This is a genomic window from Pseudomonadota bacterium (assembly GCA_018817425.1).
GTDB lineage: Bacteria > Desulfobacterota > Desulfobacteria > Desulfobacterales > RPRI01 > RPRI01.
On the sequence record JAHITX010000080.1, the window covers coordinates 57672 to 115342 of the forward strand.

57 protein-coding genes and 1 tRNA gene (2 of these 58 cut by a window edge) are annotated in these 57671 nt (G+C 37.8%); 41 read left to right on the forward strand and 17 right to left on the reverse strand.

The genetic code is table 11. From position 1 onward, the window contains the following. From icd to KKC46_14245, 6 genes are all read left to right on the forward strand, one after another. Window positions 1-40 carry the 3' portion of an isocitrate dehydrogenase (NADP(+)) gene (icd, locus tag KKC46_14220; GenBank protein ID MBU1054963.1) on the forward strand. Its footprint begins 1187 nt before the window's first position, so only the last 40 of its 1227 coding nucleotides appear in the window; the start codon falls outside the window, past its left edge; it ends in the stop codon at window positions 38-40. A 27-nt stretch (window positions 41-67) separates the two neighbouring features. Then, on the forward strand, window positions 68-871 hold the full coding sequence (locus tag KKC46_14225; protein ID MBU1054964.1) for a ComF family protein: 804 nt from the start codon (window positions 68-70) through the stop codon (window positions 869-871). Between the two features lie 233 nt (window positions 872-1104). Further along, the gene (locus KKC46_14230) at window positions 1105-2226 is read left to right on the forward strand and encodes a hypothetical protein (protein ID MBU1054965.1); all 1122 of its coding nucleotides are present in this window, start codon (window positions 1105-1107) and stop codon (window positions 2224-2226) included. A gap of 102 nt (window positions 2227-2328) precedes the next feature. After that, the gene (locus KKC46_14235; protein ID MBU1054966.1) at window positions 2329-3651 is read left to right on the forward strand and encodes a DUF2157 domain-containing protein; all 1323 of its coding nucleotides are present in this window, start codon (window positions 2329-2331) and stop codon (window positions 3649-3651) included. Beyond that, a complete protein-coding gene (locus KKC46_14240; protein MBU1054967.1) occupies window positions 3644-4642 on the forward strand; it encodes a GDYXXLXY domain-containing protein in 999 nt (332 codons plus the stop codon). The genes KKC46_14235 and KKC46_14240 overlap by 8 nt, the downstream gene beginning before the upstream one ends. 82 nt (window positions 4643-4724) lie before the next feature. Further along, complete coding sequence (locus tag KKC46_14245; GenBank protein MBU1054968.1) at window positions 4725-5423, forward strand: vitamin B12 dependent methionine synthase; 699 nt, start codon at window positions 4725-4727, stop codon at window positions 5421-5423. Window positions 5424-5571: 148 nt separating this feature from the next. Here KKC46_14245 and KKC46_14250 read toward each other — a convergent pair whose 3' ends face one another. Continuing rightward, window positions 5572-5973 carry an Hsp20/alpha crystallin family protein gene (locus tag KKC46_14250; GenBank protein MBU1054969.1) on the reverse strand — a complete coding sequence of 134 codons (402 nt, stop codon included), beginning with the start codon at window positions 5971-5973 and terminating at the stop codon, window positions 5572-5574. Window positions 5974-6000: 27 nt separating this feature from the next. Then, window positions 6001-6465, reverse strand: coding sequence for an Hsp20/alpha crystallin family protein (locus KKC46_14255; protein ID MBU1054970.1), 465 nt, complete (start codon window positions 6463-6465; stop codon window positions 6001-6003). A 456-nt stretch (window positions 6466-6921) separates the two neighbouring features. Here KKC46_14255 and KKC46_14260 point away from each other — a divergent pair, with 456 nt between their 5' ends. The 8 genes from KKC46_14260 (at window position 6922) to KKC46_14295 (ending at window position 12495) form a co-directional block, all read left to right on the forward strand. Beyond that, complete coding sequence (locus KKC46_14260; GenBank protein MBU1054971.1) at window positions 6922-8256, forward strand: NAD(P)-binding protein; 1335 nt, start codon at window positions 6922-6924, stop codon at window positions 8254-8256. Between the two features lie 192 nt (window positions 8257-8448). Beyond that, complete coding sequence (rfaE2, locus tag KKC46_14265; GenBank protein MBU1054972.1) at window positions 8449-8943, forward strand: D-glycero-beta-D-manno-heptose 1-phosphate adenylyltransferase; 495 nt, start codon at window positions 8449-8451, stop codon at window positions 8941-8943. Between the two features lie 85 nt (window positions 8944-9028). Continuing rightward, window positions 9029-9787 (forward strand): peptidoglycan editing factor PgeF, encoded by a 759-nt coding sequence (gene pgeF, locus KKC46_14270; protein ID MBU1054973.1) that lies wholly within the window; start codon window positions 9029-9031, stop codon window positions 9785-9787. 95 nt (window positions 9788-9882) lie between these two features. Continuing rightward, window positions 9883-10683 carry a dihydroorotate dehydrogenase electron transfer subunit gene (locus KKC46_14275; protein MBU1054974.1) on the forward strand — a complete coding sequence of 267 codons (801 nt, stop codon included), beginning with the start codon at window positions 9883-9885 and terminating at the stop codon, window positions 10681-10683. Window positions 10684-10815: 132 nt separating this feature from the next. Beyond that, window positions 10816-11055, forward strand: coding sequence for an AtpZ/AtpI family protein (locus KKC46_14280; protein ID MBU1054975.1), 240 nt, complete (start codon window positions 10816-10818; stop codon window positions 11053-11055). Beyond that, a complete protein-coding gene (locus KKC46_14285) occupies window positions 11052-11438 on the forward strand; it encodes an ATP synthase subunit I (GenBank protein ID MBU1054976.1) in 387 nt (128 codons plus the stop codon). Before KKC46_14280 ends, KKC46_14285 begins: the two co-directional genes overlap by 4 nt. 1 nt (window position 11439) lies before the next feature. After that, window positions 11440-12126 (forward strand): F0F1 ATP synthase subunit A, encoded by a 687-nt coding sequence (gene atpB / locus KKC46_14290; protein ID MBU1054977.1) that lies wholly within the window; start codon window positions 11440-11442, stop codon window positions 12124-12126. Window positions 12127-12204: 78 nt separating this feature from the next. Beyond that, complete coding sequence (locus KKC46_14295) at window positions 12205-12495, forward strand: ATP synthase F0 subunit C (protein MBU1054978.1); 291 nt, start codon at window positions 12205-12207, stop codon at window positions 12493-12495. 56 nt (window positions 12496-12551) lie between these two features. Here KKC46_14295 and uvrA read toward each other — a convergent pair whose 3' ends face one another. Next, window positions 12552-15374, reverse strand: coding sequence for an excinuclease ABC subunit UvrA (gene uvrA / locus KKC46_14300; protein MBU1054979.1), 2823 nt, complete (start codon window positions 15372-15374; stop codon window positions 12552-12554). Window positions 15375-15384: 10 nt separating this feature from the next. Then, the gene (gene pdxA, locus KKC46_14305) at window positions 15385-16398 is read right to left on the reverse strand and encodes a 4-hydroxythreonine-4-phosphate dehydrogenase PdxA (protein ID MBU1054980.1); all 1014 of its coding nucleotides are present in this window, start codon (window positions 16396-16398) and stop codon (window positions 15385-15387) included. A 565-nt stretch (window positions 16399-16963) separates the two neighbouring features. Here pdxA and dnaA point away from each other — a divergent pair. From dnaA to KKC46_14320, 3 genes are all read left to right on the forward strand, one after another. After that, window positions 16964-18307 (forward strand): chromosomal replication initiator protein DnaA, encoded by a 1344-nt coding sequence (dnaA, locus tag KKC46_14310; GenBank protein ID MBU1054981.1) that lies wholly within the window; start codon window positions 16964-16966, stop codon window positions 18305-18307. Between the two features lie 15 nt (window positions 18308-18322). Further along, window positions 18323-19708, forward strand: a complete 1386-nt coding sequence (locus KKC46_14315) for an FAD-binding protein (GenBank protein ID MBU1054982.1) — start codon at window positions 18323-18325, stop codon at window positions 19706-19708. Between the two features lie 275 nt (window positions 19709-19983). Further along, a complete protein-coding gene (locus KKC46_14320; protein ID MBU1054983.1) occupies window positions 19984-20370 on the forward strand; it encodes a hypothetical protein in 387 nt (128 codons plus the stop codon). Window positions 20371-20416: 46 nt separating this feature from the next. On the opposite strand, the gene KKC46_14325 is transcribed toward KKC46_14320, so the two are convergent. From KKC46_14325 to purM, 12 genes are all read right to left on the reverse strand, one after another. After that, entirely contained in the window at window positions 20417-21184 is a 768-nt protein-coding gene (locus KKC46_14325) for an RDD family protein (protein ID MBU1054984.1), read from the reverse strand. Continuing rightward, a complete protein-coding gene (locus KKC46_14330; protein MBU1054985.1) occupies window positions 21181-22188 on the reverse strand; it encodes a stage II sporulation protein M in 1008 nt (335 codons plus the stop codon). Before KKC46_14330 ends, KKC46_14325 begins: the two co-directional genes overlap by 4 nt. Further along, window positions 22185-23573, reverse strand: coding sequence for a DUF58 domain-containing protein (locus KKC46_14335; GenBank protein ID MBU1054986.1), 1389 nt, complete (start codon window positions 23571-23573; stop codon window positions 22185-22187). Before KKC46_14335 ends, KKC46_14330 begins: the two co-directional genes overlap by 4 nt. Beyond that, the gene (locus tag KKC46_14340; GenBank protein ID MBU1054987.1) at window positions 23570-24535 is read right to left on the reverse strand and encodes a MoxR family ATPase; all 966 of its coding nucleotides are present in this window, start codon (window positions 24533-24535) and stop codon (window positions 23570-23572) included. The genes KKC46_14335 and KKC46_14340 overlap by 4 nt, the downstream gene beginning before the upstream one ends. Next, a complete protein-coding gene (locus KKC46_14345; protein MBU1054988.1) occupies window positions 24532-25734 on the reverse strand; it encodes a hypothetical protein in 1203 nt (400 codons plus the stop codon). Before KKC46_14345 ends, KKC46_14340 begins: the two co-directional genes overlap by 4 nt. After that, window positions 25724-27385: a hypothetical protein gene (locus KKC46_14350; GenBank protein MBU1054989.1), complete on the reverse strand. Its 1662-nt coding sequence runs from the start codon at window positions 27383-27385 to the stop codon at window positions 25724-25726. Before KKC46_14350 ends, KKC46_14345 begins: the two co-directional genes overlap by 11 nt. A gap of 7 nt (window positions 27386-27392) precedes the next feature. Continuing rightward, window positions 27393-27704 carry a rhomboid family protein gene (locus KKC46_14355; protein ID MBU1054990.1) on the reverse strand — a complete coding sequence of 104 codons (312 nt, stop codon included), beginning with the start codon at window positions 27702-27704 and terminating at the stop codon, window positions 27393-27395. 96 nt (window positions 27705-27800) lie between these two features. Next, window positions 27801-28361 carry a hypothetical protein gene (locus KKC46_14360; GenBank protein ID MBU1054991.1) on the reverse strand — a complete coding sequence of 187 codons (561 nt, stop codon included), beginning with the start codon at window positions 28359-28361 and terminating at the stop codon, window positions 27801-27803. Between the two features lie 31 nt (window positions 28362-28392). Continuing rightward, window positions 28393-28959, reverse strand: a complete 567-nt coding sequence (locus tag KKC46_14365; protein MBU1054992.1) for a hypothetical protein — start codon at window positions 28957-28959, stop codon at window positions 28393-28395. Window positions 28960-28974: 15 nt separating this feature from the next. After that, on the reverse strand, window positions 28975-29727 hold the full coding sequence (locus tag KKC46_14370; protein ID MBU1054993.1) for an RDD family protein: 753 nt from the start codon (window positions 29725-29727) through the stop codon (window positions 28975-28977). A gap of 123 nt (window positions 29728-29850) precedes the next feature. Continuing rightward, window positions 29851-30846: a tRNA (adenosine(37)-N6)-threonylcarbamoyltransferase complex transferase subunit TsaD gene (gene tsaD, locus KKC46_14375; GenBank protein MBU1054994.1), complete on the reverse strand. Its 996-nt coding sequence runs from the start codon at window positions 30844-30846 to the stop codon at window positions 29851-29853. 16 nt (window positions 30847-30862) lie between these two features. Further along, window positions 30863-31906: a phosphoribosylformylglycinamidine cyclo-ligase gene (purM, locus tag KKC46_14380; protein ID MBU1054995.1), complete on the reverse strand. Its 1044-nt coding sequence runs from the start codon at window positions 31904-31906 to the stop codon at window positions 30863-30865. 285 nt (window positions 31907-32191) lie between these two features. Here purM and KKC46_14385 point away from each other — a divergent pair, with 285 nt between their 5' ends. The 22 genes from KKC46_14385 to KKC46_14490 all read left to right on the forward strand — a co-directional run bounded on the left by KKC46_14385 (window position 32192) and on the right by KKC46_14490 (window position 52984). Then, on the forward strand, window positions 32192-33358 hold the full coding sequence (locus KKC46_14385) for an aminotransferase class I/II-fold pyridoxal phosphate-dependent enzyme (GenBank protein ID MBU1054996.1): 1167 nt from the start codon (window positions 32192-32194) through the stop codon (window positions 33356-33358). Window positions 33359-33362: 4 nt separating this feature from the next. After that, window positions 33363-34679 carry a homoserine dehydrogenase gene (locus KKC46_14390; GenBank protein MBU1054997.1) on the forward strand — a complete coding sequence of 439 codons (1317 nt, stop codon included), beginning with the start codon at window positions 33363-33365 and terminating at the stop codon, window positions 34677-34679. Between the two features lie 102 nt (window positions 34680-34781). Continuing rightward, complete coding sequence (thrH, locus tag KKC46_14395; protein MBU1054998.1) at window positions 34782-35390, forward strand: bifunctional phosphoserine phosphatase/homoserine phosphotransferase ThrH; 609 nt, start codon at window positions 34782-34784, stop codon at window positions 35388-35390. Window positions 35391-35429: 39 nt separating this feature from the next. Beyond that, entirely contained in the window at window positions 35430-35843 is a 414-nt protein-coding gene (locus KKC46_14400) for an acyl-CoA thioesterase (protein ID MBU1054999.1), read from the forward strand. A gap of 1 nt (window position 35844) precedes the next feature. Continuing rightward, on the forward strand, window positions 35845-37302 hold the full coding sequence (rfaE1, locus tag KKC46_14405; GenBank protein MBU1055000.1) for a D-glycero-beta-D-manno-heptose-7-phosphate kinase: 1458 nt from the start codon (window positions 35845-35847) through the stop codon (window positions 37300-37302). Next, window positions 37302-37622, forward strand: coding sequence for a YggU family protein (locus KKC46_14410; protein ID MBU1055001.1), 321 nt, complete (start codon window positions 37302-37304; stop codon window positions 37620-37622). The genes rfaE1 and KKC46_14410 overlap by 1 nt, the downstream gene beginning before the upstream one ends. A 383-nt stretch (window positions 37623-38005) precedes the next feature. After that, window positions 38006-38224, forward strand: coding sequence for a dodecin family protein (locus tag KKC46_14415; protein ID MBU1055002.1), 219 nt, complete (start codon window positions 38006-38008; stop codon window positions 38222-38224). Between the two features lie 224 nt (window positions 38225-38448). After that, window positions 38449-38525 (forward strand) — tRNA-Met (locus KKC46_14420). Between the two features lie 248 nt (window positions 38526-38773). Next, on the forward strand, window positions 38774-39700 hold the full coding sequence (locus KKC46_14425) for an LD-carboxypeptidase (protein MBU1055003.1): 927 nt from the start codon (window positions 38774-38776) through the stop codon (window positions 39698-39700). Beyond that, a complete protein-coding gene (locus KKC46_14430; GenBank protein ID MBU1055004.1) occupies window positions 39688-40779 on the forward strand; it encodes a serine hydrolase in 1092 nt (363 codons plus the stop codon). Before KKC46_14425 ends, KKC46_14430 begins: the two co-directional genes overlap by 13 nt. A gap of 394 nt (window positions 40780-41173) precedes the next feature. After that, on the forward strand, window positions 41174-42217 hold the full coding sequence (locus tag KKC46_14435; GenBank protein ID MBU1055005.1) for a rod shape-determining protein: 1044 nt from the start codon (window positions 41174-41176) through the stop codon (window positions 42215-42217). Between the two features lie 4 nt (window positions 42218-42221). Next, window positions 42222-43058: a rod shape-determining protein MreC gene (gene mreC, locus KKC46_14440; GenBank protein MBU1055006.1), complete on the forward strand. Its 837-nt coding sequence runs from the start codon at window positions 42222-42224 to the stop codon at window positions 43056-43058. A gap of 176 nt (window positions 43059-43234) precedes the next feature. Next, window positions 43235-43567 (forward strand): hypothetical protein, encoded by a 333-nt coding sequence (locus KKC46_14445; protein MBU1055007.1) that lies wholly within the window; start codon window positions 43235-43237, stop codon window positions 43565-43567. 47 nt (window positions 43568-43614) lie between these two features. Next, window positions 43615-45468: a penicillin-binding protein 2 gene (gene mrdA, locus KKC46_14450; GenBank protein ID MBU1055008.1), complete on the forward strand. Its 1854-nt coding sequence runs from the start codon at window positions 43615-43617 to the stop codon at window positions 45466-45468. 32 nt (window positions 45469-45500) lie between these two features. After that, window positions 45501-46604 carry a rod shape-determining protein RodA gene (rodA, locus tag KKC46_14455; GenBank protein ID MBU1055009.1) on the forward strand — a complete coding sequence of 368 codons (1104 nt, stop codon included), beginning with the start codon at window positions 45501-45503 and terminating at the stop codon, window positions 46602-46604. Window positions 46605-47038: 434 nt separating this feature from the next. Next, window positions 47039-47464 carry an ATP synthase F0 subunit B gene (locus KKC46_14460; protein ID MBU1055010.1) on the forward strand — a complete coding sequence of 142 codons (426 nt, stop codon included), beginning with the start codon at window positions 47039-47041 and terminating at the stop codon, window positions 47462-47464. After that, window positions 47464-48066 (forward strand): ATP synthase F0 subunit B, encoded by a 603-nt coding sequence (locus KKC46_14465; protein ID MBU1055011.1) that lies wholly within the window; start codon window positions 47464-47466, stop codon window positions 48064-48066. Before KKC46_14460 ends, KKC46_14465 begins: the two co-directional genes overlap by 1 nt. Continuing rightward, the gene (gene atpH / locus KKC46_14470; GenBank protein ID MBU1055012.1) at window positions 48066-48617 is read left to right on the forward strand and encodes an ATP synthase F1 subunit delta; all 552 of its coding nucleotides are present in this window, start codon (window positions 48066-48068) and stop codon (window positions 48615-48617) included. The genes KKC46_14465 and atpH overlap by 1 nt, the downstream gene beginning before the upstream one ends. After that, complete coding sequence (gene atpA / locus KKC46_14475; GenBank protein MBU1055013.1) at window positions 48617-50134, forward strand: F0F1 ATP synthase subunit alpha; 1518 nt, start codon at window positions 48617-48619, stop codon at window positions 50132-50134. The genes atpH and atpA overlap by 1 nt, the downstream gene beginning before the upstream one ends. A 57-nt stretch (window positions 50135-50191) precedes the next feature. Beyond that, complete coding sequence (atpG, locus tag KKC46_14480; protein MBU1055014.1) at window positions 50192-51082, forward strand: ATP synthase F1 subunit gamma; 891 nt, start codon at window positions 50192-50194, stop codon at window positions 51080-51082. 45 nt (window positions 51083-51127) lie between these two features. Further along, entirely contained in the window at window positions 51128-52546 is a 1419-nt protein-coding gene (gene atpD, locus KKC46_14485) for a F0F1 ATP synthase subunit beta (protein MBU1055015.1), read from the forward strand. A gap of 18 nt (window positions 52547-52564) precedes the next feature. Next, window positions 52565-52984, forward strand: coding sequence for a F0F1 ATP synthase subunit epsilon (locus KKC46_14490; GenBank protein ID MBU1055016.1), 420 nt, complete (start codon window positions 52565-52567; stop codon window positions 52982-52984). Between the two features lie 177 nt (window positions 52985-53161). Here KKC46_14490 and serC read toward each other — a convergent pair whose 3' ends face one another. Continuing rightward, entirely contained in the window at window positions 53162-54250 is a 1089-nt protein-coding gene (gene serC / locus KKC46_14495; protein ID MBU1055017.1) for a 3-phosphoserine/phosphohydroxythreonine transaminase, read from the reverse strand. A gap of 242 nt (window positions 54251-54492) precedes the next feature. Here serC and KKC46_14500 point away from each other — a divergent pair, with 242 nt between their 5' ends. Beyond that, window positions 54493-56121 carry a cytochrome c554 family protein gene (locus KKC46_14500; GenBank protein ID MBU1055018.1) on the forward strand — a complete coding sequence of 543 codons (1629 nt, stop codon included), beginning with the start codon at window positions 54493-54495 and terminating at the stop codon, window positions 56119-56121. 311 nt (window positions 56122-56432) lie between these two features. Continuing rightward, window positions 56433-57671, forward strand: the 5' portion of a protein-coding gene (locus KKC46_14505) for a hypothetical protein (protein MBU1055019.1). The gene runs 1242 nt beyond the window's last position; the window shows 1239 of its 2481 coding nt (coding positions 1-1239); it begins with the start codon at window positions 56433-56435; the stop codon falls past the right edge of the window.

Sequence of the window (57671 nt, forward strand, 5' to 3'; positions counted from 1 at the left end):
GTTTGCCGCTGCAATCATCGAAAAGATGGGCACACTTTAAATACTTATGATCCGCATAGCGGAGATATTGAAAGAAGCTGTTTTTCCTTCCAGGTGTATTGTGTGCGGTTCTTTTTTTCACGGTTTTTCTAAAAACAATTCTGTAGATATTGATAATTTAGCGGACAAGCTGTCCGAAATGGAAAACATCACGTTTGAAAGAGTAATGTATCCATTCCTTTGTGCCGCCTGCTGTGACGATTATTTGCCTGTAGAATCTCCAATATGTTCCTCATGCGGGACTGTTTTTAAAAGCCGTGAGGGCGAAGACCATCTTTGCCAGAAATGCATTGAACATCCAAAACGTTTTGGAAAAGCCCGTGCTATATTTCTCTACAGCCAGGCAGTGATGGAAGTAATTCATTCTTTCAAATACAAAGGAAAGCTTCAGGTTGCAGCTTCTCTTGAATTACTTCTTTTTTCCGTACTTATGCGGCACTGGAAACTAAGTGATTTTGATATTGTTATTCCTGTTCCCCTGCATATAAAACGTTTCAGGGCAAGGGGATTTAATCAGGCCTATTTTCTTATAAGAAATTTAAAAGAATTAGCTGAAAGGTTCATGGTTGAATCAGGCCGGATTGAAATAGGCAAAGATGTCATTGAAAGAACCGTATGGACTCAGCCGCAAACCGGTCTGGGGCGCGAAGAAAGAATAAAAAATATCAAAGGAGCTTTTACAGTTAAGGAATCTTCTAAAGTAAAGGCAAAGAGAATTCTTTTAGTAGATGATGTATATACTACCGGAGCCACAGTTGACGAATGCGCAAAAGTTCTTATGAAAAGTGGAGCAAAAAGCGTTGATGTTCTTACTCTTGCAAGAGCGATTTGACAGATACGACAAATAAGAGTGCTAATCACAATCTCCTTACTTTAAAACTATCATCCACACCAACCCCTTTTCCGGAAAGAAATAATTATATGCATCCCCTATTTTCTAATGATCAAGAAATAATGCCACATAGCTATAACATAAATTGTTTGATTTTAGATAAATATTAAAGTAGAAAAAAACCTGATTTGAAATACAGATATTTTCACATACATTAATTATTGAGCTTTACTATGATACTTAATAAGATTTTTAGATATCTGATTCTTTGTGCTCTGCCTTTTATTCTTCCGGCTCTTGCTTGTGCAGAAAACCTGTCAGAAATTCCTGCTATTAAGTTCCAGGTATCAAAGCAATCCGTTTCACTTGTAAGATTGAGCGATATCGGAGCTACAGAAATCGTAGCCAATAAGAATATTGCCTTAATCAATAGCGGCAGAAGTATTCGGGTGCTTAAAGCCAATAGCAACAAAATTGAAAACAAGTTGATTAGCGCACTTCCTCATAACTCATTTTGGTATGGCCCAGTATGCGTTATGAGGGATAGTTTTGTCATTGCTGTAACTGAATATCCGGAAGAACAAAGAAGTAAAGAAATAAACACGCATAGAGGTGGATTTAAAGCAGGGCCATCCTCGAACAGATTTATTATTATTACTCCATCTTCTCCTGATCGTTATATAAAGACACTCAAAGTATCTTCTCGGCCGCCACTAAATTATGACGGAATTAAAGTCGTTAAAAGTAATCAGTTTTCTGCTCATGTGCAAAGCTGTGCTTGGGACGGAAATGAGATATATTTTGGAAGCTACGGTTCATTTGGAAAAGCAAACTTTGAGAAGGGTACTATCGATTTGGTTGAAGAAGATGAAGGGCTTGCATTTAACCGATTTGCATTGCTTGTCGAGAGAAAGGCTATTTGGGTTGGAATTGATGAGGGTGGAATGGGTGGCGCATTCCTTGAGATGAAACCTTTGGAAGGTGAATCACGGTCATTCTCCATAAATACTGAAAATGATATAATTTCTTTCAATACTCTCTTGCGGCATCGAGGGTTATTGCTCGTTGGAACAAGTCACGGGCTATTTATGTTAAACGAAGCTTCTGGAAAATTTCAATGTTTCGATTTTGGTGAGAGCCTCTCTGGGCTGTCAGTGAGTTCACTGGTAAGCTGCAAAGGGCTTCTCTGGGTGTTTATTGGGGGAGAATGGTTAACTGTTGATATAAAAAAGAACCACGCTGTTCATTACATCAATACAAGTTCTACCAAGTTGTCGACCGGTATTCCTTTTGGTAATGGATGGATCTTAGGTGGAGTTTCCGGTGTATGGAAGTGCCAATTTGCTTCAAGATAAACACATTTGCAATTACGATTATTGTATCGAACAATAAACGATAAAGCCGTTTGGCGTTGATGAATACATACTCTCTGTAATATTTAAAAAGGAATAATAACCTTGAGTGAACTAAAACACTGGAAATGGTTAAAGGGACAATTACCGGAATGGATTGATAGGGGTATTATTACTTCCGAGCAGTCGGAGAGAATAATCAATGAGCAGCCGATTGAACAGGGGCATAGCCTGCTGACGCGTATTTTAATAAGTATCAGCGCTCTTCTAATCGGTCTTGGAGTCATCAGCTTTTTTGCCTATAACTGGCAGGACATGACAAAATGGATGAAGCTTGCTACCATATTTTTGTCATTTATTATTGCTCATGGAGTCGGACTATGGCTGGGCCGAAAACCTGAAAAAAATGCACATACCGAATTCTGGCATCTGCTTGGTTCTTTTCTATTTGGCGCTGCAATTATCCTTATTGCACAAATTTATCATATTGACGAACACGCCCCCAATGGTATTCTTCTTTGGTCGCTTGGGCCCCTGATGATGATGTTTATCCTTAAATCGACTCCACAAATGCTATTGTATGCCGTTTTGGTTATTGTTTGGCAAATAATGGAAATAGAATTTCATACATCTCAGTCATGGGCGGTTTTCTATGTTTGTACATCGGTTATACTATTTTCCATTTATAAAAAGCACTGGTTTCCTGTAGCAATCGCAACCGTTTCCATAGTAGTTGTTTCTGCAATACAGTGTCGTTTCAGTAGCGTTAATCCATTGGCTGTTCTGCTTTGTCTTGGTGCCATGTGTGTCGGTGTCGGTCTTTTAATCAGAAGATCATCCTACGCAAGCTGTGCAGTAACTCCGGAAGCAATTGGGCTTATTCTTTATATTATAATGCTTATTGCTTTCACATTTCCGGAAATCATAAAAGAGTCTTTTTTATCAAGAAAATATACTAAAGATGTAAGTATTATTTATCCCTTGTTAATCACCTTTGCAGTATTATCCATTTGGGGATCGTTCTTATTGCCTTTAAAAACTTTGTCCGAACGCATTAAATCCTTACCACAGAAAAGCAATCTGCTTGTTTTTGCCGGATTTATTTTAGTCATTATAATTCTGTTTGCAGGCATATCCTCTGCATCTTATGAGTCGAAAAACGTTCTTAAAAACGTGGCAGCCATCGGGTTTAACATCATTGCTTTGATTCATGGAATTGTACTTATTTTTTCCGGAACCGGTTCTGGAAGAACAGGCGTATCTTTTGCCGGATGCATTATTGTTATCATCGTTATCATATCACGCTTTATGTCTTTTACGGATAATCTTCTGATTCGATCCGCATGTTTCTTATTGGCAGGAACATTTACATTGATGATTTCCATTAAAACTTCAAAAGTAAAGAAGATTGCAGGTGCAAATGCTTAAACGAAAAAATACATTAATAATAGTTGCGGTGTTGTTGCAATGTATTGCTTTGGCGGCAATTTGTTTTCAACGTGAAATAATACTTCATTCCGGAAATGTTGTTTATATGCGCACTGCTCCGGTAGATCCCAGAGATCTGTTTCGCGGAGATTATGTCAGGCTAAACTATGAGGCTTCAACTATTCCAAAAAATCTAATCACAGATGATCTTTGGGACAAAATAAAATCCGAGAATTGCGTGTATGTAATATATGAAACTGATGATCGAAATGTTATGATTCCAAAGAAATTGTCCGTAAATAAACCACCTGCTACCGAGAAGTATATTCGCGCATACACTACAGGAAAAATGTCTTGGGATGCTTTTCTGCGGTACGGTATTGAAAAATATTTTATGGAACAGGGCAAGGGACGCACGCTTGAAAAGGGCAAGACGCTGAAAGGCATTCATATACCCCTTGAAATGGAAGTTGCAATCGGCAAAGGAAACGGAATAGCGGTTTTAAAAGGATATCGGTACGCCGATCTTGGAATGAATATAGTGACCCCCAAAAGAAAAGATGAGAATGAAAATAAATCTTTTTGCATCACACTTAAAATTGTTAACGCATCCAATAAACCTCTATCAATAATACAACCGGAGGACAACAGAACTTTTGAAATTGAGATATTGTCCAACAGAAATGAAAAAGAACCTATTGAGATAAGTGCTCCCGAAAATATAAGCATGTTTTACACTCAGTCTGACATAAAAATTATTGCACCGGAATCTGTATATGATGTTAAAATTGATTTAAGCAATTCCGGTTACAAATTGCATAAAGGTGGTAAGGAGATTTCATGGAATGATTTTTTTGCAGGATACCAAAATGCTCGCATTAAATATGTTTCTCCTTCACCAGAAAAGCTGGAAGGATTGAAAGGAGCTGAATCCCTATGGAAAGGAGTCATATACAGCCGAAATTTCACAAGGTATGATTTGTCGAATTAATATGAAAGACAATGGTGCAAAAAAGTATTTTAGTATCAAAGGAAACAGTTCCAAAAAGTTTTAGAGAAAGGTTTATTGTTTCATGAATGAAATTCTACTGGACAACATAAAGATTAAATTGGATCTTACTCCTCTTTTAAAAAAAGTAAGGTTAACAGAAAATCATAACCGCTTTAATTCCTTTAAGGCTTTTTTCGATGAGGCTTATTCCGTATACAGGCCCAAGGTTTTATACAAGCCGCTTTATATTGATAAAAAAGAACAGGAGCAGGTGGTTATGGAAGAGATAGTATTTAAAAGCCGCATTCTTGCAGTAAATCTGGCAGATGTTCACCGGGTATTTGCCTTTATTGCCACCTGTGGAACCGAGCTGGATCAATGGGCAAAAAAGAGAGAAAAAATGCTTGAAGAGTTTTGGGCTGATATAATAATGCAAAGCGTTCTTTTTGAGGCAATTGATGTTATGAATGAAAATATCGCCCAAAATTTCAATCCGGGAAAAACAGCTTTTATGACACCTGGCTCTCTTGAGCAGTGGCCTTTAGAAGAACAGCAAACCTTGTTTTCCGCTTTTAGCAATGTCGAAAAATCCATTGGAGTTCAAATCAATGATGAGTTTATCATGACTCCCCGCCATTCTGTATCAGGAATCATCTTTCCAGCCGAAGTTGATTATGAAAACTGTCAGTTATGCCCTAAAGAAGAATGTCCTGGAAGACGGGCAGCGTATGATAAGAATCTATATGATCAGCGCTATTCAATTAAGGCTTTATCGCAATAGTTACATATACTGCTTAGAACTTGGCCATTTCATAATTTCGATATCATATCGAGCGAAGCGAGATATCTTTTACAGGTTCTAATATCTATTAAGATTTCTCACTTCGCTCGAAATGACAATATGTAATCGGATTTATGAGTTTATATTACTACGATGTCACCGTAATCTTTCTGGGCATAGCTTTATCTGCTTTAGGCAGAACCAACCTGAGGACGCCGTCTTCTATTCTTGCTTCAATTTTATTCTGATCAATAACTTCCGAAAGAGTGAACTGTCTATAGTACTTTCCTATTTGAAATTCTATTATTACATCCGACTCATCAGATTCTTCCCATGGTTTAACATCTCCTGAGATTGTTAAAACTCCTTCATGTAAATCTATAGTTATATTTTCGCCAGTCACTCCCGGCATATCTGCAAGCAAAGTGATTTCGCGCTCTGTTTCGAAAATATCCACAGCCGGTGTAAATACCAACCCTTCCTGTGTATACTCGGCAGGATTAATAACCTCATGTTTTTCTTTTACTTTTAAATCTTTGGTATCAGACATTTTTATAATCCTCCTTAAACGAAATCTTTATTTTACACTTATCTGCCTTGGTTTTGATGCTTCTGATTTTGGGATTACTACCTTAAGCAGTCCATTTTTCATCTGTGCCTCAACCTTTTCGTTATTGATCTCACCCGGAAGACTAATGATTCTTGAAAATTTGCCTGCTTCGCGCTCACTGCGATGGTATTTAATGTCTTTTCCTTCAGAAGGAATTTTTCGTTCACCTGATATCGTAAGGTTTTTCCCCATGACCTGAATATCCAGATCCTGAGCTTTCAAGCCCGGTAACTCTGCACGCACATAATAGTTATTCTGATTTTCTGTAAGATTGATCAAAGGAAAAACTCCGGCAGTCGTATAACCCCATGATGGTGAACCTCTAAACATCAAGCCGGAAAGTGCATCCATCTGACTTTTCATTTGATCCATTTCGGTAAACAGATTCCTTCTCCCAAATTCAGGGAAATCAAATATTCTTCTTATAGCCATTTGTTATCCCTCCTTCATTGATTAAGTTGTTTGTTTATTCGATCATATTGTTACTGGTTTGCAAAAAACGCTTTATGCTTTGTTACGTTTATTTATCCACAGCAGCATACAAATGCGGATATATAGAATCCAAGATAAATATCTAAGTTATTAATAAATATATAATTGCATTATTTTATTTGACTTAATGGAAGGGAAGCAGATAATTTATTGCCATAGTTTCGCCCTCCATTTTTTAGCCTTGATTAGCATCAAATCAAATAAAAGGAAAAATATGCAAAAAAGAAATGACATCGTTTTTTTATAAAATTAATATCTATTTTTTCTGTGTCAAGAAGTACTGAAAAAAATTTCTATGCTTAATGATAAGCATACCTTGAGCGAGGCAAATATTTCGTAATAAGATTAATAAATTTGAATGATTCCAAATCGCTTATCTATAAAAAGGAGTGAGAGATGGGGAAAAACCATGAAAAATATGATGTAGTTGTTTTGGGTTCAGGTATAGGCGGGCTGTGCTCGGCTGCTTTGCTTGCAAACAAAGGCTATAAAACGCTTGTAATTGAAAAATTACCGATAATTGGCGGCAGATGTTCAACATTGACATACAAAGGTTTTAAGATTCCAACAGGAGTGGTAGCTGTGCCAATGTCGGGTACTTTAAAATCTATTTTTGATGAAGTAGGTGCTAAGTTTCCTGTTTCTCCCATAACCGTACCACCGAAATATCTTATCGATAAAAACATTATTGATGAACCTGGAAACGGGCAGCCGCTTTCAATATTATCCCGGTTTTTTTCCGATGAAAAAGAACTAAGCAGGTTAAAACGAGGGTTCGAAATTGCCGAGACATGGAATGCTCCTTCAAATGAAACATCTTTTCTGGACTTTCTTCATAAATATACAAGAGATGAAAACATAATCGCGTTCTTTAACAACAAGTGCGATATATTTTTTACACTTAAAGCTCACGAACTTTCAGCAAGAGAATATTTCCTGGCTCATAAAGGAAGTTTAATGGATTTTCAGCCTATGGGCTTTGCTTCTCAAGGCAGCATAAGTCTTATGAAAGCCCTAAAAAACTCTATAGAGGCAAATGGCGGCAGGGTTTTAACCCGATGCAGGGCATTAAAAATACTAGTCAAAAACTCAGCTGCCACAGGAGTAGTATTTGAAAATGAAAAAGGAAAAACAACTGTTTCAGCTACTGCGGTTGTAAGTAATACTGGTCCCCAAAAAACAATTGCACTTGCAGGAAAAGAATATTTTGATAATGGTTATCTGAAAGAAGTAAGAAATATGATCTCCTCATTTCAAATGTGGGTGACAACAATAAGTGATCGGCCACTCTTTGAAGTTCCCTTTTTGTGCACTCTTAAAACTCGAAGATTATTGACATTATTATCTGCTTCTCTTGTATGCCCTGACCTGGCGCCTGGAGGGAAATATGTTCATTATTCCATATCAGGCCCTACAACACAGATAGGCACCTGGAATATAAAAAATGAAATAAACCTGCATATCCAGGATTTAAAAGAGAATATACCTGATTTTAATAAACACGGAGAAATCCTGCATGTAGGTTGTTATTGGGGAGAATTTCCAACAATTTCCAATGTGCAGTTGGTGGGTTATAAAGATATCCCGCAAAAAACTCCCATAGAAAATCTATACAATGTAGGAGACGGAGTGGCAAAAAAAGGAGGATTATCATCCGGAAGCCCCGGTTGCGCTTTAACTGCCAGGATAGTCGTGGAGGATATTGAAAATCGCTTTGAACCCGGTCAATAACTCCGTAGTCATTTTTATAAAACTGTTTCCATTTGGTAATACAAAAAAAGTTTCGATAGTGAAGAAATAGCGGTTGTTTCATAATGGAATTGCTTTCGCGCTTTGCAGGAAAAGCGGGAAGTTAGATGTTGCTGATAACAGGTGAGTGTGGTAACAGAACAATAAATTTTATATTTGCAAAACGAGAGGCCGATGGAGAAAATATTAACGCAAAAAGAACTTCCCAGTGAGATAACCCGCCTGAAAAGAGCCGGAAAGAAAATAGTGTTCACAAACGGATGTTTCGATATTCTTCATGCCGGTCATGTAAGATATCTTGTTGCGGCAAAACAAGAAGGGGATATTCTTGTTCTTGGTCTTAATTCGGATAAGTCCGTAAAGTCTATAAAAGGTGAAAAAAGGCCCATAGTTTCTCAGATGCTAAGAGCTGAAGTGCTTGCCGGACTTTTGTGCGTTGATTTTATCACTTTTTTTGATGAGCCTGACCCTTTGAATCTTATAAAAGCTGTTTCGCCCGATGTACTGGTTAAAGGAGACGATTGGGCAGAAGAAAATATTATAGGGGCTGATTTTGTAAAAGCTAATGGAGGCAAAGTTGTAAGGGTTTCCATGGTGCCTGGGATATCGACTTCTTCGATAATAAAAAAAATTCTGGAAGTATATGAAGAAAAGATGGTTGACGGTTGATGGTTACCGGTTCACAGTTCACAGTTGATGGTGATGGTTGATGGTGTGAAGGATTCACGGGTTTAAGTATTATAGGCTGATTAAATTGATTTTAACAAAGGCAAATGGAGTTTCTTTTTACCGGTTTCCTAATCTTGTACCTTTTCCCAATTTAAGGCATGGGATATTTACAAGAAACGGCGGGTTCAGCAAAGGATCTTTTGACAGCCTTAATGTTAGTTTATCAGTTGGGGATGACCCTGAAAATGTGAAACAAAATCGAAAAATTATTTCTATTTGCATGGATAATGGCAAGCTTGTTTTTGCAAAGCAGGTTCACGACAAAAACGTTATTGTTATTTCGGAAAAATCAGCAAATGATGCAGCACCATTAGTCGGAGATGCGTTGATAACAGATCTTTATAATAAACTGCTTGTTATAAATATTGCAGACTGTCAGGCGGTTCTCTTGTACGATTCTGTCAAACAGGTGGTTGCAAATATTCATTCAGGATGGCGTGGAAGTATTAATAATATAATAGGTGCCACAATAGATGCCATGAAAGCAAATTATAATTGCAGGCCGTCTGATATATCGGCCGGCATAAGCCCTTCGCTTGGGCCCTGCTGTGCCGAATTTATAAACTATAAAAAAGAGATTCCTGAAAAATTATGGAAATACAAGGATTTAGCCTTGAACCTCGATTTCTGGGCCATAAGTGCCGATCAGCTTTCTGATGCAGGTGTGATACCGGAAAATATATATTCTTGCAGAGTATGCACAAAATGTAATAAAGATCTTTATTATTCATACCGAGGAGAAAAAACCACCGGAAGAATGGCAACGGTTATAGGACTTAAATAAGGATAGACAACCCCCTTGATCCCCCTTTTCTAAGGGGGAATTAAAAAAGGTATTAAGGATCTTCCTTTTCCAGGGAGGAATAAAAAGGATAACCCGTGTTTTTAGGAAAAGTTCAGGTACGATGGAACAAGAAAATAGGTCCTTCGTATTATAAAATCGGGCTGGATTGCGGCACAGATTTGTCTGTAGCTTTGCCGGGGCAGTTTGTTATGCTTCGCTTAACAAGCGGTATTACGCCCTTTCTCCGCCGCCCTTTTTCAGTTCACAATATTGCTGACAGCAATGATGGTGGAAAATATATTGAAATTTTATACGAATTGGTTGGAGAATTTACCGGAAGGCTTTCGGAAATTAAAGCCGGTGAATTAATTGATGTTATGGGGCCGCTTGGCAAAGGGTTTGATTTAGCGCAAAATTACAGCAAAATATTTATTGTGGCAGGAGGCATAGGTGTTGCCCCTATGCGTTATTTAAGTTCATATCTTATAGAGAAAAAGCATGTTGATCCCCTTGATATAAAAATATTTCATGGTGCAAGAACAAAAGAATGCATTTTGTGCAGGGATGATTTTTATAATCTCGGACTTGAGGTTATGGTTACAACAGATGACGGAAGTTGTGGAGAAGCCTGTTTTATTACGAAATCTGTTGAATCTGTATTGGCAGAAAGCTGTCCCGAAGTTATTTTTGCGTGTGGCCCACCGGAAATGCTTAAATCTCTTGCAGTTATAGCAAATGAGCATGAGGTGCCGTGTCAGGTTTCTATGGAAAGTCTGATGGCATGCGGAATAGGGGCATGTCTTGGGTGTGCCTTGGAAGGAAAGGATAATTCCAGGTATCTTCATGTATGCAAAGATGGGCCTGTTTTTGATGTAATAGATTTACAGTTTAAGTAAGGCAATCTTTTTGCATTGACTTGGTTAAAATCATATGTTAATGGGCAACAGCTCTACATAAGTTAGAGGACTTAATATTCCGGCTTTTTAGAGTTGGAAAGATCTTATAAATAGAGAGTGTTTCGGTTTATAATGAAAAGAGAAACAAGACGTTACATGGGGGAGCTTGCTTATTACAGTAGTCTTGGTTTTCAGGTGGCGCTTTCTATAGTTATAGGACTTGGAATTGGTGTATATCTTGACAAGCGATTTGAGCTTTACCCTTGGCTTACGCTTGTTTTTATTGGGCTTGGTGTTGTAGCCGGATTTAGAAATATCTGGCTTGCAATAAAAAAAAGTGAAAAGATTTCACAGGAAAGAGATGTAAAGTGAAATTACAACAGAACCTTCTGAAATTTGTTGTGAGAACAAACTGGATACTTTTTTGTCTTGCAAGTATCTTAGGATATCTATTAGCTACTCCTAAGTTTGCAATCGGAATAATATCGGGGGGGCTTATTGTTACAATAAATTTTCATCTGCTGTATAAGACACTCAAAAAATCACTTACACCTCCGCACCTTGCTTCTCACAATGTTGTTTTAGCCAAGTACTATGCCCGTTTTGCGGTAAGCGGGGTTATTATATTTGTATTGATATCCGGGCATTATGTTAATCCCCTGGGTCTTTTTATCGGTTTGTCCGTTGTGGTGGCAAGCATTATGATTGCAGCCATTCTGGAATTTAAGAAACTTATTTTCAAGGAGGCAATTTAAGGTGGCACATCCCTATATGTTTTTTGTAAAACTTTTTGAGGCTATCGGCTTTGAGCAGGCTTTCGCGTACAAGCATATTATTTATTCATGGGTGGTTATGATTCTGCTTCTTGCTCTTGGAGCTTTAGGCGCAAAGGGTGTCAAAATGATCCCAGGAAAAGCACAGAATGTTTTTGAAATGCTTATTTCAGGCATTGAGGAATTTATGGTTGATGTTACTGGCGAAGAAGGCCGCTGGCTTTTTCCGCTTGCGGCAACAGTATTTATTTATATTTTTGCCTGTAATCTTATAGGTCTGGTTCCCGGATTTTTCCCTCCAACGGCAGACTTAAATACTACAGGCTCGTGCGCTCTTACAGTAGTAATATTTACCCACATAATAGGTGTTAAGTATCATGGTGTGAAATATATTAAGCACTTTCTCGGGCCTGTATGGTGGATGGTTCCTATAGTGCTTCCTATTGAAATTATAGGGCATACTGCCAGGATTCTGTCTCTTTCTTTCCGTCTTTTTGGTAACATGATGGGACACGAACTGGTGCTTGGAATCCTTTTCGGACTTGCAGGGCTTTTCTTTGGGCCACTTCCGATTATGGGTCTTGGGATTTTTGTCGCCTTGGTTCAGGCATTTGTTTTCTTTTTGCTTTCAATAATGTATTTTACCAGCGCAATGGAACACGCCCATTAATTTGCTGGAATAAAATAAAATTGTTTTATGGGACAATGGAAGAAGCTAAGTAAAAATCTAAAAAGGAGGTAGTTAATTATGGAAGTTCAAGCATTAAATTTCTTTATCGCATGTGTTACAGCAGCCGGTTTCGGTCTTGCTATTGCAGCTTCATTTTGTGGTATTGCTCAGGGCCTTGGCCTTAAAGCCGCTGTTGAAGGTATTGCAAGAAACCCTGAATCATCAGGAAAAGTTACAGTTACATTGCTGATCGGTCTTGCTATGATCGAATCTCTTTGTATCTATGCGCTTGTAGTTGCTCTTATTCTTATTTATGCGCATCCTCAGGCAGCAGCCATTGCTGGCCTTTTTACCACTGTTGCACATTAATAAAAAAATTAAGGTTTAAAATAAAACAGGGCTGTGTCATAAGACACAGCCCTGTTTTATTTCTTATTAAGAATCTTTTTTAAGTATTGCCCGGTATATGATTTTTTATTATTGGATAATTCTTCGGGTGTGCCGGCACCTACAATATAACCGCCTTCATCTCCTCCCTCCGGCCCAAGATCTATAATATGATCGGCAGTCTTTATAACATCTAAGTTATGCTCGATCACTATAACTGTGTTTCCGGAATCAACAAGCCTGTTTAATACATTAAGAAGTTTTTGTATGTCATCAACATGAAGACCTGTAGTTGGTTCGTCAAGGATATATACAGTCCTGCCGGTTCCTTTTTTGCTAAGCTCCCGTGAAAGTTTTACCCTCTGAGCTTCACCTCCGGAAAGAGTTGTTGCAGGCTGGCCTATTTTTATGTATCCAAGCCCGACATCTGCTAATGTTGTAAGTTTTGTTTTTATATTTTTTATTCTATCGAAAAAAACAATGCCCTGATTTACAGTCATGTCAAGGATATCAGCTATATTTTTTCCTTTATACTCCACCTCAAGGGTTTCACGGTTATATCTTTTTCCATGACAGACATCGCAAGTTACGTAAACATCCGGCAGAAAATGCATTTCAATTTTTATTATGCCGTCTCCGCTGCATGATTCGCATCTTCCTCCTTTAACATTAAAGCTGAACCTGCCCGGTTTATAGCCTCTCATACGGGCATCAGGAGTTCTTGATAAAAGCTCCCTTATATATGTGAAAAGACCGGTATAAGTTCCCGGATTTGACCTGGGTGTTCTTCCTATAGGAGATTGATCTATATTTATTACCTTGTCTATATGTTCAAGCCCAAGTGCTTGTGAGTGTTCGCCAACTTTTATCCTAGCGTTAAAAACCTTACGGGACAAAATATTATTTAGTGTTTCAAGCACAAGAGTGGATTTGCCTGAGCCTGATACTCCGGTAACGCATATGAATGTGCCGAGCGGAAATTCGACATCGATATTTTTAAGATTATTTTCCGAAGCACCTTTTAAGATTATTTTTCCGCCGTTTCCTTTTCGTCGCTTATCCGGCACTTCAATTTGCCTGCGCCCTGAAAGATATTGGCCGGTTAAAGAATTATCATCTTTTACAAGCATATCGGGAGTACCGGAAAACACTACTTTACCGCCGTTAACACCTGCTCCCGGTCCCATGTCTATAACAAAATCTGATGAGAGAATTGTCTCTTCATCGTGCTCGACAACAAGAACCGTATTTCCAAGATCACGCATATTTAAAAGAGAAGAAAGAAGTCTTAAGTTATCTCTCTGATGTAACCCGATACTTGGTTCATCCAGCACATAAAGGACACCCGTAAGTTTCGATCCTATTTGTGTGGCAAGCCGGATTCTCTGGCTTTCACCGCCTGAAAGTGTATAAGCGGATCTGTCGAGCGTAAGATAAGAAAGCCCGACGTTTTCAAGAAAAGCAAGCCGTTCCTGTATCTCTTTTATAATTCTTTTTGCAATTGCTTCTTTTTTTTCTTCAAGCTTAAGATCTTTAAAAAAAGTTGCTGCTTTTGAAACTGAAAGTGCTGTTAGTTCAGATATGGAAGCGTCCCCGATTCTTACGGATCTGCTTGCCTTGTTTAATCTTGCCCCGTGGCATTCAGGGCATGGATGAAAAATCATATACTCCCGGATATCTTCTCTTGTCTGGTTTGAATCACTTTCTATATATTGCCTTTGAAGTTTAGGGATAATTCCTTCAAAAGTTTTTTTATAACTTAAGCGGCGGTTATCCTGCTCGAAAAAGAATTCTATCTGTGCTTTCCCTGAACCGTAAAGCAATATATTTTTAAATTCATCCGGAAGATCTTTGTATGGGGTATATATATTTACGTTGTAATGTTTTGTAAGACCATCTAAAAATTCATTGAATTGTAACGAATTCCTATTAGCCCAGATTGCAACAGTACCCTGCCGCAAAGACAGTTCCTTATTTGGAATAATAAGATCAGGATCAAATTCAGGGGTTGTCCCCAGCCCGTCGCATTTACTGCATGCACCCTGGGGAGAATTAAAGGAAAAACTTGCAGGGGTAAATTCTGGATAGCTTATTCCGCATGTGATACAAGCGGATTTTTCACTAAAAAGTATAGGTTCTCCTCCCTGGATATCAATGGTAACAAGTCCTTCGGATTGTGACATCGCAAGTTCCAGAGAATCTGCAAGCCTGTTTCTGATCCCTTTTTTAATTACCAGCCTGTCAATAATAACGTCTATAGTATGCTTTATGTTTTTGTCCAGCTTTTGTACTTCCTCAATTTCATATATCTTCCCGTCAATCTTAACCCTTGAGAAACCATTTTTTCTAAGTTGTTTTAAAAGCTTTTCATAAGATCCTTTTTGACCCGAAACCAGCGGAGATAAAATGGTGATTTTTGTTCCTTCAGGCAGTGACATTATCTTGTCTGCTATTTGATCAAGGGATTGAGATGTAATCGGTTTCTGACAGATATAACAATGGGCTGTACCTATTGTGGAATAAAGAAGCCTGAGGTAGTCATATATTTCAGTAACAGTTCCAACAGTTGATCTGGGGTTATGACTTGCAGTTTTCTGCTCTATCGCGATTGCAGGAGAAAGTCCTTCTATTGTATCGACATCAGGTTTATCCATACGCTCTAAAAACTGACGGGCATAAGTCGAAAGAGATTCTACATATCTGCGTTGTCCTTCTGCATACAAAGTATCAAAGGCGAGAGTGGATTTGCCTGAACCTGAAAGCCCTGTAATTACAACAAGCTTGTTTCTTGGCAGCTCAACATCAATATTTTTAAGATTATGCTGTCTTGCTCCCCTTACTATTATTTTATCAAAACCCATTTAAGAATCCTTATACACCTTTTTGCATGCAGTTTGCCTGATATGCAGCCATTTTTATTGCTGAAATCAGGCTGCCTGGATCGGCTTTACCTTTTCCGGCTATATCATAGGCGGTTCCATGATCAACTGAAGTTCTTACAATCGGAATCCCAAGAGTTGTGTTGACCCCATCTTTAAAATGCACCATTTTGAAAGGAATAAGTCCCTGATCATGATACATGGATATCACAGCATCATAAATTTTGTTTAATGCATTATAAAATATCGTATCAGGCGGAAAAGGACCTGATACGTTAAATCCTTCTTTAACTGATTTTTCAATTGCGGGTATTATAATATCATTTTCTTCATTACCGAATATACCGCTTTCTCCTGCGTGAGGATTGAGCCCTGCAACGGCAATTTTTGGTGATTTGATACCGAAGCGTTTTATAAGGGCTTCTCCCGTTATTTTTATAGTTGTAAAAACACTTTCTATTGAAATGGCATCCGAAACGTTTTTTAAGGGCATGTGGATTGTCACAAGGGATACTTTAAGTCTATCCCCAGCCATCATCATGACAAAATCTTTGGTTCCTGTGCGCTCGGCTATAAGTTCCGTGTGGCCGTTATAATCAAACCCGGCAAGCTGCATGACCTTTTTGTTTATCGGGCATGTAACAATTGCTGAGATCTCTTCGTTTAACGCCATATCGGTTGCTTTTATGATATACTCTACCATGGCTTTACCTGTCTGTATTGTAGGATTTGCCCATGATTTTTCATTAAACTCCAGTTCGGAAATACAAAGCAGATCAATTGCTCCGGTCTGGTATCTGCCTCGGCAATGATTTGAAATACAGTTTAATTCTATAGAGCTGTTTATGACTTTTTTTGCGGTTTCCATTACTGCCATATCCCCTATTACAAAAGGCCGGCATAATTTGTAAAGAGACGGATGACTTAATGCAGATAATATAATTTCAGGTCCTATTCCTGCCGGATCTCCCGCGGTTATTCCTATCAAAGGCCTATGATTTTTCACAAAGACTCCTTAGCTTATTGTTGGATATTATCCACTCCAGATCAGTGTTTATATGCCTTCAGCCCATTTATGGGCTAAATTGGAGTTTATTAATTAATTATAATACTACATAGGAAAAATTCTTTTTCAACAATTTCCAAGGGTAAATACTATAATAATTCTGCAAAGCCGATTATGATAAATAATAAAAGGTAATCGGAGCATTTGCGAGATATTAATAATGACCCATTGGTGTTTTGTTATTCAAAATATATGTCGATATACTTAAAATGTAAGAGAAAAAGCAGCGAATGAAAAAAGGTTTGAAGTTTAAGGAGTTTGTTAGCCCCTATAATATATTATCATTTATAACAGATAGATATAAATTGTTAACAACTTGCAAAAAAACATTCTGAATTCAGTTTTTATCCGGTTTGACATTGCTGATTTGATGCATTAATAAAGATCTCGAAACTAAGTTTACTATTCGTTTCGTCTTATTAGTTACTGCCAATTTATTGTAAAAAAGGTCTCTTCGGTCAGCAGGTTAATCGGGTTTTCAACTAAAATTTGGAAAATTATTTTTATGGAAGTTATCTGGAATTCAATCAAGATTGCGATTAAGACAACTATTCCCGGGCACTCGTACAGGATGTGGATAGAACCTCTTGAGTTTAGCGGAGTTCAAAATGGTGTAATGGTTCTTTCGGCTCCAAACCAGTTTTCCCAAAAAAGAGCCCAGGATAATTATGGCTCTTTAATTCTATCGGAATTAAAGAAGATTTCAGGAGAAGACAACACATTCATGATAGAAGTTTCTAAAAGGGGGCAAAAAGCCAGGTTGGAAAAAGTGCCGAAAAACAATCAACTACAGCTTCCAACTGAAAGTATCAGGCCTCATTCCGGCAGGTTTTTAAGAAAGGACTTTACTTTTGATCATTTTGTTGTGGGAGGAAACAACGAATTTGCTTTTACAGCTTCCCTTTCTCTTGCCTCTAAGAAAAATTCTCAGCAGAATTGTCTTTTTCTACTATCAAAGACCGGAATGGGTAAGAGCCATCTTTCACAGGCTGTAGGTCACCATATTATCTCACAATACCCTACAGAACGTGTTTGTTATCTTACTGCCGAAGATTTCAGCAATGAAATGATCCAGTCATTTAAAACAGATTCATTTAATAAGTTCAAAGGAAAATATAGAAAGGAATGTGATATCCTGCTTTTAGAGGATGTACATTTTTTAAGCGGAAAAGAGCGTACGCAGACAGAGCTTGCCTTAACTCTTGACAGTCTTCTTGATGCCGATAAAAAAATTATATTTTCAAGTTGTTATCTTCCGGGTGATATTCCTAAGTTAAATGATAAATTAAAATCTCGTTTTTCTTACGGAATTATTTCGGCTATTGAACCCCCTAATTTCAGAACAAGGGTACGAATCCTTCAAAAGAAAATGCTTTCAAACGGTTATCAGATAAAAGAGGATATTATTAATTATCTTGCAAGCGAACTAACAGATGATGTGCGCCAGCTTGAAAGCGGACTGATTGGTATAACCGCAAGATCATCTCTTATGGGAGTACCTATAGATCATGAACTTGCCGAGGTCGTAGTTAAAAATATTGTTCAAAGAAAGAAAAACATCACAATTGAAGTAATAAAGAAACTTGTTTGCAAGTATTTTAATATTGCATTAAGAGATTTAATCTCAAATTCCCGCAAACAGGCAGTTATGCGTCCCAGGCAGATTGCAATTTATCTTGCCCGCCGCTATACTGACTCACCTTTGCAGACAATCGGAAAAAGTTTCAACAAATATCATGCAACGGCCCTACACTCAATAGGTGTTATTGAAAGGGGTATCAAAGAGAACGGTGCTTTAAAAAAGCAAGTTGAGCTTTTTTGTCAAAAACTGGAGACCGGCAATTTTTAACATTCATATTTTCTTATGATCTTAAAAGATTCCTCTTATAAAAAGATACAGGATATAGTTGGTTCAAAATATTGCAGCAGATCAAAAGAAGATCTCATCTGTTATTCATACGATGGCACAGCAAACAGATATCTTCCTGATGCTGTAGTATTTCCTGAAAAAACAAGTGAAGTTTCAAGCATATTAAAGCTTGCAAGCCTTGATGGTTTTTTTGTAATACCACGAGGTTCGGGTACCGGAATGACCGGCGGATCTGTTCCTGTTATGGGCGGAGTGGTTATTGTCATGAACCGCTTTAATCATGTTATCGAAATTGACACGGACAATTTTACAGCAACAGTTGAACCCGGAGTTATTACTGCCCAATTTCACAGGGAAGTCGAAAAGTTTAATCTTTTTTATCCTCCCGATCCCTCCAGTTCGGAATTTTCGACTTTAGGCGGAAATCTTGCAGAGTGCGCAGGAGGTCCCAGAGCTGTAAAATATGGCGTGACCCGCGATTATGTGCTTGGTCTTGAAGCGGTTCTTCCAACCGGAGAGGTTATTAAGACCGGAGTAAAAACAGCCAAGGGTGTGGTTGGGTATGATTTGACACGTCTATTAATAGGTTCTGAGGGGACTTTGGGGATAATTACACAAATAACTGTAAAGCTTTTATCCCTTCCGGAATCAGTAAAAACTATGACCGCATCTTTTCCTGAACTTGATAAAGCAGCCAAAACCGTTTCTGAAATCATAAGGCAGGGCATTGTTCCAAGAACTATCGAATTTATGGATAAGGAATCCATAAAATGTGTTGAAAAATATCTTGGTACAGCAATAGCGGCTGATTCTAAAGCACTTCTTATTATAGAAGTTGACGGAAGATCAGATGAGGCTGAATCCTCGATAAAACAACTAAAAGAGCTTTGTATATCGCTTGGAGCAAAAGATGTCAGAATCGCCGGATCAAAAGAAGATGCCGCTTTAATCTGGAAGGCCCGCAAGTCAATATCACCCGCATTGTTTACATATGCTCCTGACAAAATAAATGAAGATATCGTGGTTCCAAGAAGTAAAATCCCGGATATGGTGCAAAAGATAAATTCAATGCGAAATAAAACCGGTCTGACCATTGCAAGTTTTGGACATGCCGGTGACGGGAATATACATTTTAATATAATGCTTGATAAGAAAAACAGTGAGGATTTAAAGAAGGCCGAAACCGCTATTGAAGAATTGTTTGATTATACTATTGAACTGGGAGGCACAATTTCCGGAGAGCATGGTGTAGGCATTACAAAGGCAGCATATATGGCCAAGGAGATAGGCCCTGTTGAAATAGAACTTATGAAAAAGATAAAAAATCTTTTTGATCCTAAAGGGATATTAAATCCCGGTAAAATGTTTGTAGAGCATTGATTATTTTATTGAAACTACTCTTCCAAATAATTATTTCCGTTCAAATAATCCAGGGCATAGGTTGGTATAAATAAAAATATTTAATCAAAATGAAGCTTGTGCCGATATATTCATATGGTATATTTCATAAAGTAACAGGTTGACATTTTTTGCACAAACCTATAATAAAGAATATGTAACTGATGTTTAATTATTAGATTTTTTGGATTTGATCGGCAGCAAACAACCGGTTCTCATTATAAAAATATAATGTTATAAACTTTACAGGTGAACCCATGAGAATAAAACTTCTTGTTACGGTTTCTCTTATCTTAGTCCTTGCTTTTGGCGTAAGTGCTTTTGGGGGAAGCAATATACGGAAGAATACTTTTACTTTTTCCGCTCCTGTTTTTGAAGTGGAAGATCTTATTGCCGAATTGCAAGATAACGGTAGTAATGTACTTGTTTCCGGAAAGATAAAAAACTTAAGTCATCATCCTGTAAAAGGATATGTAATAATATATTTAAAAGATAGTAAAGATCAAGTAGTAGGGTATGTAGAAGCCACTGTTAATGATCAAAGATCTTTTCAGCATGGCAAAGCCGGAAGATTCGAAACCGCCTTTAATATAGACAATATCCCTAATATCCAAAATGTTGTAGTAGAATTTGTGGATAAGTGAGGATTTAATAAACTCGATATACCCGGATAAAATCAGGTATAAAATCTCAACCATCATAGCGAAAAAGTATATCTACCGCATTTCTTGTATATTGTTCATCCGATAAACCGTCTGTTGCTTCCTGGGGAAATTTAGCTATAGTTTTGAAATGGTACCCAATTTGTGTAAAGAGTTCAACTCTTGCAACCGGATCCATCGCTTCGCGTCTTAAAAGAGCCTGAAGACCTATATCGGCTTCCACCTGGCTTGTGTTCTGGCGAAGCCTTGCTCCGATATGCGGGTAATTTCTGAAAGAATTATATTTATCCGAAAAGATTTGTGCAAAGTCGGGTTTCTGGGGTTCATATGAGCGAATAACAATAGTATTGGCTGCTATATCTCCCAGTCTTTGAGCTTGTTTTGATATAAGAACCGAAAGCCCTCCGACCATGTAAAGAGCGGGTAGTGCATCTACAAAGCGGAGCAGATTCCTGATGATAATCTGGCCTGGTTTAAGACGCAGGCCGTTAACATCCATAACTCTTAATTTGAAAAGCCTTTTTCCAAGTGTTTGTCCGTTTAAGTACCATTCAAGAAGTATCGAATACCCGATTGAAATAACGAAGTAAGAAAGCATAATGGCTGCTGTTTTCAAATCAGCACTGAATATAAAAAAAGCGCTTAATACAGTTGTTGCAACTTTGGCGATTAACATAATACAAAACAAATCAATCAGCCAGGCAAGAAAACGTGTGACAGGCCCGGCCAGAAGCAGAGAAAATACCACGCCTTCCGGAGTTACAATTCTTAATGTGTTTGTTTTTTTTTCGTTCATAAAGTCGATTTTTTAAAATTTTGTCTTCCTGAAAATGAAAGAAATAATATCAAGAGAACCAGCTCAACTATGCCAAATGCGATTTTTAATTCGTAAGAAATAACCGGTTCGTGATATTGGGAAAGAAAAGCCTCAATAATGCCGGCCCAGATAAGCATTACCGATACTCCTCCGATTAAGGTTACAATATCAGAAGAAATTTCTCTTAAACGTTGCCGCAATGATATAGGTTTTCCCCATCCGATTAAAGCTCCTGCAATAACAAGTCCTGCTTGTGCTGCGATAAGAATGGCAGGAATCTCCACAGAACCGTGCGGTAAAAGCCAGCCTAATAAAAATTTGGTTTTTCCAGCCAGAACATAGTCTGCAATTACAGCTCCCAGCATAGTTCCATTCACAAAAAGAACAAGAATTGTTCCAACTCCCCATGTTATGCCAAGTCCCATCGCGAAAATTGAAACCCTGATATTATTAGTCATCAGATGTGCTGAAAAATATGATTTATGTCCCGCCATCCGGTCTTCTTTGGCGCTTTCTTCTTTTGCCACACGTTCGGAAGGATCAATCATAAGATTGGAAAACGGCATGAGAATTTCTTTTGAGTCTGTATCAAATGCAATTGCCGCAATACCGAAGATGCACCCGGCAGAAATTATTGCAAGAGATATCCAAAATGCTGCTATCTGTTTGCGAAATGTTTGCGGAAAAGTTTTAAACAACCATTTTAAGAAATTAAATTTTTCAGTATTTTTCCTGCTTTCATTAATCTCGGAGTATGCTCTTGCGACAAGTGATTCAAGATAGACTTTAATATCCTGCTCTGCTGAAAAGTTCATTATTTTGGCAAGATCGGAAGATGCGCGCTGATACAAATAATGAAATCTTTTAACCCCTGACAGATCAAAAGAAAACCCTGCATCTTTATCCAGATTTTCCAGTTTTTCTTCCAGTTCGGACCAGAAAGGCTGTTCTTCTTTGATAAAATTGTTCAAATCAATGATCATAATATTTGTCTTTGCTTGATATTGATATAATTTGAGATCAATTGCGAGCACAATCTGCGACTTTCCAGAAGAAAAAAATCGGCCCCCTGTCTTGCAAGGGAAACATTCAGCTCCCTTAACCGGTTCCACACGATATGGCCTCCCAGATCCTGATAAACAGAGTTTATAGACATAATATCGGAAGATGAAAAAATTGAATTAGCGGCGGCCGGTTTTATCATATTTGCCATAATTAAATGATACCTGCTTAATATGTGGATGTGTTTTATAAAGTCTTCAGACATAACAGGGTCATCAAGGCTTGTTAAAATAATCATTAAAGCTCTTTTTCTTATCCGTGTACCGGCAAACGTAAATAATTCACGAAAATCAGGAGTTACACGGTTCGGATCGGCATTATAAAGAGAATCTCTGCATATACTATAATGAGCCTTCCCACTTTTTGCTTTTATAAAAAGGCTGACCCGATCTGAAAAAAGTACTATCCCATAATTGTCGCCGTGCTTTTCAGCAGTTTTCCCGATCATCAAGGCTGCTGTAATGTATCTGTCTAAAATCGTTTCCTGCGGAAATATGCTACTATTATTATCAGCAGATCTTCTTTCTTTTCCAAGCAGACCATTGTTAAAAATATGGGCATTTCGTGCGCTCATCCTGGATGCATCAATCATGACATAGATATCCTGGGTTCGTTCCACCTGAAAGACTTTTGTGACCGGCAAGCTACGTTTTGCTGTTGCTTTCCAGTGGATATCTTCATAACTGTCTCCGGGATTATAGTCTCTTAGTTTTTCAAATTCACGGCCTTTTCCGATTTGCCTTCTTGCGTGTGCTCCCATGCTTTTATCTGCGGATAATGCTGCAAGAAGTTTGTTTTCTGAAAAAAGATCAGGATAAACTCTTATCTCGCAGTAAATAGGAAAGGTCGTGCGTTTTGCCCACAGGCCTGCAAGAGATTTTTTCTCAAGATAGCATTTATTTAACAGATATTGCCCTTTTTTTAAACCCTTAACAGGCCATGCTATAGCGCTGCTAATTTCTTTGGAAGAAAGATTGAAAAAGATATCCTGATTTTCTGAAAATAATTGATCCGGAAACAAAAGCCCTAATCTGATTGGCCCATTTTGTGGTGCATCATTTTTAATTATAATTTTAATTGCAGAAGACCTGCCCACAGATATTCTGACCAATTCATTGCATTCTATCCGGATACCATCAAATGAACGAACAGATAAAAAGGCGTCAACAGTAGCAGCCAAAACAAAAACAAAGATAATTGCATAGGAGAGTATTGCTGCTGAGGAAATCACAGATGCAAGTATTGTAAATGGAATACATATAACTGCAAATAAAAATAGAAGTCTGCTGGTTGGAATCAGGTTCATCTCGGCACAGCAATATCCTGTAATATTGTATTAATTACTTCCTGTATGGTCAGTCCTTCTATTTCATATTCAGGCCTTAAAATTATCCGGTGTTCAAGAGCCGGTACAGCCAGATATTTTATATCGTCAGGAGTTACAAAATCCCTTCCATTTATTGCAGCAAATGCCCTGCATGCCTGAATCAGGGCCTGGGTGGCTCTGGGCCCGGCACCTATCATTATTGACTGGTTTGTTCGAGTGCTTCTTACTATCTCAACAATGTAATCGATTAGTTCTTCACGAATAATTATACCGGTTAAAAGTTGCCGGAGCTTATCAAGCAATTTGGGCGTAAGTATTTGTTTAACAGCCCCTGCTGCAAGTATTTCTTCAGGAGAATCATTTCCAAGCATTTTTTTTGCTAAAATCAATTCTTCGTCACGATCCGGATAATCCATTGTTATTTTAAAGAGAAACCTGTCTTTTTGAGCTTCAGGTAATGGATATGTGCCTTCATATTCAATCGGGTTTTGCGTAGCAAATACTGTAAAATATGGAGAAAGGTGGTAAGTATCATTATCAATGGTTACAGATTTTTCCTGCATGGCCTGAAGTAGCGCTGACTGGGTTTTGGCCGGTGCGCGGTTGATTTCGTCCGCAAGCAGAAATGTGGTAAACACAGGGCCTTTAATCAGAGAAAAAGAGCTGTCTTTGATATTGAATACATTTGTTCCTGTAATATCACTTGGCATTAAATCGGGCGTAAATTGTATTCTTGAAAAATCGCAACCAAGGACAAAGGCTAATGTTCTGACAAGAAGAGTTTTTGCAATACCCGGAACTCCTTCTATAAGCACATGGTTGCCTGTAAAAATTGCTATCAGGGACTTATCAATCACATGGTTCTGACCTATAATGACTTTGGAAACTTCTTGTCTTATAAGCTCAAGCACTTTTGCAAGTTTATCAGTGTCGGCATTCATCTGTTTTTCCCTTCCGATAGTAGTTTAAATATTTTGCGATATCCTTCAACCGGCTCGATAGACGGTTTTGTACCATCTTCTTTTGTTTGAACCGTTTGTTTTATTTTTTTTAATAACTCCATATTATGTTTTGAAGAGTTATGGCCTGAAGCAAAAGATTTTTCCCATTCGTTAATGCAAATGTTTAATAATTTATCTTTATTAATATTTCGCTTAAGCAGGCTTATTAAACCTGAAGATTGATCCCTTGCAGAGACCTGGGGTGCTTTTACAGTGTCAAAAGGCGGCAAAAAATGGGAAGAATTTTTCCGGATAAATAATATAGCAAAAATAAATATAGCGATTACCGGGCCGTAAAGATTATATTTTAATATCAAAGATGTGATCCCGGGATTTTTTTGAATTCCCAAATGGGCTTCATCAAAGATGATATTGCTGTTTTTACCGATCATAAATGTTAATAGCGCCGGTGTACTTTCATTTCTGAGTCCTTCATTACTGATAAAATAAGTATCAGTACATATTATTATTGACCCGTTTCCGTATTTTCTTTCGATAATTACAGGGTCATCCTCTACTGTTGCAATAATATCCCATTCTTTGGAAAGTTTAGTTAAAAAAAGTTTCGAGTGCCATGAAACACTTCCATAAGGACTATGTGAAATAAGGTTGTTTTGGTTTGGGGTTTTCTTGTTGTCTTTATCATTTGAAGTTATAGTGTCATATTCAAAACCCCATTTATTTAAAAGGGAAACCACATTACATGGTTTTAAATTATCTTTTTCATCTTCGACTTCTTTTTTTTGCTTTTTAATATTATCAATAACAAAGTTTTTATTTACCGGTTTAAGACTTATAACTAAATGCCCACCGGATAATACAAACCTGTTTAGAGCTTCAAAGTGTGATTTTGGCATACCGTATAGGGAAGAAGGATGCATCCCTAAATAAAATAAAACGGAATTATTATTGGGTTTTGTATTTATTATTGGAGTATAATTTCTTTTAACTGTTAAAGATTTCAAATTTAATAAAGAGTCGTGAAAGGCCATGCAGCCTAATGGATCGGATCTTAATGTGGAGTAAACAGGATAAATATCGCCGGACTCAAATCTTACAGCAAACAACCTGAATATTCCAAAAATAAGAACAGAGATGATAATAACAAAGAATATAAAAGACAGTTTGTTATTTCGCAAAAGCAATTATCCTTTTTTGTATTTCACAAAATTTATCAATATCTTCTATCTTAACAGGAACCATGCCATACCAGATTTTATCGATATAATTTACTGTTTCTTTAAATTCCAGAACCATTTCTTTATTTTCATGAGCGCGTCTTGCAAGCTCGTATTCATATTCTTTGTTTGATTTATATTTGGCGATTGAAATAAAGCTATGTTCGGAAAGAGATGAAAGTGTGCTTAAGTAAAAGGCCCGAATCGCTAAACGAAATTCTCCTTTTTCCAAAAATTCTTTTGCCATTTCAAGCCATTGGTTTGTAGAAAGAGCATCTGCACGAATGGTTTCATCTGATACATCTAAAACAATAACAGGAGTTGTTTCAGGCTCAGGGCTGTTTTTGCGGCGCTTTAATTTTATTTTTATAAGATAAATAATTGAAAGAATCAGCGCAATGGCAAGCAATGCATACAAAATGATGAGAGTTGTACTGCTATGGGATTTTTTCTCATGGTCAAATTTTATTTTTGAATCCGGCATAATGTTTTTAAGCCATTTTACTAGAGCATCAAACCATTTTTTAAGAGTATCTGTAAAATCATCCCAGTAAGGTTTTAGCCATTTGAAAAATGAGTCGAAGATACCGGGTCTGGTATCTTCGTTTTTTTTATCCCTTGTAAGCTTCCATACAAATTCTTTCCGGCTTAAAACTTTCTGTATAGAAGAATTTAATTCTTCCGGCGCAATATTTGAAACAGGGCTTATATTAAATTTTTTAGCCGGAATTTGAGTTGCATGGGAAATACTGGCAGAAACTATGATTTGAAGTATTATAAAACATGCCAAAAGAGTTGCTTTTTTAATGTCTGATTTTATTATGTTAAGGACTGCTATTAGGTCTTTTCCGGATTTTATCGATTCACCGTAAAATCCACGAAGGACATAGATTGTCTTTTTTAAAGGATCTACACACAAATATGTAAGACAAACAACAGTTATAAGAAAAGTGCTGTTTACATAGCTGTAGCCTCCCATTGTTGCGGCTGTTTCAATTCCTGATAACATTTTTATAAGATATGGCAAAATATATATGGCGATAGCTATATTTAACAGTATAAATAACTGAAAAAGAAATAGTATAAGAATTACAAAAATATTTTGTCTGGGATTATATTTTGTAAGTTCTCCGGTATCTTTGATAATTTCTTTTATGGTTTTCGCTTTTGAGTAATCTAATGCCAAAACATTTTGGTAAAAAGCATATACCCATGGATATGGCAGTGTAATAAGAAGCGCAACCGGAAACATTAAAATGGCCGATGGCTGTATTATTGTTTGTACAGTAACAATGCGGATGATTTTTAAAAATGACCAGCGTATTGGTTCAAACCTGCCAAGGCTTTCATATATCTTTACGGCGAAAACGGAATGCCAGCACTTCATCCAGACAAAAAGGACTGCTATGCCCAATGAAGCTGCCGAACAGTAGTCTTTTGCAAAAGGATTTTTGCTCATGTCACTCCAGAAATAAAGGAGGCCGAGCATAAATGGTATGCCGCCGATATAATACGGAAGCAATAATCTAAAGGGATCAAGGCGCAGCAGATGAACAGCTTCTTCTATAATTCCCGGCGCTGTAGTATTATCGCCATAAAAAGGCTTCTTCATAAGATGTTTACCAAAGATTTTTCCATATTGTTCCTTCATGAAATGACGAAGGAATCTTAAGCAGTGATACTCCCAGGTAATAAAAAACAAGCCAGAGAAAAAACAAGCTGCCAAAAAAAAGTAACAGCATGCCAAAGAACCTGAAACGTTTTTTTCCTTTTTCGGTGCTTAAGGTCAGATTTATTATGCAACCTGAGCATATTACTTTGCCCTCATGCTCGGTAACGCACTCTCTGCAGAAATATCTACCGCATTCCAGGCATTGTGCGGCAGCTTCACGCGATCTGTGATTAAAACATCGCCTGCGGGAGATATCCATTATATATGAACCTGTATGAACTTGATTAATTTCAAAGTAAAGAACAACTCAGTTTACAATTTTAGAGTTCTTTGGAAGTAGTTGCTTTTATGTTTTTCATGTTAGTGGTTTATCTATATCGATATTGGAATAGTGGTTAATATTTTGTAGTGTTTCTATAGATAAAAGGCCCTGTTCTTTTTCAATAAGGGGTTTTATCGTTTCAATGAATTTATTTACAACCCTTTCTCTGTTTACAGAAGCAAGCTTTTCCCTTTGTGTGTATGTCTCAATCCAGCATTCACGGGAAGTGCCATAAAATATATTTATAATAAAATAGAAAAGAACTACAATATCAATGAGTAAAAAGAAGATTCCAACTGGTGCCAATAAGGAAAATGCAGAAGATGTTTTAGAAAACGCACCTAAAAGGTACAGAGCAAATATTGTTATTAATATTATAGCCAAGCCTAAAATCATTGTTATAATATAAATTTTTGGTGTTTTGGCAATAGTTATTGATTTGATGTCATTGTAATAGAAGCGCTTATAGTTTTCGGATACACCGCTTGATTCGATAGAAAGTAAATGGTCAGATCCGGCCCACAGAGTGTCTTTTCCCATAATCCGTCTTCTTTTGCCAGGAAGACGGCGGTACTTTTTTTCATTTATTTGCATGCCCCTCCAGTAACAATAAACTGAAAATTGATTATTTATTTAATAGTTCGTGGAAATAAAATGACCAGCCTCCGATTTGGACGGCTGCAATACAAAAAGCCGCGATAAACCGGACTTTGCTTCTTTCGATAATACTTGAAGGTTTTTTCCAGTACTTAAATACAATATAAATAGAAATTGGTGCTGTGATAATGGTTGCCCATAAAAAGAAAAGCAGAGGAAGAACTGCCATCCTTATTGCAACGCTGTCATAAAGTGTTCTGTGTGTTTCTAAGTCTTTTAGCTCACCTTTGCTTTTTTTGTTTGCGATACAGGAAAAACAGATATGTTCTCCGTTCATTTCAACATCACATAAGGAACATAAGAATCTTCCGCATGAGGAACAGGGTATCACAGCTTTTTTCGATGGATGATAAAAACAGGATGCATCATCATCAATAATAAGTATCTGTCCGGTCTCAGCTTTTGGTGCTTTTCTTATATAAGCCGGAAAAACGTTGATGCGTATTTTAGAGCCGCAGTTCGGACAGGGAAGATAATTATCTGTGTTAATACGGTTAGCACCTATCGGGCCTTGGCATTTAATGCAAGCTATCATTATATTCTCTGTAATTTATTTTCTTATCACAAGAGTATTGCACATTCTGTCATGAAGGCTTCTTTTTTTTGAGTCAAAAGCAGCCATAAGATATCCAATAAGCAAAATGGCCCAGCTTAGCATTTCAGCAAAATATCTGCCTAATGCCCTTGTGTAGGTAACTTTCTCATTATCTGAAGTAATTACCTTTAAGCCGCACGCCATTTTTCCGGGTGTTGCTGCATATTTCCCGATAAACCAGGTATTATAAGCAACAGAAAATAAGACTAGAAGTAATGGCCCTGCAGTAGTTGTCAAAATAAGAAGAGGATCTTTTGGGCTGCCTTTGGGAATTAAATACTTCATCATAAAAAAGATGATTAGGAAATAAGGTATTATCAAAATGAGACCGTCAATAAACTTTGCACCATATCTGATCCAAAACCCGCCATAACGGAAATCCCCTGTAGCTACCCCTTCTTTAATTTTTTTAACAAACAAAGGTTTGCAGTTTGCGCAGACATTAAATCCTTCATATTGAATCAGGTCATCTTTTGAAAATGATTTGCCGCACTCGGAGCATTTTTGCATGATTGGAGCATCGGCAGGAGCAGGGGTGGGGGGAAGATTGGAAGCAGTTTTGACTTTTTTATACTTTTGCCAATCAGCCATGCTTTGGTTCCAAACCAATGTATTACTATTTATTGTTTCCGAACTTACTAGAGATTGAAATTCTGCTTCACTTACTGGTCCGACCGGCTCTTTGCCTTTGCTGTAGTACCATTCCATGTGTTTCACCCCCGTTTTTTTATTCGGCTATCTGTTGCAATACCCCCATTAAAGTTAATTATTTAAGTATGTTCTATATATTTTGTTTTGCCATAACGCAAGCATAAAATTGCCTTACTGCTTCTATATTACACGTGAAAAAACATCCTGATTCAAATCGTATACTTCGCCTTTTATAAGGCTGTGGTAACCTGTTGCAGCTATCATAGCGGCATTATCTCCGCAAAGATCAACAGAAGGTATGTGTACTTTTATTCCTGAAGAGATAGCGTCATGTTCTACTTTTTCACGTAATCTTTGGTTCGCTGCAACACCGCCTACAATTGAAACATGTTCACATTTTTTTAAAACAGCGGCATTTAGAAGTTTATAAGATAAAACTTCAACAACAGCTTCCTGGAATCCGGCAGCTATATCGGGTATCATTTGTGTATATCGGCATAAATTAATTTTTATAAAGCGGTTGACAGAAGTTTTCACGCCGCTGAAGCTGAAATCAAAAGCGGATTTATCCAGATAAGCTCTCGGAAACTGTATTTTTGAAGAATCGCCTTTTTGGGCAAGCTCTCCTATAATGCTTCCACCAGGATATCCCAGGCCAAGCATTTTTGCTACCTTATCAAATGCTTCTCCTGCGGCATCATCACGGGTTTGTCCCAAAAGCTCGATATCGGTGTGAGAGTTTACAATATAAATTCCTGTATGGCCGCCTGATGCAAGAAGCGATATGAATGGAAAAGGGGGGGGATCGGGTTCAAGAAAAACGGAGTTAATATGTCCTTTGAGATGGTTTACACCTGTCCATGGGATGTTTAGTGCAAAGGCATAGGATTTTGCAAATGAAAAGCCAACGAGTAGTGAACCTATAAGCCCCGGACCTTGCGTAACGGCTATTGCGTTAATTTGTCCGGGTTTGATACCGGCAGTGTTTATTGCTTCTCTGACAACCGGAACTATAGCTTCCATATGCTTTCTGGATGCCAATTCGGGAACAACACCTCCATAAGGAGAATGAATTTTGGCTTGTGATGATACAATAGTGGATAGTATTTTGTTCCCATCTGAAACAACGGAAGCGGCAGTTTCGTCACAGGAAGATTCAATGCCGAGAATAATCATGAAAAAAGATACCTGCTCAAACCCACTTTATTTTTTCCTGAGAGTCTTTTCTTTCCGCAATTTCACCTATCAGAAATATCTTTTCATTAAAACCGGCCAAACGATCCATAATTTCATCCACAGATTTTTCAGGTACTATTGCAACCATGCCTATACCGTTATTGAAAGTTCTCATCATTTCTGCTTCGGAGACTTTCCCGGCTTCTTTAAGAAAATTAAAAATTGGAGGTATATCCCAGCTGTCCTTTATGATTTTAATCATGCACGTTTCGGGTATTATGCGTACAATGTTTTCAGATATTCCCCCGCCGGTTATGTGAGCAAGGCCGTGAATCGGAAGGTCCCTAATCAAGCTTAGAATCATTGCAGAATATATTCTTGTTGGGGTAAGAAGCTCTTCTCCAATAGTTTTACCAAGCTCTGAAACATAGGAATCAATTTTAAGATTTAGAACATCAAAGCAAATTTTTCGGGCAAGCGAATATCCGTTGCTGTGAAGACCGCTTGAAGTGATGCCTATGAGTTTATGACCCATACGGATATCTGAGCAATCTATAATTTTGCCGTAATCAACAAGTCCAACGGCAAATCCTGCAAGATCATATTCGTTTTTATTATAAAATCCAGGCATTTCAGCCGTTTCGCCACCTAAAAGTGCGCACTTAGACTGCTTGCAACCTTCGGCAACACCTTTGATAACGTCAATAGCTATTTGGGAATCTATTTCTCCGGTTGCAAAATAATCAAGAAAGAATAATGGTTCAGCTCCTTGAACTATGATATCATTAACACTCATTGCGACAAGATCGATACCGATGGTATCATGTTTGCCCGCCATAAAAGCCACTTTAAGTTTTGTCCCGACACCGTCGGTAGAACTCACCAGAACAGGTTTTTGAAAATTATTAGTATTTAAAGAAAACATGCCGCCAAATCCGCCAATTTCACCGATAACTCCCGGTCTGTTTGTTTTTTTTGCGATTTCTTTTATAGATTCAATCAGCCTGTTCGCCTTGTCTATATCAACACCCGAATCAGCATAGGTTAGAGGTTTTGTCATGTCATATTCCAATTCATTAAAATAGAATCCGTTATATTTATAAAATTAATCTAAAAAAAGCAGCTATTTACTATAAGGAAAATAAGATGCCGTTTATAAGCAGATTAGGGAAAGTCTTTATGACTTATTAGTTGAAATCAATATGAAATTAAACGTATTCCATTAAAAAGTCAAAACAATTTTTTTGACATAAAATGCTATATATTGTAATTATGCATACAAATTGAAGGATATAATATATGTGGCGGATTACAGAATTTAATTTTATCAGGATGAGGCTTTATTATGAATAAGTTTGCCAGGCTGGATCGTTTACCTCCGTATGTGTTTGCAACTGTTAATAAAATAAAAATGGATGCCAGGCATGCGGGAGAAGATATAATAGATCTTGGTATGGGAAACCCCGATCTTGGGGCTCCCCAGCATATTATTGACAAACTTGTTGAAGCTGCCCAAAAGCCGCATAATCACCGGTATTCCGCTTCAATGGGTATAACCAAGCTGAGAATGGCAATAGCAAGCTGGTATAAGCGCCGGTTTGATGTTGATATTGATCCGGATAATGAGGCGATTGTCACAATAGGGGTAAAAGAAGGTTTATCCCATCTTATTCTTGTTACTATAAGTCCCGGAGATGTGGTCTTGACTCCAACCCCGACTTATCCTATTCATCCGTATTCCGCAATTATAGCAGGAGGAGAAGTTCGCGGAATACCGGTGGGGCCGGATTGCGATTTTTTTGAAAATCTTATTGATGCCACCCGGCAGACATGGCCCAAGCCTAAAGTTTTGATAATGAGCTATCCTCATAATCCGACAACCGAGGTTGTAAATATAGATTTTTTTGAAAAAATTGTCGATTATGCAAAAGAACATAATATAATGGTTATTCATGACTTTGCTTATGCAGATATTATATTTGACGATTACGTTGCCCCAAGTTTTCTACAGGTTAAAGGGGCAAAGGATGTTGGGGTTGAATTTTTTTCTCTTTCAAAAAGCTATAACATGCCAGGATGGAGAGTCGGTTTTTGTGCAGGAAATCCTGAAATTGTTGCCGCATTAAGGAGAATTAAAAGCTATCTTGATTATGGTGTTTTTCAGCCGATTCAGATAGCGTCCATTATTGCTTTAAATGGTCCGCAGGATTGTGTGAAAGATATATGCAATACCTACAAAGAGCGCAGAGATGCCCTTATAACCGGCCTTAACCGAATAGGCTGGAATGTTAAAAGCCCGAAGGGAACAATGTTTGTGTGGGCTAAAATTCCGGACAAATATATAAAGATGGGTTCAGTGGAATTTTCAAAGTTTATAATAAAGGAAGCACAGGTTGCCGTTTCGCCCGGTCTCGGTTTTGGGGAATATGGGGATGACTATGTCCGCTTTGCACTTATTGAAAATGCAATGCGTATCAACCAGGCTGTCAGGGGTTTGAGAAAGGTTTTGTAAATTTATGAGAAAAATCAATATAGGTTTGCTTGGTTGCGGAACAGTTGGAACAGGCGTTGCCAAAATACTGCTTGAGAAAAAAGATCTGATCAGTTCCAGAATAGGAGCTGAACTGGAATTGAAGCATATTGCAGATGTGGATACAACCAGAGACAGGGGCATAAAGTTTGCTGAAGGCGTATTTGTAAGCGATGCTTTAAAAGTTGTCGATGATCCTGAAATAGATATAATTATAGAATTGATCGGTGGCGAGAAGATAGCAAAAGATATGATTTTTAGAGCAATAGATAACAAAAAACATATTGTTACAGCAAACAAAGCTCTTCTTGCATCTTCAGGAAATGAGATATTTAAAGCTGCTGCTGCAAAAGGTGTTGATATCGCATATGAAGCAAGTGTTGGTGGCTGTATGCCTGTCATAAAATCCATAAGAGAATCGCTTATCGGCAACCAGATTAGCTCCATGACAGGAATATTAAACGGAACCTGCAATTATATTCTTTCGAAAATAACTGATGATGGAAGTACTTTCGAAGCATCCCTGTCTAAAGCCCAGGAAAAAGGCTTTGCCGAAGCTGATCCCACATTGGATGTCGAAGGTTTTGATACGGCACATAAACTGGCTATAATGAATTCAATCGCCTATGGTATGGAGATTAATTTAAAAGATGTTTATGTTGAAGGTATTTCAAAGATTACTCCTCTTGATATTGAGTTTGCCGGGCAGTTTGGGTACAGGATTAAGCTTCTTGCAATAAGTAAGTATATGGGAAATTCTGTTGAGGCAAGGGTACATCCGACAATGATACCTTTTAATAATATGCTTTCCAATGTAAATGGTTCGCTTAATGCAATTACTATTACAGGAGACGCTGTCGAAGATATTCTGCTTTATGGAAGAGGTGCCGGCATGATGCCTACCGCCAGCGCTGTCATAAGCGATACGGCCGATCTTGCCAGAAATATTTTATGCGGTTCGGTTGGAAGAGTTCCTTTGCTTTCCTGCCAGATTGCAAATATCCGAAGTATTCCAATTTTGCCTGTTGATGAAATATCTACTCAATACTATTTCAGATTTTCTTCTGTAGACAGGCCCGGAGTTCTTTCAAAAATATCCGGAATTTTAGGTAAATACGGGATCAGCTTGAAATCGGTTCATCAGAAAGGGCGTAAAACAAACGGTTCGGTACCAATTGTTATGTTTACGCATCTTTGTAAAGAAGAAGATGTCAAAAAGGCTCTTGGCGAAATATCAAAACTTGATGTTGTAAGTTCAAAACCTGTGCTTATCAGGATAGAGGATGACAGCTACGAAGATTAATTAATTATTTGTTTTGCTGTAAAATAATGTATCAGCCATATTCAAAACGGAGCATGGCAGGCTGACCGAAAATAAGAAAATTAGATAAACATTAGGTGATTTATGCAAATTGTATGTTGTGACCTTGAAGGAGTGTTTGTTCCTGAAATATGGATTAATGTAGCACAAAAAACAGGAATTGAAGAACTAAAGCTTACTACCAGGGATATATCCGATTATGATGTTCTGATGAAAAGACGGCTGGAAATATTAGAAAGAGAACATCTTACTATAACGGATATACAAAAAGTTATTGAACTGATAAACCCTCTTGAGGGAGCTTGTGAGTTTCTTTACTGGCTCAGATCCGTTGTGCAGGTAATTATTGTTTCGGATACCTTTGTTCAGTTTGCAGGGCCATTGATGAAAAAGCTTGGGTGGCCCACGCTTTTTTGCAATTCTCTTACTATAGGGCCGGACGCATCGATTGAAGGTTATAATTTGCGCCAGAAAGACGGCAAGAAAAAAGCGGTAATTGCGTTGAAAAGCCTCAATTACAATATCATAGCTGTTGGGGACTCCTATAACGATATTGCCATGCTTAAAGAAGCAGATAAAGGTATCCTTTTCAGGCCTCCGGAAAATTTTAAAAGCGAATTTCCCGAACTTCCCATAACATATAATTATGAAGAGCTTAAAAAAATTTTAGAAGACGGGTATCTGAGGGGTTAATACTATACTACTATTCTTTAAATTTAAAGAAGGCGTCTAATGCTACAAAGCAGGATTAAATATAGAGTTATTTACGGCGATACCGACAACATGGGATATGCATATAATGCAAACTACTTGCGCTGGTTTGAAATGGGGCGTGGGGAAATGTTCAGAAACCTTGGATTGACATATAAGACTATAGAAGAAAAAGGATATTTCATGCCCTTATCCGAAGTGCAATGCAAATTTTTATTTCCTGCTAAATATGATGATGTTCTTGTAATTGAAACAACTCTTGATGCAAGCTTTAAAGGCGGTATGAAATTTACTTATCGTATATTAGATGAAGAAGAAAAGATAGTACTGGCCACAGGAGCTTCAAAGCATGCCTTTGTTAATAAGAACAGAAAAATTGTCAGGCCGCCCGATTTTGTTATTGATGTCATAAAAAAAGCTTTGGCGGGTATTTAATATGGATATTGATATTTCAAAATTTAAAGATTGTAAAATATTTGTAATCGGCGATCTGATGATTGACGAATACCTGTGGGGTGATGTTGACAGAATTTCGCCCGAAGCTCCGGTTCCGGTAATAGCTGTGAATAAAGAAGATTCAACTCTGGGGGGTTCAGGAAATGTAATAAATAATCTTGTTGCGCTTGGAGCCAAAGTTTTTGCTGCCGGTGTTATTGGAGCCGACAGAAGCGGAAATGTGCTGATTAAGAAGTTTGCTGCTCTTGGAGTTGACGTACAGGGAATTATTCAGGAGCCAGGGCGGCCTACAACGCGAAAGACAAGGATTATTGCTGGAAATCAACATGTCTTAAGAATTGACAGGGAAACAATAAAAACAATTTCAAATGATACTTTTGATAAAATTATACATTTTATTGAAAATAAAATCCAGGAAGCAGATGTAGTAATTATTTCCGATTACGGCAAAGGTTTGATCAGTAAGAAATTGATATCAAAGATAGTGAAGACAGCAAAAAAATATGGTAGAGTGACGATAACAGATCCCAAAGGCCTTGATTATTCTAAGTACTTCGGTGTTACCCTGATTACTCCCAATATGAAAGAGGCTGCCCTTGCTTCAGGAATAGAAATAAAAAATAATTCATCCCTGCTAAAAGCGGGCGAAAAAATTATTGAAAGCACCGGTGTCGCAAATGTTCTTATTACCTGCGGCAAAGACGGGATGGTTCTTTTTGAAAAAGGCAAAAGGCCATATAAAATTAAAGCAAAAGCAAGGCAGGTATTTGATGTTTCGGGAGCCGGCGATACGGTTGTGGCCATACTAGGACTTTGTACGGCATTTGGCACACCGTTTAAGGTTGGAGCCTCAATTGCAAATACTGCTGCCGGAATTGTCGTAGGAAAGATAGGAACAGCTACAGTATCAGAAGAAGAACTATCGGCAGCTTTGACTGTTTGTGCCGATGACTACAGGATAAAGCAAAAAAGTCTGCCAGAGCTTTCCTCTTTGCTTTTGGACCTGAAAGAAAAAGGTAAAAAAATAGTATTAACAAACGGCTGTTTCGACCTTTTGCATGCAGGTCATATCAAGCTGTTTTCAGCTTCAAAAAAAGAAGGTGATATCCTGATAGTTGCAATTGATGATGATGATTCGGTTAAAAAACTTAAAGGAAACGGAAGGCCGGTAATAAAGGCTAAAGAAAGAGTCAGGATATTAAGTGCCCTCGACAGTGTTGATTATGTCATTGTTTTTCCTGCTAATAAGCTTGGGAATCTGCTTGAAGCCGTGCGCCCTGATGTACTTACTAAAGGAAGCAATTATTCATCCGAAGAAGTTTTCGGGCATGATATTGTAGAAAAATACGGTGGACGTATTGCTCTTATTCAAATCAGGGAAAATATTTCTGCAACCAGCATCATAGATTCAATAAGAAAAAGTGATTCCGTTTATTAATGCTTTATTTTAAAAAAAGTTCTGATGGATTAATTTTTAAGGTGTATGTTCAGCCCCGGTCTTCAAAAAACATGATAGCCGGACTTTTTGGGGATGCCCTGAAAATAAAACTTACAGCTCCTCCGGTCGATGGATCAGCAAATAATATGTGCATTAACTATCTTGCCAAAAGACTTTCGGTTTCCGCATCAAGGCTTGAAATTGTTTCCGGGCATACCGGAAAGACGAAATATATACTTTTAAAAAATGACGTAAAATCTTTATCCTCGTCTCCCGAAGCATTTATATCAAAAATTGATGAACTTTTAAAAAGTCGATAAGCAGGTTTAAGGCATGCGGCCCCATAACTAAACAATTATAAATTGAATCGGAACATTATTTTGATAAGCGCTATATAGTAGAAAAATTAAATCTGCAAGATACTGCCACTAAATTTAATTTGACTTATTTCCCTTTTGGTTATAAATTTTTACATAATGTAAATAACTCCATCAATCTGAATCTGCTAAATAAATGCACAGTCTCCTTAATTACATTTAAGAGGAGAATTTAAATTTCCTGTATTAGCCCGTTTGTTTTGTTGTTACACCAGATCAACCTCTAAATTTTAAGCCTTTGGTTTTCTAATGCAACTAAGCTTTTTTGGCTTTTATGTTTCATAAACAGCATTAACTAATAACCGTAAACTAAAAAGGAGGGTAAAATGGCTGAGAGTGTATACAAAATAATTGAACTTGTCGGAACAAGCCCAAAATCGTGGGAAGATGCAGCAAAAAATGCTGTTGAAAGGGCGTCAAAATCTCTTCGTGAATTACGGATTGCCGAAATTACAAAACTGGATATGAAGATTGAAAAAGGGAAAATAGCCGCATTCAGGGCACGGGTTCAGGTTTCATTTAAATACGAAGATGAAACCAAATAATTTATTTTATAGTTTTTACCGATAAAATAGCTAAGAGTTACATTATGTTATAATCTGCAAAGTATGCATAAAAAACTTTCTGCTGTTTATCGGTAATAAACAGCTTGACTTATTTTAGCTGATTAACTAATAAAGGTTTACTCGCAAAAAGGCTATCAACAGTTTGCGGGCAAGAAGAAGCCTTTAAAAGTATAAGCTGTTTTCTTAAATCAGATCAAAATTATTGCGGGGTGGAGCAGTCTGGTAGCTCGTCGGGCTCATAACCCGAAGGTCGTTGGTTCAAATCCAGCCCCCGCTACCAAACAAAAAAGAGGTTACAGGCAATTCTGTTGTAACCTCTTTTTTTTTATTTTTCCGGCCACAAAGATGTGTAATCAGCTACAAGTCCATTATCATATGTTTCCAGATAATTCCTGTATTTTTTGCGCTTGAATGACAGAATCCCTTATGTAATAATACATCATAATTTATAAAACACTGCTTTTGTAAATGTAATTTTATATGTTGATGCTAGTACATAAAAAAACAAAGATAATGCCTATTTTAACTATGAAAAAGAAATTATTAATACCTTCTATGCTTAAACCCGGCGATACAATCGGAATAGCCGCACCTGCAAGTCCTTTTGATAAAGACAAATTCAAAAAAGGTATTTCGGTTCTAAAATCTTTGGGCTTTAATGTCCGTATCCCAGAAGAAATATATAGTGTGACAGGATATCTGGCAGGTGATGATAACCAGCGTGCTTCAATTATAAACGATCTTTTTTCAGATAAAAAAATAAAAGCTGTATTTTTTGCTAGAGGCGGATTTGGTTCAATGAAGCTGTTGCCTTTGCTGGATTACAGAGCTATTTCTAATAACCCTAAAACATTAATAGGCTATAGTGATATAAGCGCTCTTTTGGCTGCTGTTTATAAAAAATGCGGCATAGTTTCTTTTCATGGGCCAATGGTTACAACGCTTGGAACTGCCACCCAAAAAACAGTGCGTGCTATGTTAACGGTCTTGACTTCACAATCTGATATCAAGATAAAGACTAATAGAGCTGTTGTTTTAACACCGGGAAAAGTATCGGCAACTCTATTAGGAGGAAATTTATCAACACTTTGTCATCTTACAGGCACTCCGTATTTTCCTTCTTTAAAAGACTGTATTCTTTTTATTGAAGACAGAGGTGAAGCTCTATACAGAATAGACAGAATGCTTACTCATATGAAACTTGCAGGATGTTTTAGCGGTTTGGCAGGTTTGGTAATAGGTTCATTTACAGAGTGCGGACCTGTAAAAAAAGTGTATAAATTAATACAGGATTTGTTTAAAGGGTATGATATCCCTGTTCTTGCCGGCTTGGAAGCCGGACACGGAAAGGAAAATATTACTATTCCGTTTGGCTTAAAAGCTGATCTTGACACAGAAAGTAAAATAATTTCTTTTAGGTGGCCAAAAGCAATGATAGCAGCATGGAAGAAGTAAATAATGCCATGATATCCGCCCTTTCAGAAAATGTTTTTCCAGGTGCGGTTCTTATTGTTTCGGTAAGAGGCAAAGTTGTTTTTTTTGAAGCATATGGTTTTGTAAATAAATTATCGCTTCTAAAGATGACAAAGCATACTGTTTTTGATTTGGCGTCTCTTACAAAACCTCTTGCCACAACACTTGCTGTTATGAAACTTGTCGAGCAAGGAAATCTTGAAGTAAAAGATAAGCTTGGATCAATTATTCCTCAGTTTAAAAACACTCCGAAAGCCGACATCAGCATCAAAAATCTTCTTTTGCATAATTCTGGGTTTCCTGATTACCGTCCATATTATTATAAACTATCCGATTTCGGGCAAAGTGAAAGGCAAAATGTTTTAAGAAAGCTGCTTATTAAAGAGCCGTTGATTTGCCAGCCAGGTGAAAAGACTTTGTACAGCGATCTTGGGTTTATGATTTTAAGATGGGTTGTTGAATATATTTCGGGATGCCGTTTGGATCATTTTATATATGAAAATATATATAAACCGCTTGGGCTTGAAAATCTTTTTTTTATTGATCTTGAATCAGAGCCCAAAAATAAAAAAAATAAAATATTTGCCGCTACCGAATTTTGCGCCTGGCGTAATATGCTTATAGATGGTGTTGTGCATGATGAAAATGCTTATGCAATGGGAGGAATAGAAGGCCATGCCGGTCTTTTCGGCACTGCAAGTGATGTTAACAAATTATTATCTCAACTGCTTTTAGCATTTTACGGATTATCCAAACACCCGATTATTCATCAAGAACTTATAAAAATATTTTGGAGCCGCAATAAAGGGTCTGACCGGGTTTTTGGTTTTGACACCCCGTCTTTAAAAGATTCGAGCAGCGGAAGACATTTTTCATACAACACTGTCGGCCATCTCGGATTTACGGGTACTTCTTTCTGGGTGGATCTGAAAAAGTCTGTAATTGCAATATTGCTTACAAACCGCATACATACTACGCGGGATAATTTAAAAATTAAAGATTTCAGGCCGGTTTTACACGATACCGTAATGGCAAATCTGGCAGACAGTGGATTTTTATAAGCCTTTTGCCGGTTTATGTGAAAGTTTATAAGTTGATAAAGCAGATGAATTAACTTTGTAAAAGCACCGATTATTTTGTAAATTTACCCTTGTAATTAAAGATAATTTCTGGTAGCTGTTCATATGGTTTATAATTGGGTTTGTCAAAATAGGTTTTATAAATTTATACTCCATTTTGTGCAAAGTGGATTGAGCCTGTGTTCTTTGACTGCGTGAATGTTGTACACAAACAGGTTTGTTTAATGTATGAAATAAATTACATCTTACTCCAAAATAGATATGCGTTCCTTTCAGTTGTATGATTTTATTAAGAAGCCGCCAAAAGTAGTTGTTGCTGAAGTGTATGTTTATAATATATTAATATAACTAGTCTTTAATACGTTTTAGAGGGAATATGAATCTTTTTATAGACAAAATTTTAGGCGCATTTTCGAGTGATCTTGCTATTGATCTTGGTACGGCAAATACACTCATTTATGTTAAAGGCAAAGGGATTGTTCTGAATGAACCCTCTGTAGTTGCTGTTAACAAGGACGATAATACTAAAAGCCGTGTTCTTGCTGTAGGTATGGAGGCAAAAAATATGCTGGGAAGGACACCCGGCAATATTGTTGCCGTTCGTCCCATGCGCGAAGGCGTTATCGCTGATTTTGAAGTTACCGAGGCGATGCTGCGCCATTTTATTCAGAAAGTACATAACAGAAGAACTTTTGTCCGGCCAAGGATAATCATTGCTGTTCCCTCAGGAATTACACAGGTTGAAAAACGTGCTGTCAGGGAATCCGCGGAATCGGCGGGAGCGCGGGAAGTCTTTTTGATTGAAGAGCCGATGGCGGCTGCGATAGGAGCCGGATTGCCTATTTCTGAACCTATATGCAACATGATTATAGATATTGGCGGAGGCACTACCGAAGTCGCAGTTATTTCTCTTGCCGGGATTGTTTATAGCAGATCAGTAAGAGTGGCAGGTGATAAGATGGATAGTTCTATCATCCAATACATAAAGAGGAAATATAACCTGCTGATAGGAGAAAGATCGGCTGAAATAATAAAAACCACCATTGGTAATGCTTACCCTGATGCAGAAAATATTGAAACAATCGAGGTTAAGGGCAGAGACCTGGCTTCAGGGATTCCAAAAATATTATCCATTGATTCTGAAGAGATACGGCTTGCAATTTCAGAACAAATTGACGCAATCGTTGAGACGGTAAAAATTGCATTGGAACATACCCCTCCTGAACTGGCATCGGATATTGTTGACAGGGGAATTATATTAACCGGGGGAGGCGCATTGTTAAAAAATCTTGACAAGCTGTTAAGAGAAGAGACGAGTTTGCCAATAAGTGTTGCTGAAGATCCTTTGTTAGCGGTAGCTATGGGTGCAGGAAGAGCATTAGACAGTATCGAAATCCTAAAAAAGATCGTACTATCGTAATTTCATGTTTTCAAAAAAAACAATGATAGTAGTCTGTGTAATAATACTTGTGACTGCAAATATCATTGTGCTCTCGGTTTCCAGTAAGCATCGTTATCCACCATCTACTTTTGGAAGGATAGCGTTGATCGTAATATCCCCATTGCAGAATGTCCTGACGCAAACAGTTAATTATACAAAAAATATTTGGGAAAATTACTTTTTTCTTGTGTCAACGGCACGTGAGAACAACAGACTTAAAAAAGAAATGGGGTACCTGATTCAAAAGAACAACGAGTATCATGAAGCAGTACTTTCCAATATCAGGATTCGCAGCTTACTTGATTTTCGTCAAAGCATACCTTATGAATCTATCGCTGCCGAAGTAATTTCTATTGATCCTTCTATGTTGTATCGAACAGTAGTTATTGATAAAGGCAAAATAAATGGTGTTAAAATAGGTTTCCCTGTTATTACTCCGCAAGGTATTGTCGGTCAGGTAATTGATGCTGCTGATCATTATTCCAGGGTTTTATTGATTTTAGATCAAGAAAGTTCCGTGGATGCTGTTGTGCAGGAGAGCAGGGCACGCGGAATTATAAAAGGCGCATCTTCGGATCAATGTATCTTTAAATATATATTGCGAAGGCATGAGATAAAAATTTGGGATTCTGTAATTTCATCCGGACTGGATGGTGTTTACCCTAAAGGACTTCCTATCGGGTATATTTCATATATTAACAAGAAAAAATCAGGCCTTTTTCAGGAAGTAAAAGTAACGTCGCATGTTGATTTTAATAAACTGGAAGAGGTTCTTGTTGTGATAAATCAAACACCGAAGAGTTATACAAATAATAAATGAAATATTTATTTTACGTCTGCTTATGCCTCATATTGGCCCTCATTCAAACGACTGTTGCCCGTTATTTTGGGATGCTAAGAGGGTTTTATGATCTTTTCATAGTGGTTGTTGTATTTCTAGGTCTTTACCGTAATTTTCGCGAAAGCATTCCTGTAATTTTGTTAGCAGGTTTTATAATGGATAATCTGTATAATGGTCCTTTTGGTTTATATGTTACCGTATACATATGGCTATATATATGTATCAGATGGAGCTCGGTCTATTTTAACGTTAGAAGCAGTATGTTTTTGGTCTTTGTAGTTGCAGCAGGAGTGTTGTTTGAAAATATAATTTATGTAGGCTCATTTATGATGTTTAATCCCGAGTTACTCTTTGTCGAAAATTTATCCGGCAAAATATTTACACAATTTGTCTGGGCTCTTGTTACGGGGTATTTTTTTATTATGCTTGTTAAAAAAACTTATCATTATACCTGTTCCGGCATGTTTGAAAACAGACAAGTGTTATAACGATATTTCATGCCGTAAGGTTTGATATATAAATTGGTTTTTAGGCAATGAGCAATTTTTTAAGAAGTACGGATAATAAATGGTTTCGGCATCGTTTGTCGGTGGCAACGTATTTTGTTACTGCTGCATTCGCGCTTCTTTTTCTGCGTATTTTTTATTTGCAGATTATCGAAGGCCCCGAATATAGACAACTTTCAGAGAACAACTGTATCCGTTTGCAAAATATAGAATATTCGCGCGGGTTGATTTTCGATCGCAACGGGGTTTTACTTGTTGATAACAGGCCCTCTTTTAATCTCAATCTTGTATTAAGTAACGCTAAGCCTGTCGGAGCTACAATTGATAAACTTTCAAAATATACAGATATGCCCATCGAAGTATTGAACGCACAGATCAACGGCATAAAAGGCATGTCATGCTATAAGCCGTTTTTGTTGAAACAGGACATAGGAAGAGATATTCTTGCTGCTATAGAAGCCCATAAGTACGACTTGCCGGGAGTTTCTGTGGATGTTAAACCTAAAAGACATTATATGTACGCCAATAGAGCTGCACATCTCATTGGTTACTTAAGCGAGATAAGCGCAAACGAACTAAAAGATAAGAAATATAGCGGAAGTAAACCCGGAGATTATATCGGCAAATTTGGAGTTGAAAAATCATTTGGTAAATTTTTGACAGGAAAGAGGGGGATACGTCATGTTGAGGTAAATGCAGTTGGTCAGGTTGTAAGGGTTTTGAAAACGGTTGAGGCGAAAGCCGGGAGCAATATCTACCTGACAATTGATGAAAATCTCCAAAAAAAAGCCGAAGAACTGCTGAAAGATAGAGCCGGTGCAGTTGTTGCAATGGATCCTTTCTCCGGTGAAATTTTGGTAATGGCCAGCAGCCCCTCTTTTGATTCTAATTTATTTGTATCGGGGATGTCACATGAAGAATGGGAAAATATCATTTCACACCCTGACCGGCCTATAGAAAATAAAGCTATCAAAGGAGCTTATCCTCCTGCCTCAACATATAAAATTTTAACTGCTATAGCGGCTTTGGAAGAAAAAATTATCGACAACAATACATTGAGTTATTGCCCCGGTTATCTACGGCATGGAAACCGAAACTATATGTGCTGGAAAAGAGGGGGGCATGGCTGGACTAATATTGTAAAAGCGCTTGCGGTATCCTGTGACGTATTTTTTTATGAAATCGGGCAAAAGCTTGATATTGACAAGCTTGAATGGTACGCAAAAGCCTGCGGTCTTGGTGCCCCGACAGGTATTGATCTGGAACAGGAGGGTACGGGTTTAATTCCTTCTACTAAATGGAAAAAAAAAAGATTGGGTTATGCATGGACCAGTGGGGAGAATCTTTCCGCAGTTATCGGGCAGGGTTATAATCTTACCACTCCTATACAGGTATTGTTGCTGATATCCGAAATAGCCAATGGAGGGGAAAGAATCAAGCCGTTGGTTGTAAAAAAGATAATGACTCCGGACGGTAAACTTGTTATGGAAAGCAAGCCTGAAAAATTAGGCCGTATTCCTGCAAGTCAGAAAACAATTGATATTATAAGACAGGGTTTATGTGATGCTGTTAATGAAAATTACGGTACTGCCTACAGGGCACGTCCTGGCGGTGGAATTAAAATGTGTGGTAAAACCGGAACAGCACAGGTTGTAGGAAGAAAGCAAGCAGATAGCAACTATGATAAAAAAACGGTGTCTTACCTATATAAACCTCACGCATGGTTTACTTGTTATGCTCCGCAAACAGATCCTAAAATTGCGATAACAGTGATTGTTGAACATGGTGAGCACGGATCAAGTGCTGCTGCACCTATAGCAAAAGAACTTGTTCAGGCTTATTTGAATCCGGTAAATGAAGAAACCCAAACTTCCTCAAACTAACCTGCAATTATAAAAGGATTATTTGCTATAAAATGATTGACCGAAGACTTGTTCAAAATTTTGACTGGGGTTTACTTGGTCTTACCATTGTTCTTTCTTTTATAGGTATCATGACTTTATATAGTGCTGTTACTGCCGGCAAATCAGTCCAGGACGTTCTTTTTTTTAAACAAATCATCTGGTTCATTGTAGGTTTTGTGCTGATGATTTTTTCTTTTTTATTTAACTATAAAATTTTAGACAGGTGGGCATTTGTCATATACGGGGTTTGTATTTTACTTCTCGTGCTGGTTTTATTTTTCGGGAAAGCGGCAGGAGGATCAAGGCGTTGGCTGATATTAGGCCCTGTAACATTTCAGCCGTCCGAATTTGCCAAATTAGCCGTTATCTTTGTTATTGCCAGGTATTATTCAAAAATCGTAAGTACAAATGGGTTGTTCCTGAGTGAATTAATAGTTCCTGTAATATTATGTATAATCCCTTTCTCTTTAATTGTGCTGCAACCGGATCTTGGAACAGCCATGCTTATTATCTTAATTGCAGCATCCATGTCGGTATTTGTAAAAGTAGATAAGAAAGCATTTGTATTTATTTTAACAACCGCTGTAGTTACCATTCCAACAGTTTGGTTCTTCTTTTTAAGAGATTATCAAAAAAACAGGATTATTACTTTTTTAAATCCGGAGCATGATCCTCTTGGTGCAGGTTATCATATAATTCAGTCAAAAATTGCAATCGGTTCAGGAATGTTAACGGGCAAGGGTTTTCTTAAAGGGACTCAAAGCGCCCTGTCTTTTTTGCCTGAACAGCAAACTGATTTTATTTTTTCCGTTTTTGCAGAAGAATGGGGGTTTATCGGCTGCATATTTTTACTTCTTGTATTTTTTTTGTTTGTTGCGCGGTGTTTAAAAATCACATATGGAAGCAGAGACCATTTTGGGGCCATATTATCTTTTGGGATTACCGCCATGCTATTGTGGCATATAGTTGTAAATATGGGGATGGCTCTGGGTTTGTTGCCGGTGGTTGGTGTAACATTACCTTTCATAAGTTATGGCGGTTCATCCATAGTAATTACACTCATAAGCATAGGCATACTAATGAATATCAGCATGAGAAGATTTTTATTCAATTAATTATTTTGTTTATCATAAATAGGTATCAAAATAAATAAATTGAATTTATATTGTATAAAATATTTACAAAAAACCTTTGACAAGTTGTTGGCGCCGGTGTTATAGAGCGCCAGATTTAACAATCTTAGAAAAAGTTACTGTTGTGACGGCAAAATAAAAAAGTCATGAATATTATACTGTAATTATTTTCTGAGTCGGCGAAAATCAAATTTTGTGTAATAAAGTTTGAGGCTGTTGGAAGTCATCAGATTTTACGCCTTAATGCGTTCGTACAATGCAATTATTTTAATGCCGCAGCGCTTTGAATCGGATATGGCAGTAAATTATGTTCATGCAGAAGGTACGTTCGTTAAGTGTCAAATTGTGTTTTAAGGCAAAATATTTTGGTTCCAAGGGTCGTTTAAAGTTTAATTGTTTGTTATGGAGGCTGTAATATGATTAATGTGAATCTATCTGTTCTCCCACAGATCGTCAATTTCCTCTTTCTAGTTTGGGCGATGAATATTGTTGTATACAGGCCGATACGCAAAATCCTTATAGAGAGAAAAGATAAAATAAACGGCCTTGAGCAAAGCATTAATAATCTGGGCAAAAGTATCCAGGAAAAAGACGAATCTTATGCTTTGGGAATTAAAAATGCCAGATTAAAAGGACAGAAGGAAAAAGAAGCCTTAATGTCTGTCGCCCAGAATGAAGAACAACAACTAATTGATAAAATAAACAAAAAAGCACAGGAAGACCTATCGCAGATGCGTGAAAAAATCGTAAAAGATACTGAAAGTGTTAGAAAAGCACTGTTGAATGAGGTAGATGCTTGTGCCGATGCTGTTTGTCAAAAAATTCTGGGGAGGGCTGCTTAATGAAAATATATTTTTTCAGAAATAAGAGCCGCGCATTGTTAGTACTGTTTATGTCGTTTCTTTTGATCTTTTCCGCCGGTATTGGTCTCTGTTCCTCCGGAGGCGGCGAGGGCGGTGGTCATACAGTTGGTTGGGTAAACACTGACACTTACCGTGTTATGAATTTTGCGGTATTGGCCATCGGGCTTTTTCTTCTGCTGAAAAAACCAGCGGCAAACGCTCTTAACGACCGAATCAATGGAATAAAAGAACAGTTAAGTGAATTGGAAACACAAAAAGCAGATACCGAAAAAAGTGTGGCATTGTGTAATGATAAAATAGCCAAGCTTGATAAAGAATCCGAAAAGATAATTGCTGAATATTTAAAGCAGGGTGAAGAAGCAAAAGGCAGAATACTTGATGCTGCAAATGCTTCAGTTTCAAAGTTAGAGGAGCAGGCCCGTAGAAATATTGAGCATGAATTTAAGCAGGCACGGTTAAAGTTGCAGGAAGAGGTAATTATAAACGCTTTGGAAAAAGCTGAAGAAAAAATAAAAAGTAAAATTACTGCAAAAGACCAAGAATTACTAGTAAATGAATATTTAGAGAAGGTGGTGGCATAGTGAAAAATTTAGCTATATCAAGGCGTTATGCTAAGGCACTTCTTCTTATCGGCAAAGAGGACGGGAATGCTGAAGTTTACAGAAATGAGCTGGATGAGTTAACCAGAATGATTGTAAAAGAAAAAGGCCTTGAACAGGCGCTCACAAACCCGCTATATGATGCCGCAGCACGCAAAAAAGTTTTACAAATTATAATTGAAAAAATGAAACTTTCGAAAGCAATGAGATCATTCCTTCTTCTGTTATTTGATAAAGGTCGAATAGGGTTTATAATTACTATTAACGAATTTTATCAGAAACTGGCTGATGAACTTAAAAACGTTGCAAGAGCCAGTCTGGTTTCGGCTACAGAACTTAAATCCGAAACCGTGGAAAAGATCCGTAATACTCTGTCAAAAATGACAGGTAAAGATATTGTTCTGGATGTCAGAGTAGATTCCGGTCTTATTGGTGGTGTGGTTTCCAGAATAGGTGATCTTGTTTTGGATGGTAGCATCAAAACACAATTGCTCAACATGAGAGAATCTTTAAAAAGGGGTGAGAGTGTATAATGGAATTAAGAGCTGAAGAAATAAGTCAGATAATTAAAGGTCAGATTGCTGATTATGACAAGAAAGTAGAGTTGAGTGAAACTGGTGTTGTCTTGTCAGTTGGTGATGGTATTGCCAGGGTATACGGTCTTGAGAAAGCTATGTCTCTGGAGCTGGTAGAATTTCCTGGTGGTATTTTGGGACTTGTGCTGAACCTTGAAGAAGATAATGTGGGTGTTGCTGTTATGGGCGAAGTAACCCATATTAAAGAAGGTGATGTTGTTAAACGTACAGGTCGTATTGCTCAGGTTCCGGTGGGTGAGCCGGTGCTGGGGCGTGTTGTGTCTGCTGTTGGTGAACCTATTGATGGTAAAGGCCCGATAGATGCTAAAGAGTTCAGAAGAGTTGAAATGGTGGCACCTGGTGTTATAGCCAGAAAAAGTGTTCATGAGTCAATGCTGACAGGGCTTAAAGCAATTGATGCTATGACTCCGGTTGGCCGTGGTCAGCGTGAACTTATTATTGGTGACCGTCAGATTGGAAAAACTGCTATAGCGATAGATTCTATTCTGAGCCAGAAAGGGCAGAATGTTTATTGTATTTATGTTGCTTGCGGCCAGAAAAAATCGACAGTTGCCCAGGTTGTTTCCGTTCTGGAAAAACACGGCGCGATGGAATATACGACGGTTGTAGCAGCTTGCGCAAGCGATCCTGCAACATTACAGTATGTCGCACCCTATGCAGGTTGTGCTATGGGGGAATATTTCCGTGATAAAGGTCAGCATGCATTAATTATTTATGACGATCTTTCAAAGCAGGCTGCTGCTTATCGTCAGGTTTCACTTCTTTTGAGACGTCCGCCCGGACGAGAAGCTTATCCTGGAGATATTTTTTATAACCATTCCAGACTACTTGAACGTTCATGCAAATTAAACGACGAACTAGGTGCAGGTTCACTTACTGCCTTACCAATTATTGAAACTCAGGCAGGTGACGTTTCCGCTTATATTCCAACAAATGTTATATCAATTACTGACGGTCAGATATATCTTGAGCCAAGTCTCTTCTTTGCTGGTGTTAGACCGGCGATAAATGTTGGTCTTTCGGTATCACGAGTTGGAGGAGCTGCTCAGGTCAAAGCCATGAAGCAGGTTGCCGGAAGCTTAAGGCTGGATCTTGCCCAGTATCGTGAACTTGAAGCTTTTGCTGCTTTTGGAAGTGATCTTGATAAAGCTACACAAAGACAGCTTACAAGAGGGGCGCGGCTTGTTGAAATATTAAAGCAGCCACAATATAAACCTCTTTCTATGGAAAAACAGGTAACAATTCTTTATGCCGGAACCAGAGGTTTTCTTGATAATTATCCGATAAATGTTCTTGCTAAATATGAGGCCGGTCTATTTACTTATATTTCAGATAGATATCCTCAAATATTCACAGAGCTTGCCGATAAAAAGGCCATAAGTGATGAGCTTGATAAGATTATGACCGAAGCGCTTAAAGCTTATGATGAAGAATTTAAAGATACAATAAAATAAAGCAAACCGGAATTTTATAAATAATCTGTTTTGCGTGATATATAAAGGTTGACTTAAATGGCAACATTAAAAGATGTCCAAATAAAAATAGGCGCGGTAAAGAAGACTAAGCAGATAACAAAAGCTATGAATATGGTTGCTGCTTCAAGACTTAGAGGTGCTCAAACCAGTATGACCGGTTTCAGGCCATATGCAAGCAAATTTGCAGAAGTTTTGGGAAGTCTTGCCGAACGTGGTGGCAGTGGAGCAGCTCCATTACTTGCCATACGTGAAAAGATTTCAAAAATAAATATTGTTCTTTGTACTTCGGACAGAGGTTTGTGCGGTGGATTTAATGCAAACCTTATTGGAAAAGCGGAATCATTCGCTAAAGAAAAAGCAGCTTCGGATATCAAGGTTTCTTTTACTAACTATGGTAAAAAAGGGAGAGACTGGGTAAGAAAAAGTGATTATGAAATTGAAAGTGAATACATCGGAGTTGTAGGAGGAAAATTCGGATTTAATGTATCTGTTAATGCAGGAAGAGAGCTTATAGATGGATTTTTAAACGGAGAATATGATGAAGTTTATGTAGTCTATTCAGAATTTGTAAGTGCGGCCAGACAGATCCCGGTAATCAAGCAGCTTCTTCCGATACCGCCTCTTGAAATAATTGAAAAGAGTGAAGATGAAACCAAACAATATCTTCCTGAACATATATGTGAGCCTTCTCCAGCTGAACTGTTGAATGAAATGCTCCCAAAAAATGTGTTTGTTCAGATCTACAGCGCTCTTTTAGAAACATCAACAAGTGAACATGCTGCAAGAATGGCTGCAATGAACAATGCAACCAAGGCATGCAATGACATTATTGAGAGTCTTACTCTGGCTTACAATAAGGCCCGGCAGTCTGCTATCACCTCGGATCTCATGGATATTGTAGGTGGAGCAGAAGCGCTTAAAGGGTAAGAACTGAATATACCGTGTATAGTTTAGTTTATAGGAGGTCTATAGATGGGAGAAAATTTAGGTAAAATAAAGCAAGTTATGGGACCTGTTGTTGACGTTGGGTTCGAAGAAGGTAAGCTTCCGAATATACTTACCGCACTTCTGATTTCAAATCCGTCAATCAATGATGAACCGGATAATCTTGTTGTAGAAGTTGCACAGCATCTTGGGGATAATGTTGTACGTTGTATTGCCATGGATGTAACAGATGGCCTGGTACGAGGTATGCCGGTTAAAGACACGGGAAACCCGATCATGGTACCTGTTGGTCCGGCTGGTCTTGGGAGAGTATTAAATGTTGTCGGACGTCCGGTTGACGGGCTTGGGCCTGTAAGCCAGGAAAAGATGATGCCGATTCACCGGTTAGCCCCGAAATTTACAGAACAGGATACAACGGTTCGTGTTCTTGAAACGGGTGTAAAAGTTATTGATCTGCTTGTACCGTTTCCCAGGGGCGGAAAAATGGGAATGTTTGGTGGAGCTGGTGTTGGCAAAACAGTTATCATGATGGAAATGGTTCATAACATTGCTATGCAGCATGGTGGTATATCAGTATTTGCCGGAGTAGGTGAAAGAACTCGTGAAGGAAATGACTTGTATCATGAAATGAAGGATTCAGGCGTTCTTCCTAAAGCCGCGCTTATTTATGGCCAGATGACTGAACCGCCCGGAGCAAGAGCAAGGGTTGCGTTAACAGCTCTGACTGCTGCCGAGTATTATCGTGATATTGAAGGACAGGACGTTCTCATATTTATTGATAATATTTTCCGTTTTACTCAGGCTGGTTCCGAGGTTTCGGCACTCTTGGGTCGTATGCCTTCTGCTGTTGGATACCAACCGACTCTTGCAGTTGACCTTGGTGAACTTCAGGAACGTATTACATCTACAGATAAAGGTTCAATTACGGCTGTACAATGTGTTTATGTTCCGGCTGATGACTTGACAGACCCTGCACCTGCAACAACTTTTGCTCATTTGGATGGAACAGTTGTTTTATCTCGGCAAATTGCAGAGCTTGGAATTTATCCGGCTGTTGATCCGCTTGATTCAACATCAAGAATTCTGGATGCTTCTTATATCGGTGAAGAACATTATGGCGTTTCGCGTACAGTTCAGCAGATTCTTCAAAAATACAAAGAGCTTCAGGATATTATTGCAATTCTTGGTATAGAAGAGTTATCTGATGAAGATAGAGTTATTGTTGGCAGGGCAAGAAAAATTCAAAGATATTTATCCCAGCCGTTTCATGTTGCAGAAACTTTTACAGGCATGCCGGGTAAATACGTAAAAATTGAAGACACAGTCAGGGGCTTTAAAGAAATATGTGAAGGCAAGCATGATGATCTTCCCGAACGAGCCTTCTATATGGTCGGTAGCATTGAAGAGGCCAGAGAAAAGGCTAAGCAAATGGCCGAAGAACAGTAATATGTGAGGATAACCGATATGGCCGGAAACATAAAATTAGAAGTTGTTACCCCGGAAAAATCCGTAGTTAGCGAAGAAGCACAGATTGTTATGGCACCTGGTGCAATGGGAGAATTTGGAGTTCTTGTTGGCCACACCCCCTTTTTTACTACATTAAAAATGGGAATTATTAAGTATAAGGATGTAAAAGGTGAAGAAAGGTGCGTCTTTGTTTCAGAAGGGTTTGCGGAAGCTTTGCCTGACAAAGTAACCGTGCTTGCTGAAACTGCGGAACGAAGGCGTGATATAGATATAGAAAGGGCAAAAGCCGCCTTAAAACGTGCTGAAGAACGTTTGGCAAAAGAAAGTGGCAAACAGGATATGGACTTTATGAGAGCTAAAGTAGCTCTGGATAGGGCTTTACACCGCGTCCAGCTTGCTGAAACAAGACGGCAGTAAATTTAGCAGTTATTATTTAACACGAAAAATATAAAATTCTGACGGCATGTTATAATGCCATCAATAAAGATAATAAAAAAGGGGCAGCCAAGAATTAACGGCGTGCCCTTTTTTGGTTTTAAGATATCTTAGTAATGGTTTTATAGTACTGAATAATATACAGAAGATCTCGCCGTATTATCCGTTTTTTTGTTCAAAAATTATCATGAAATCGGTTAAAGCTTTAACACCCTCTATAGTGGTCGCATTATAAATAGATGCGCGGCACCCACCGACGGAACGATGCCCCTTCAAGCCCCCCAGGCCGTTTTTAGTTGCTTCCTGAATGAATTTGCCTTCAAGTTCTTCGCTTGGAAGCCGAAAGGTTACATTCATTAATGATCTGCTGTCAGGAACTGCTGTTCCCTTATAAAAACTGCCGGAATCAAAAATATCATATAAAAGCTTGGCTTTTTCTTGGTTAATCGCTTCTATTTTATCAAGACCACCTATAGTATCTTCCAGCCATTTTAAAACAAGCTGAATAATGTATATGGAAAAGCAGGAAGGAGTATTGTATAAGGAATTGGAAGAAGAAAATGTAGTGTATTTGAGCATTGACGGTAGATTGTCAGGGACAAGTTTGAGCATATCTTCACGTATGATTACCATGCATACTCCTGAAGGGCCTATATTTTTTTGTGCTCCTGCATAAATTATCCCAAAAGGTTTTGGATCAAATGGTCTGCTCATGATATCAGAAGACATATCAGCAACTATAGGTACACCTTTTGTATCAGGGAATTGAGACCATTGTGTTCCTTTTATTGTGTTATTGGATGTAATGTGCGCATAAACTGCTTCACTATTAAACTTAACATTATACGGGATGTAAGAGAAATTATTATCTTTGGAAGACGCAACAATATTTATACTTTTACCAAGTATTTGAGCTTCTTTAATTGCTTTTGTAGACCATGTGCCTGTCTCAACATAATCAGCTGATTTGCCGTCAGGAAGACAATTCATAGGTACCATTGCAAACTGAAGGCTTGCGCCCCCCTGAAGAAAAAGAACTTGATAACCGTCGTCAAGTTTTAAAAGTCTTTTTGTACGGGCAACTGCATCATTTATAATTTCATCAAATGGTTTTGATCTGTGGCTTATTTCTGTTATCGACATTCCAGTTCCGGCATAATTCAAAAATGATTCGTTTACTTCTTCAAGAACATTTAAAGGCAAAGCTGCCGGCCCTGCGTTAAAATTGTAAATCCTGTTATATTTCATAAACCGCCTCCAGTAAATTGTTTCTATCTAATATAAATAACAAATATAAAACTTCTTTTTATGGAGCTTGTTATTGACCAGATTATATATTTCATGTCAACTATATTTTTGTACTATTGTCAACAGCATATCAAAATACCATCTGGGTCATTATTTGACCTTTTATGATATTGATCGTATTATGGGCTCTGGGTCAATGCCGAAATTGTTTATATAATATAAAACAGTTAACAGGAGCAGAGATGAAATCAAAACAACCTATATTTTCTTTAAACAAGAAGGTATTTTTAGCTGGAATTATGATAGCCGCAATTTTTTTCATTGCAGGTTTTTCATATGCCGAAAAACTTACAATTGATCGCTATATTTCACCTGAAGTTTGTGGTGACTGTCATAGCACAGTATATAGCCAGTGGCAAAATTCCATGCATCATCTTTCCCATGAAGATCCTTTATATGTAGCTGTTTCAAAGTATATGCTTTCAGGTTTGAATGATAATGGTGAAATTGCCGAAAGCGAATCATGTGTTAAATGTCATACCCCTGTTGGCAATATTACAGGATATCCTGAAAAAACTTCAGATAACAGAGCTAAGGTTCCTGAAATAGCAAAAAAAGGAATCCAGTGTGATTATTGCCATTCGGCAACCGGTGCGGATAAAATTTATAACAACGGGCTAATTCTTAGTCCGGGGCATGGCGAAGATGATCCGGGCATAAAACGCGGACCATTTAAGGATTCCGAGTCCGATTATCATGAAAGTGCTTTTTCCGAATTTCACACCGATGCAAAAATCTGCGGTACCTGCCACAATGTATCTCATGTATCATTTGATACCAAACTTGAGACTACATATGACGAATGGAAAAACGGACCATACAATAACAAAGATGAAAAACAAAAGATTACCTGTCAGGGTTGCCATATGTATCAACGCCCGGGTATTCCGGCAACAGCATCCACACCAAGACCTCTTAATAAAGGCAGGGCCGCAGATGATGGACCAATAAGGGATCATATCTTCACACATTATTTTACAGGCGCAAATACGGTTGTCCCTGCAAATTTTAATAGTATGGAAAAAAGGGATATGGCAATAGAAAGGCTGACTAATAGCGCCGATATACTTTTAGATACACTTGAGTTAAAAAAAGGAAAGCTTGGTATAATTATAACAAATTCAGGAGCCGGTCACTACCTTCCAACCGGCCTTACGGATGTGCGGCAGATGTGGCTTGAAATTATTATTAAAGATGAAAATAATAATATCGTCTATTCAAGCGGAAAGCTTGATAAAAATGGCTATATAACCGAAGGGACAATAATTTATAACACAATTTTTGGAGACGGAAAAGGAAATCCGGTTTTAAATATTTCAAAAGCCCGTGAAATCTTAAAAGATAAACGAATTCCGCCCAAAGAATCTGTCAGGGAAGAGATTGTATTTCAAAAGAAAAACTTTAAACAGTTATCTGTTTCAGTTAAGTTGTTGTACAGGAGTGCTCCACAGAAATTAATAGATATGGTTCTGGGAAAAGGGAAAAATGTTTTACCTGTAATTACAATGGAGCAAATTGAAACAATGTTTCCGGAAAACGAGAAGGCTGTCAAAGAAGTTTTTGAGCTTTCAGGGGGTGATAGGGGAAGTATTGATTTTCCCCATGAAAAACATGAGAAAGCGGTAAAAGATTGTATGACTTGTCACGATATGTTTCCAAAAAAAATTGGCGCTATCTTTGAGATGAAGGCAGATGGAAAACTTCAAACCAAACAGGCAATGAATTATTGTATAAAATGCCACCGAAAAATGAAAAAGGCAGAAGAACAAACCGGGCCCACATCATGTTCCAAATGTCATAATAAATTATAATTATAACACAGTTCTGTGAAAGAGAGTTTATGTTATCGGAATAAGGCCTTTGCTATAGTAATTATTAACAAAACTCAACAAAAGCGAATTATTTTTATATTGACATAAAAGGCTAATTCCCCTAAGATTTACTATCGGAAAAAAAGTTCTGATCACATACCCCGATAATATAAATGTAATTTATTCAAAACTCTCTAAATTCGACCCCGTAGGAAACCATAATTTAATGATATATTCCTAAAGACAAATTTATTCTGCTATTGGTATCCCATTCAAGTCAGGACATATGTCATAAATAAAGGAGAGCATCCATGAGTGAAATAACATTACAAGACATAAGGCTCAAAGAACATACTTTAGACAATATGCCGCTTCTAAACAGTTTGCGCAGTAACCTGCTTAAAATAAAACCGGCGGTATGCATCGAGCGGGCTGATTTTGTTACCCGTTTTTTAAAAGACATGTCCTCAGACAATGACCCCATGCTAACACGTTATGCCGGAGCGGTGGCATATTTTTTAAAGGAAAAAAAGCCGCTTTTTTTTGACGACAATCTGCTTGCCGGTACTACCTGCTCTAAACCTTTTGGCGCACCGGTTTATCCTGAGTGGACAGGGCTTCATATCTGGTCGGAACTTGAAGTGATCAGCAAACGTGATAAAAATCCTCAAACACTTAACCCTGAAGAAATAGAAAAACTTAATTTTGATATCTTCCCTTACTGGATGGATAGAAGTCCTTTGGAAGTTACAAGAAAGCGTTACAAAAATCCGGAATGCATGAGGCTTTTCGAGCGCATAGTGTTTTTTATAGCAAGCAAGGCGGGAACTATTTCCCACACTGTGCCTTATTATGTGACAGCGCTTGAACATGGAATAGAATATATTATAAATCAGGCGGCAAAAAAGGAGCAGGAAATCAAGGCTAAGGGAAACCTTAATGAAGAAGAACAGCGAAGTATGCTTTTCTACCAGGCGGTTCAAATAGCCTTGCAGGGTATTATTGCATATGCTGCAAACTTGAGCGCGGAAGCAGCTATGCTTGCTAAAAATGAAAGTAATTTAGAGCGCAAAGCAAATTATGAAAAGATGGCAGAAGTTTGCGCCCAGGTTCCTGCAAAGCCGGCCAGGAGTTTCCGTGAAGCTATTAATTCTTTATGGATAATTCAGGTAGCAATTCATGCTGAAAATATCAATATGGCTATGAGCCCGGGTAGGCTGGATCAGATACTTTATCCATATTTTGAGTGTGATATTAAAGCCGGTAAACTAAATATCAAAGAAGCCTTGGAACTAATAGGCTGTTTGTGGCTTAAGCTTAATGACAACACAAATCTTGTGCCGGAAACTGCCGAGGAGTTATTCGGTGGTGCCGGAACGGTTCCGGCCGTAACTGTAGGAGGTGTTGATACCGAAGGGAAAGATGCGGTAAACGATCTTACCTATTTAATGCTGCGTGTAACCGAATTGCTTAAAACCCGTGATCCAAGCTTAAACGCCCGTTATCACCAGAATGTAAACAGCAAGGACTACCGCAACCGGGTAGCAGAA

Excerpts from the sequence above, each read along its gene's own strand:
- KKC46_14230 (MBU1054965.1), top strand. The coding sequence starts at position 1,105 with ATGATACTTAATAAGATTTTTAGATATCTGATTCTTTGTGCTCTGCCT.
- KKC46_14240 (MBU1054967.1), top strand. The coding sequence starts at position 3,644 with ATGCTTAAACGAAAAAATACATTAATAATAGTTGCGGTGTTGTTGCAA.
- KKC46_14245 (MBU1054968.1), top strand. The coding sequence starts at position 4,725 with ATGAATGAAATTCTACTGGACAACATAAAGATTAAATTGGATCTTACT.
- KKC46_14250 (MBU1054969.1), bottom strand. The coding sequence starts at position 5,973 with ATGTCTGATACCAAAGATTTAAAAGTAAAAGAAAAACATGAGGTTATT.
- KKC46_14255 (MBU1054970.1), bottom strand. The coding sequence starts at position 6,465 with ATGGCTATAAGAAGAATATTTGATTTCCCTGAATTTGGGAGAAGGAAT.
- KKC46_14260 (MBU1054971.1), top strand. The coding sequence starts at position 6,922 with ATGGGGAAAAACCATGAAAAATATGATGTAGTTGTTTTGGGTTCAGGT.
- rfaE2 (MBU1054972.1), top strand. The coding sequence starts at position 8,449 with ATGGAGAAAATATTAACGCAAAAAGAACTTCCCAGTGAGATAACCCGC.
- KKC46_14280 (MBU1054975.1), top strand. The coding sequence starts at position 10,816 with ATGAAAAGAGAAACAAGACGTTACATGGGGGAGCTTGCTTATTACAGT.
- KKC46_14295 (MBU1054978.1), top strand. The coding sequence starts at position 12,205 with ATGGAAGTTCAAGCATTAAATTTCTTTATCGCATGTGTTACAGCAGCC.
- uvrA (MBU1054979.1), bottom strand. The coding sequence starts at position 15,374 with ATGGGTTTTGATAAAATAATAGTAAGGGGAGCAAGACAGCATAATCTT.
- dnaA (MBU1054981.1), top strand. The coding sequence starts at position 16,964 with ATGGAAGTTATCTGGAATTCAATCAAGATTGCGATTAAGACAACTATT.
- KKC46_14315 (MBU1054982.1), top strand. The coding sequence starts at position 18,323 with ATGATCTTAAAAGATTCCTCTTATAAAAAGATACAGGATATAGTTGGT.
- KKC46_14320 (MBU1054983.1), top strand. The coding sequence starts at position 19,984 with ATGAGAATAAAACTTCTTGTTACGGTTTCTCTTATCTTAGTCCTTGCT.
- KKC46_14325 (MBU1054984.1), bottom strand. The coding sequence starts at position 21,184 with ATGAACGAAAAAAAAACAAACACATTAAGAATTGTAACTCCGGAAGGC.
- KKC46_14330 (MBU1054985.1), bottom strand. The coding sequence starts at position 22,188 with ATGATCATTGATTTGAACAATTTTATCAAAGAAGAACAGCCTTTCTGG.
- KKC46_14335 (MBU1054986.1), bottom strand. The coding sequence starts at position 23,573 with ATGAACCTGATTCCAACCAGCAGACTTCTATTTTTATTTGCAGTTATA.
- KKC46_14340 (MBU1054987.1), bottom strand. The coding sequence starts at position 24,535 with ATGAATGCCGACACTGATAAACTTGCAAAAGTGCTTGAGCTTATAAGA.
- KKC46_14350 (MBU1054989.1), bottom strand. The coding sequence starts at position 27,385 with ATGAAGAAGCCTTTTTATGGCGATAATACTACAGCGCCGGGAATTATA.
- KKC46_14355 (MBU1054990.1), bottom strand. The coding sequence starts at position 27,704 with ATGGATATCTCCCGCAGGCGATGTTTTAATCACAGATCGCGTGAAGCT.
- KKC46_14360 (MBU1054991.1), bottom strand. The coding sequence starts at position 28,361 with ATGCAAATAAATGAAAAAAAGTACCGCCGTCTTCCTGGCAAAAGAAGA.
- KKC46_14365 (MBU1054992.1), bottom strand. The coding sequence starts at position 28,959 with ATGATAGCTTGCATTAAATGCCAAGGCCCGATAGGTGCTAACCGTATT.
- KKC46_14370 (MBU1054993.1), bottom strand. The coding sequence starts at position 29,727 with ATGGAATGGTACTACAGCAAAGGCAAAGAGCCGGTCGGACCAGTAAGT.
- tsaD (MBU1054994.1), bottom strand. The coding sequence starts at position 30,846 with ATGATTATTCTCGGCATTGAATCTTCCTGTGACGAAACTGCCGCTTCC.
- purM (MBU1054995.1), bottom strand. The coding sequence starts at position 31,906 with ATGACAAAACCTCTAACCTATGCTGATTCGGGTGTTGATATAGACAAG.
- KKC46_14385 (MBU1054996.1), top strand. The coding sequence starts at position 32,192 with ATGAATAAGTTTGCCAGGCTGGATCGTTTACCTCCGTATGTGTTTGCA.
- KKC46_14390 (MBU1054997.1), top strand. The coding sequence starts at position 33,363 with ATGAGAAAAATCAATATAGGTTTGCTTGGTTGCGGAACAGTTGGAACA.
- thrH (MBU1054998.1), top strand. The coding sequence starts at position 34,782 with ATGCAAATTGTATGTTGTGACCTTGAAGGAGTGTTTGTTCCTGAAATA.
- KKC46_14400 (MBU1054999.1), top strand. The coding sequence starts at position 35,430 with ATGCTACAAAGCAGGATTAAATATAGAGTTATTTACGGCGATACCGAC.
- rfaE1 (MBU1055000.1), top strand. The coding sequence starts at position 35,845 with ATGGATATTGATATTTCAAAATTTAAAGATTGTAAAATATTTGTAATC.
- KKC46_14410 (MBU1055001.1), top strand. The coding sequence starts at position 37,302 with ATGCTTTATTTTAAAAAAAGTTCTGATGGATTAATTTTTAAGGTGTAT.
- KKC46_14415 (MBU1055002.1), top strand. The coding sequence starts at position 38,006 with ATGGCTGAGAGTGTATACAAAATAATTGAACTTGTCGGAACAAGCCCA.
- KKC46_14425 (MBU1055003.1), top strand. The coding sequence starts at position 38,774 with ATGAAAAAGAAATTATTAATACCTTCTATGCTTAAACCCGGCGATACA.
- KKC46_14430 (MBU1055004.1), top strand. The coding sequence starts at position 39,688 with ATGGAAGAAGTAAATAATGCCATGATATCCGCCCTTTCAGAAAATGTT.
- KKC46_14435 (MBU1055005.1), top strand. The coding sequence starts at position 41,174 with ATGAATCTTTTTATAGACAAAATTTTAGGCGCATTTTCGAGTGATCTT.
- mreC (MBU1055006.1), top strand. The coding sequence starts at position 42,222 with ATGTTTTCAAAAAAAACAATGATAGTAGTCTGTGTAATAATACTTGTG.
- KKC46_14445 (MBU1055007.1), top strand. The coding sequence starts at position 43,235 with ATGGATAATCTGTATAATGGTCCTTTTGGTTTATATGTTACCGTATAC.
- mrdA (MBU1055008.1), top strand. The coding sequence starts at position 43,615 with ATGAGCAATTTTTTAAGAAGTACGGATAATAAATGGTTTCGGCATCGT.
- rodA (MBU1055009.1), top strand. The coding sequence starts at position 45,501 with ATGATTGACCGAAGACTTGTTCAAAATTTTGACTGGGGTTTACTTGGT.
- KKC46_14460 (MBU1055010.1), top strand. The coding sequence starts at position 47,039 with ATGATTAATGTGAATCTATCTGTTCTCCCACAGATCGTCAATTTCCTC.
- KKC46_14465 (MBU1055011.1), top strand. The coding sequence starts at position 47,464 with ATGAAAATATATTTTTTCAGAAATAAGAGCCGCGCATTGTTAGTACTG.
- atpA (MBU1055013.1), top strand. The coding sequence starts at position 48,617 with ATGGAATTAAGAGCTGAAGAAATAAGTCAGATAATTAAAGGTCAGATT.
- atpG (MBU1055014.1), top strand. The coding sequence starts at position 50,192 with ATGGCAACATTAAAAGATGTCCAAATAAAAATAGGCGCGGTAAAGAAG.
- atpD (MBU1055015.1), top strand. The coding sequence starts at position 51,128 with ATGGGAGAAAATTTAGGTAAAATAAAGCAAGTTATGGGACCTGTTGTT.
- KKC46_14490 (MBU1055016.1), top strand. The coding sequence starts at position 52,565 with ATGGCCGGAAACATAAAATTAGAAGTTGTTACCCCGGAAAAATCCGTA.
- serC (MBU1055017.1), bottom strand. The coding sequence starts at position 54,250 with ATGAAATATAACAGGATTTACAATTTTAACGCAGGGCCGGCAGCTTTG.
- KKC46_14500 (MBU1055018.1), top strand. The coding sequence starts at position 54,493 with ATGAAATCAAAACAACCTATATTTTCTTTAAACAAGAAGGTATTTTTA.